Raw genomic sequence first — 56,358 nt, 5'->3', positions numbered from 1 at the left:
CGCGTTGTGTAAATGCTGGTGTGGCCCCATCGGCCGTCGGATGCGAATTGATGTACTTGTTACAAAGCAGCCCAACTTTTTTACCGGCAATTTCGCTTGCCGCACCTAGACTGAAAGGATGTCACCCGCCTGGGTGACCGCTTCCATCTGGAGGCTTCAATCATGAGACACCCTGCATTGCGGCGTTCCGCACGCCATTCGGGCAAGCGCAACGCGCGCGACGGCGCACAACAAGGTGTACTGGGCGGTCCGCCGCCGGAGCTGAGCGACCCGGCGGCGCAAAACCGCCCCGCGCCCGGTGTACCTGCGGACGGCGAGCACAACCAGGGCGGGGCACGCCCCGAAGGTCTCGACTACCAGCGGGATCTGGGCTCCGAGCAGGACGCCTGAGCCGTATTCGCGTTTCAGTCGTACCCGTAGAAAATTATTGTCACCCTGCGCGGCGGCGCGGCACGAATCCGCGGGGGCGTGCCCGCGCCTTGGGGTTTTATTTTTCTTTCTCGGGCAAGGCGGCACGCGAATTGCGTGTGTTCGGCGGGCATCCCGCATGCAACGAGAAAGGAGGTACTGCTGCATGGGCAGACTAATCGTGGTATCGAATCGTGTTGCGCCGACTCAGGAGGGGCGACCTTCCGCCGGCGGTCTTGCTATCGGCGTGCTGGACGCGCTCAAGGAAACGGGCGGCGTCTGGTTCGGCTGGAGCGGCGAGATCGTCGGCGAATCGTCGGAGCCTGTCATCGAGCAGCAGGGCAACGTCACGTACGCGACCGTGGGACTCACGCGGCGCGACTATGACCAGTATTACCGCGGCTTTTCCAATACCACGCTGTGGCCGACGTTCCACTACCGGAACGATCTCTCGCACTTCGAGCGCGAGGACTACGCGGGGTATCTGCGCGTCAACGAAACGCTTGCGCGACGCCTCGTCGCGATGATTCGCCCGGACGACATCATCTGGGTGCACGACTATCACCTGCTGCCGTTCGCCCGCTGCCTGCGCAATCTGGGCGTGACCAACCCCATCGGCTTTTTCCTGCATATTCCGTTTCCCGTGCCCGAGGTGCTGCGCACCGTGCCGCCGCACGAGGAACTGGTGCACTTCATGTGCGACTACGACGTGGTCGGCTTCCAGACCGAGGCGGACCGCCAGTCGTTCATCGACTTCATCGAGCGCGGACATCACGGCTCCGCGAGCGAGGACGGCATGCTGCACGCCTACGACCGTCTGCTGAAGGTGGCCGCGTACCCCATCGGCATCTATCCGGATGCGATTGCGAAGGCCGCCATGCAGTACAGCGACCGCAAGGCGGTGCGCAGCCTGCGCGACGGCTTGCGCGGCCGCAAGCTGATCATGAGCGTGGACCGGCTCGACTACTCGAAGGGTCTCGCGGAGCGCTTCCAGGCCTTCGAGCGGCTGCTGCAGAACGCGCCGGGCTGGCATGGGCGCGTTTCGCTCGTCCAGATCGCGCCGCCTACGCGCTCGGACGTGCAGACCTACCAGCGCATCCGCCAGAACCTGGAGGGCGAGGCGGGGCGTATCAACGGACGTTTCGCGCAGCTCGACTGGACGCCGATCCAGTACCTCAACCGCAAGTACGAACGCAACCTGCTGATGGCGCTCTTCCGTACCTCGCAGGTCGGCTACGTGACGCCGCTGCGCGACGGCATGAACCTCGTCGCGAAGGAGTATGTGGCGTCGCAGGATCCGTCGGACCCGGGCGTGCTCGTGCTTTCGCAGTTCGCAGGTGCGGCCGAGCAGATGCCGGGCGCGCTCGTGGTAAATCCGTTCGATCTCTCGCAGACGGCCGAGGCGCTGGAACGTGCGCTCTCGATGCCGCTTGCCGAGCGTCAGGCGCGGCATGCCGACATGATGACTTCGCTGCGCGAGAACAATCTCTCGGTGTGGCGCGATACCTTCCTCGCGGACCTGCGCAACGTGGCGACGGCGGCGTCGGTGACGGCGAAGGCAGTCAAGCAGCCCATCAAGCTCGCTCACGCCAAAGCGGCTTGACGCCTCGCGTGATAGTCGCTTGATAGATAGGCGCTTGATAGGCGCTCTATAGCCACGTAACGACCAGCAACGGGCTACCCAAAGCCCAGCGAACAGCCGGCACGATGAAAGGCCAGGTGCCTTCCACCGTGCCGGCTCTTTTCATCTTTGTGTTGCCTTTCACCCGGTCCGCCGCGCGCCGTCGCGACAACTCGGCCGCCGCGACAACCCGCCCCCCCGACCGTGTCATGCCCCCACGCCGTTCGCCGGTTGCCGCAACCGCAGCAGGCTCACCATAGCGGCGAGCACCGAAAAGCCCGCCGCGAGATACAGCGCGATGACGGGCCCATGGGTCGGCGACACGCCGAAAATCAGCGCGACCAGCGCGGCGCCGAGCGTCTGCCCCGTGAGCCGCGCGGTGCCCAGCATGCCGCTCGCGCCGCCGCTGCGTTCACGCGGCGCCGAGGCGAGCATCTGCCGGTTGTTCGGCGACTGGAACATGCCGAAGCCCGCGCCGCAGAGTGCCATGCGCCAGGCGATGTCGATGGCTGAAGGATGGGCCCCGAGTGTGGCGAGCAGCAGCAGGCCCACCGTCAGCGTGGCAAGCCCGATGCCGCCGAGGATGCCGGCCGGGTAGCGGTCCGAAAGAATGCCCGCGAGCGGCGCGGCGCCCACGATCACGAGCGGCCACGGCGTCATGAGAAAACCGGTCTCGACCTGCGAGAGCCCGAACGTTTCCTGCATCAGGAACGGCAGCGAAACGAAGGCGAGCATCTGGGCACAGAACGAGCAGACCGACGTGCCCACCGACAGCCCGAACGCGGGAATGCGCAACAGGTCGACAGGCAGAAGCGGCGCGGGGCGTGTCAGTTGCCGGCGTACGAAGAACCAGCCGGTCACGGCGGCCACGACGAATTGGGCGGCCACCCACGCGCGCGACTCTCCGTGGCCCAGACCGTCCACCGCGAAGATCAGGAGCCCGAACACGACCGCGTTCATCACGGCGCTCACGTAGTCGTAGGGCGCGCGGTGTTTCACGTTGACGGGCAGCGCGCGCAGGCCCAGCGCGAAGGCCGCAATACCGATCGGCACATTGATGGCGAAGAGCCACGGCCATGGCGCCACCGAGAGCACCGCGGACGCGACGGTTGGCCCCACGGCCGACGAAATGGCCACCACCATCGCGTTGATCGACACACCGCGTCCGAGCAGCTTCGGCGGATAGATCATGCGCACGAGCGCCGTGTTGACGCTCATGATGCCGGCCGCGCCGAACCCCTGGATCACGCGCGTCATGGCGAGCACCGGCAGCGAGCCCGACACCGCGCAGCCCAGCGACGCAACCGTAAACAGCGCGAGCCCCGCGAGATACACGCGCCGGTAGCCGATGCGGTCGCCTAGCGAGGCGAGCGGCAGCAGCGAAATCGTGACGGCAAGCTGATACGCGTTGACCACCCAGATGGACGATGCCGCACTCGCGTGCAGATTGCGCGCGATCGTGGGCAGCGCCACGTTGGCGATCGCGCTGTCGAGTACGGCGAGCGTGATGCCGAGCGCCACGACGACGATGGCCGCGTAGCGCTGCGGCAGCGGCAGTCCGGGCTCGGGCTCGCGGCCCTGCTGCGGACGTTGCTGTGCGTCGGTGCCGCGGCCGGCACGTGCTTCGCCGGATGGAGCGAGCGTGTCTTCGCGCGCGGCTGCCGCGCCAAGGGTTTCGGAAGAGGGTGCGGATGAAATGGATGAGGTGCGCATCGATGGTATCGAAGCGGCGCGGCGGCTGCGTGCCGCCACGCCATCTCGCGGGCCGGCAGCGCAGTCGCGGGCTACTTCAGTTCGTAGAGTCCCGTGTAGGTTGTCGAGTCGATTTCGTTCAGGTGAATCATGAAGCGCGCCACAGCGTTCGTCGTGTCCGCGGTAATGGGCAACTGAGGCACCTTGAGCGCGTGAATACGGAAGATGTAGCGATGCGGCTTGTCTCCGCGTGGCGGCGCCGCGCCGCCGAAACCCACCGTGCCGTAGTCGTTGCGCACCTGCACCGCGCCGTGCGGCAGCAGACTGCCGTCGGCTTTGCCCGCGTTGCGCGGCAGCGCCCGCGCGTCGGGCGGCAGGTTGGCCACGACCCAGTGCCAGAAGCCGCTGCCGGTCGGCGCATCGGGATCGTAGACGGTGACGGCGAGACTTTGCGCGTCGCCGGGCGGTGCGTCCCATTGCAGCGCCGGCGAGATGTTTTCGCCGGCGGTGCCGAACGCGGGTTCGTTCAGTTCCTGCGCCTTCGGCATGAAGCCGTTGGCCGGAAAATCGTCGGACCAGATCCGGAAATCAGCCATTGGACGTCTCCTCAAGAACGGTTCAGCGCGCAATGAACCCGGAGGCCACGTGGTGCTTGCGCTTTCACTCGCATTTCCACGCCGCTGTTTGCTGCCAGTTTTGCTGCGATGTTCGCCGTGATGTTCGCCGCATGGGTTTGCTGCCTTGTTGCTGCAATCGCGGCGACGGATGCAGGTGGCCGGCGGGATCGATCGAGTTTAGCGCAGCGGCGCGGATGGCGCTTTCACGGCGCGTGACCGACTCGTTTACCTCGCTGGCGGCTTGCGGGATCGCATTGCGCCCGCCTGGCAGGGGGCACGAATCGTTCCCGTCACGGTTCGCGGCGCACGTTGAGGCCAGGTGCCGCCGGGGCCGCGGCGAACAATCTCAGCGAGACACCTGCAACGGCTGTGCCGCACGCGGTCCCCGTGCTTCGAAGAGGGTGAACGCGCCGCTGCGCAGCCACGTCTCCAATTGTTCGATGAGGGCGCCCACGTCACGGTCCGCGCCCCGAATCGCGCATTCCCAGACGATGGCGATGCGCCAGCCCCGGGCCGCGAGCGCGGCGAGCGCCTTCGCGTCGTTGGCGCGGTTGCGCGCGATCTTCTCGCGCCAGAACTCGGGGCGCGTCTGCGGCCACTTGAAGAGCGGGCAGTCGTGGCCGTGCCAGAAGCAGCCGTGCACGAAGATCGCCGCGCGATAGCGGGGCAGCACGATGTCCGGCCGGCCCGGCAGCTCGCGCACGTCGAGCCTGAAGCGAAAACCGCGCCGATGCAGCAGCCGGCGAACCAGGATCTCCGGCTTCGTGTTGCGTCCGCGAATGCCGGACATCATCCGGCTGCGCGTTGCGGCGTCGACGACATCCACCATGTTGCGTGGCTCCTCTGCTGCCTGCAGGCGCAAACGGTGGGCAGCGAGCGGCGCTCAGGCCGCGAGCGCCGCGGCGGCGCGGGCGGACTTGCGTTTGACGGCTACCGGGCTGGTGGCGACACCCAGATGCGGCAGCATGATGCGCGCCACCTCGCGCATCACAGGCATCACGACGCTGTTGCCGAACTGGCGATAGGCCTGGGTGTCGCTCACGGGAATGCGGAAGGTGTCGGGAAAGCCCATCAGGCGCGCGCACTCGCGCGGCGTGAGGCGGCGCGGACGCTGCGCCTTGCCCTGATGCACTAGGATCTCGGAGCCGTCCTTGTGGTAGCGCGCCGACAGCGTGCGCGTGACGCTGTCAGCCGTCGCCATGCCGAAACCGAAGCCGTTGCCCGCTGCGCGATGCTTTTCGGCGTATTGCTGGAGGTATGTCCAGAGCCCCGGCGTCAGCGTGTAACGCGGCTGCACGCAACGGGCCGTGTGATCGAAGAAGCGGTCGCCGTCCCAGGGCAGCAGGGGTTCGCTGCCGTCCGTGCGATGCAGGATGGCGCCGAGCCGCGGACCGTCGCCGGGCAGCCGCAGGTCGTCCCACGAGAACGCGGTGGGTTCGCGAAAGCCCACGAGGATGATGCGTTCGCGATGTTGCGGCGTGAAGTGGCTGCCGTCGACAACGCGATAGTGGACTTCGTAGCCCAGCTCGTCGCGCAGCGTTTGCAGAATCACCTCGAAGGTACGGCCGCGGTCGTGCGAGAGCAGGTTCTTCACGTTCTCGAGCAGGAACGCGGCGGGCCGCCTTGCCGCGATGATTCGCGCGACGTCGAAGAAGAGCGTGCCTTGCGTCGTGCACTCGAAGCCGTGCGGGCGGCCGAGCGCGTTCTTCTTGCTCACGCCCGCAATCGAGAACGGCTGGCACGGGAAGCCGGCGAGCAGCACGTCGTGGGCGGGCACGTCGGCGGCCGGAAACGAGACGATGTCGCCGATGAAGCGATGGTCGGCGCCGTGGTTCTCGATATAGGTCTTCTTCGAGAACTCGTTCCACTCGCTCGTGAACACGCACTGGCCGCCGTGCGCCTCGAAGCCCATGCGGATGCCGCCGATGCCGGCGAATAGGTCGACGAAGCGAAAGCGCGGCGCCTCGGACGCGCGGTTCGCCGCGGGCGTGCGCATCAGTTCGCGAAGGGCGGCTTCGAGCATCGCGGGGCAGGGCGTTTCGCCTTTTTCCCAGCGACGCACGGTCTTGACGTCCTTGCCGACGTGGTCGGCGATCTGCCGCTGGGTGAATCGGGTGCGTGCCTGCTTGAGCAGGTCTGGCAGGGGAGCCGGGGTCACGGAAGGTCCTCGCTGGGAATTTTGGCGGACATTATGACCGATAGACGACCCACGGTCGCGCTTTGGTTCTCAAGCGAGGGAATTTTGCTACATTGCGCGGGAAATGGAGGGGAGTCCTCGGGCCCGGCACGGGATTGGCGCGCCAGCGCCGGGTTATTGACCCTGGCGGCGCAGCGGCACGACCGCCGAGGTTTCCTCGACGGTCTCGGCGCGCGTCGGCGCGGCCTTCAGCCGACGCGCAGCTTCGGCTTCGAACTGGTCGAGCTGCAGCAGCAGGGCGTCGATGCCGCGCAACTGCGCCTTGTTGAGATGCACGGTGTCCAGCAACTGGTGCAGGCGCCTGCGCCAGTACCCAGCGGGCAGCACGTTGCTGTCGCAATCGGGGGCGAACGAAAGCCGCATCGCCCGCTCGATATGGGCGATGTCTTCGTCTATCAGGCTCGCCATATACGAGCCCATCTGCGATTTTTCGAGATCTGCCATCTCTGTTTTACGGCACGTTGGGCGGTTACTTGAGATCGGGGTGTCCCGATATTGCGGTATTCCGGTGCGGGGCGGTGGTGCAGGGCGGCGGCGCGGGAGCCGGACGGCGACCGTCACAGGCGCTTTGGCGCCTTCGGTACAACGGCCCCCGCCGGCGTCGACACGAGCGTATCAGCCGCACGGTGATCTTGCGGTGGGCGTATCCGCCAGCGGGCGACCCTCACTCAACTGGCCTTGGCGTGAACTTCATGGGCGGGCGGCGTGGTGTGGTCGAAGGCGTCGAGCTGGACGAGCAGGCCGTCGATCGCGGAAAACTGCTGTTGGGTGATGCGCTTGCCAGCGACCAGCCGCTGCAGGCGGTGCCGCCAGTAGCTGGGAGGCAGAAGCGCGCGGGTGGCATCGAGTGCCAGCGATGCTCGCATCACACGTTGAATGTGTGCGATTTCCTGGTCGAGAAGGCTGACCATGGTGTATCCCCCGTGATGGATGTTGCGTGTCTGTCGGCGTTCGGGACGTCGCTGCTTGCTATGTTCCTAATGTATGACGTTTTGGGACTCCCGTTACCTGTCAGTTTTGATAGGGAGCGGTGCGCTGCATCAGCCTGGCGCAGGGTGGCGTCACCGACGCGCCGCGGCGACGATTGTCAAGAACAGCGGCGGCGGTTTTGACATTGGTGGGCACCTCGGCGCGAACTGCTCACAATTGCCGTTCGCACATGGCCCGATGGGGCCGTTTTGGAATGGAAGAATGGAAGAATGGGGGAGGACGTAACGATGAGTCTGCTGGACAAACTACTCGCGAAAACCAATCCGGAGCAAAGCCTGCGGTGGCGGGTACTGGCGCGGGTGCTGCTGGACGATGCCGGCCGGGTGCAGGCCGTTCAGCTCAAGCGCGGCTGCGGCGATCCTGTAATCGACGAGCGAGCGCTCACCGAACTCCAGAACGGTCACTATCCGCCCACCAGGCTGGGGTCGAAGACCTCGCGCCGATGGCACGACGTGCGTGGACGATGGAAGCGTAACGGAGTGGATTGGGGGATGACGGTTGCTGCGGGGAAAGGCGTGCGTGGTGTTGCTGGTCCCCCCGACAGGAATCGAACCTGTATCTAGCGCTTAGGAGGCACTTGTTCTATCCATTGAACTACGGGGAGAGGGACCGGGCGCCGCAGGGCCAAGAGTATAACAAAGCCGCCCGGGCCGGAGAATGGCTGTTCGGACGATGGTGCAGACGCCAGTGTGCCGCTACGATTTCCACCACATGACTACGCCTGAGACCACTTCCCTCTACACCGATGCGCGCCTCGTCGCGCTTTACGACGCGCTGAATCCGTTCGCCGCCGACACGGCGTTTTATCTGGACCTTGCGGCAACGTTGCCGCGGGCGCCGATCGTCGACATCGGCTGCGGCACCGGACTGCTTGCCAGTGAATTGGCACGGCGTGGCCACGCCGTGACGGGCATCGATCCTGCCCACGCCATGCTCGAAGTCGCGCGGCAGCGGGCCGGCGGAGCGCAGGTGCGCTGGATCGAGGGCGACGCGAGTGCGGCGACGCCGTCAGGTGCCGGCCTTGCGCTCATGACAGGGCACGTGGCTCAGGTTTTCGTGAACGACGCCAGTTGGCGCGCCACGCTTATTGCCATTCGTCGCGCGCTGTGTCCGGGCGGCTGGCTCGCGTTCGAGAGCCGCAACCCGCAGGCACAGCCGTGGGAACAATGGACACCGGAGCGATCGCGACGAACCGTCGATCATCCGGTTGTCGGCCCGACAGATGTGTGGCAGCGATTGATCGAAGTGCGAAGCGACGGAGTTGGACCGCGTGTGCGCTTCGACACGCACTACCGGTTCGCGCTGATGGAAGACGAGGTTGTCGTCCCGAGCAAGCTGCGATTCCGCACGAAGGAAGAACTCGCGGCCACGCTGGACGAAGCCGGATTCAACGTGACGCAGTGGTATGGCGACTGGTCGGGCGCGCCATTGAGTGCCGACGCGCCTGAGCTGATCGTCGTCGCGACAAGATCATGAAGCCATGGCTTTGCGTCGCGAGGCGTGAGACCAACCGCGCGACACAGTTCAGCAAGCTACTTCAGAACTCCACCACCGCGAAGTCGCCCTTGCCCACATCGCAAAGCGGGCAGCGCCAGTCGTCGGGGATATCGGCGAAACGGGTGCCGGCCGGGATGCCTTCGTTCGGCAGCCCTTCTTCTTCGTTGTAGATCCAGCCGCAAATCAGGCAGACCCAGCTTTTGTATTCGACAACTTCACTCACGGCGTACTCTTCGTTCCATTCAATGCACATTCAGTGCGATTGCCGCGAGGCGCGACCGGCTCTGTGCCTCGCCGGGCGGCGGCGAGCCGCAATCTTACCGGAATTCGTCGCGCGGGCGTCTGCCGGCCCCTCCAGGCCGGTTCTCACGTTGTAGCGGTCGCGAGCGCCGCGCTCGCTGCCCATCCGGCCAGGCTGTCGCGGCTGCGCCGCCCGGTACAATGAGCGATTCCGGTCCAACGCAGCTTTTTCGGTCTCTTCCATGTCGCTTTACACCATCACCGGCGCGCAGCTCGCGTTCGGCCACGTTGCGCTGCTCGACCACGCGGACTTTTCGCTGGAGGCGGGCGAGCGCGTCGGCCTGATCGGCCGCAACGGCGCAGGCAAGTCGTCGCTCCTCAAGATCGTTGCGGACCTCACGAAGCCCGACGACGGCCTCGTCACGCGCCAGCAGAACCTCACGACGGTCTACGTGCCCCAGGAGCCGGAGTTCGACGCCGAAGCCACGGTGTTCGACACCGTGGCTTCGGGCCTCGCCCACGCGCAGCAACTGCTGGACGAGTACGACACGGTTGCACACCGCCTTGCAGAGACGCCCGAAGGCGCGGAGCACGACGCGCTGCTTGCGCGCATGAACGTGTTGCAATCGTCGGTGGATGCCGCGGATGCCTGGAACTGGCGCACCCGCGTGTCCACCACGCTCGCGCAGATCGGTCTTGACGGCGAGGCGCGCGTGGGCGCGCTCTCGGGTGGCATGCAAAAGCGGGTGGCGCTGGCGCGCGCGCTGGTCGTGCAGCCTGACATCCTCCTGCTCGACGAGCCGACCAATCACCTTGACTTCGACGGTATCCGCTGGCTCGAAGAGCTGTTGCTCTCCCAGCGCGCAAGCCTCTTCTTCATCACCCACGACCGCGCGTTCCTCGACCGTGTGGCGACGCGCATCGTCGAGCTGGACCGTGGCCGGCTGCTCTCGTATCCCGGCAACTTCTCCGCTTATCAGGAGCGCAAGGCGCAGCAGCTCGAAGTGGAGCGGATCGAAAACGCGAAGTTCGACAAACTGCTCGCCCAGGAAGAAGTGTGGATCCGCAAGGGCGTGGAGGCGCGCCGCACGCGCAGCGTGGGCCGCATTGCGCGGCTCGTGCAGATGCGCCGCGAGCGCGAGGAACGCCGCAACGTGCAGGGCAACGTGAAGCTCGATGTCGCGCAGGGCGAGAAGTCGGGCAAGATCGTCGCGGAACTGACGGACGTGACGAAGCGCTACGGCAGCCGCACCGTGGTCGACCGCTTCTCGGCCACGGTCATGCGCGGCGACAAGATCGGCTTCGTCGGCCCGAACGGCGCGGGCAAGACCACGCTGCTCAAGCTGATTCTCGGGGAGATCAAGCCGGACGAAGGCCAGGTGCGCGTCGGCACCAATCTGCAGGTGGCGTACTTCGACCAGATGCGCGCGCAGCTCGACATGGAAAAGACGCTCGCCGACACCATCAGCCCCGGCAGCGACTGGGTCGAGATCAATGGCGCGCGAAAGCACGTCATGAGCTACCTCGGCGACTTCCTGTTCGCGCCGGAGCGCGCCCGTTCGCCCGTGAAGTCGCTCTCCGGCGGCGAGCGCAACCGTCTGCTGCTCGCGCGCCTGTTCGCGCGGCCTGCGAACGTGCTGGTGCTCGACGAACCCACCAACGACCTCGATATTCCCACGCTCGAACTACTCGAAGAACTGCTCACCGATTACGACGGCACCGTGCTGCTCGTGAGCCACGATCGCGCGTTCCTGGACAACGTGGTGACCTCCGTGATCGCGGCGGAGGGCGAAGGCCGCTGGCGCGAGTATGTGGGCGGCTTTACGGACTGGCAGGTCCAGCGCGATCGCGCCGAACAGCTGCGCGAGGCCCAGGCGCCGCGCGAGAGCGCGAAGGAAGCGCCGAACAAGGAGAGTGCGGCGGCGCGCAGTGCGCCGCGCGCCGTCAAGCTGTCGTTCAAGGAGCAGCGCGAACTCGACGCGCTGCCGGAGCGCATCGCGGCGCTGGAAGCCGAGCAGAAGACCATCGCGGCTCAACTCGAAGACGGCTCGATCTTCGCGAAAGACGCTGCCGAGGGCACGCGTCTTACCGAACGCTATGGGGCGATCGAAGAGGAACTGCTGATTGCGCTCGAGCGCTGGGAAGCGCTGGAGAGCAAGCGCAAGTGAGCGCGGGCGGGCGGAGCGGGTGGGCGCCGGACGCGTGCAGGCCGCACGTGCAGCGCGTTGTAAATTGCCGCCCAGGGCGAAATCAGTAAAATACCCCGCGAACCCGCCAGCCGGCGGGCCTGCGCCGTGCCCCGGCGTCCATCGCGAACGCCTTCGCAGGCGCGCCATGGGGCACGGCAAGCCGAATGAGACGGTAAGCCGCAGGTCCGCCCGCGTAGCGAGCAACCCAATCCAGCCCGTTGTTTCGTATCGGATATTTTGAAAACTCAACGCCTTGTCCACGCAGATGTCCACAGAACATGTGGACAACCACGATGAACGGACGGACCCAAATCCACCATGTCTACGAAGAAGTCAAGCGCGGCCTATAGCGAAGCGTCGATCAAGGTGCTCAAAGGCCTTGAACCGGTCCGGCAGCGGCCCGGCATGTACACGCGCACCGAGAATCCGCTGCACATCATCCAGGAAGTCATCGATAACGCGTCCGACGAAGCGCTCGGCGGCTTCGGCAAGCAGATCATCGTCACCCTGAACGCGGACGGCTCCGTGTCCGTGGACGACGACGGCCGTGGCATCCCGTTCGGCCTGCATCCCGAAGAACGCGTGCCCGTCGTCGAAATCGTCTTCACGCGGCTGCACGCGGGCGGCAAGTTCGACAAGGCCGCGGGCGGTGCATACACGTTCTCCGGCGGCCTGCACGGCGTCGGCGTGTCGGTCACCAACGCACTTTCGAAGCAGCTCGACGTCACCGTCTGGCGCGACGGCAAGGTGGCAGACATCGGCTTTGCCCACGGCGACGTCGTGAAGCCGCTGAAGACGCGTGGGGCTACCCGCGACGACAAGAAGAGCGGCACGCGCGTCACCGTCTGGCCCGACGCGAAGTACTTCGATTCGGCGAACCTGCCGGTGGGCGAACTGCAGCGCCTGTTGCGCTCGAAGGCGGTGCTGCTGCCCGGTGTCGAGGTCGTGCTCGTCAACGAGAAGACCGGCGAGCGCCTCAACTGGAAATACGAAGACGGCCTGCGCGGCTATCTGCTGGAAGGGCTCGCGGGCAGCGACCTCGTGATTCCGCTCTTCGAAGGCGAGCGCTACGCCGAAGGCTCGCGCGCGAGCGACGACACCTTCGCCGAAGGCGAGGGCGCCGCCTGGGTCGTCGCGTGGAGCGAGGAAGGTTCGCTCATGCGCGAGTCGTACGTGAACCTGATCCCGACGCCCGCCGGCGGCACGCACGAAGCGGGTCTGCGCGAAGGCCTCTTCCAGGCCGTGAAGAGCTTCATCGAGCTGCACAATCTGCAGCCCAAGGGCGTGAAGCTGCTGGCCGAAGACGTGTTCGCGCGCGTCTCGTTCGTGCTCTCCGCCAAGGTGCTCGATCCGCAGTTCCAGGGGCAAATCAAGGAGCGTCTGAATAGCCGCGATGCGGTCAAGCTCGTCGGGTCGTTCACGCGGCCCGCGCTCGAACTGTGGCTCAACCAGCACGTCGAGCACGGCAAGAAGCTTGCGGACCTCGTCATCAAGCAGGCTCAGGCGCGCACGCGCGCGGGTCAGAAGATCGAGAAGCGCAAGAGTTCCGGCGTGGCCGTGCTGCCCGGCAAGCTCACCGATTGCGAATCCACCGACATCTCGCGCAACGAGCTTTTCCTCGTGGAAGGCGACTCGGCGGGCGGCTCCGCGAAGATGGGCCGCGACAAGGAATACCAGGCCATCCTGCCGCTGCGCGGCAAGGTGCTCAACACCTGGGAGACCGAGCGCGACCGCCTTTTCGCGAACAACGAAGTGCACGACATTTCGGTGGCGATCGGCGTGGATCCGCACAGCCCCGACGACACCGTCGATCTCTCCAACCTGCGCTACGGCAAGATCTGCATTCTTTCGGACGCCGACGTGGACGGCGCGCACATCCAGGTGCTGCTGCTCACGTTGTTCTTCAAGCATTTCCCGCAACTGATCGAGCGCGGCCACGTGTGCGTGGCGCGCCCGCCGCTCTTTCGCGTCGATGCGCCGGCACGCGGCAAGAAGCCCGCGCAGAAGCTCTACGCGCTCGACGAAGGCGAACTCGACGCCATTCTCGACAAGCTGCGCAAGGACGGCGTGCGCGAATCGCAATGGACCATCAGCCGCTTCAAGGGCCTTGGCGAAATGAGCGCCGAGCAATTGTGGGACACCACGATGAACCCGGACACGCGACGCCTGTCGCCCGTGGCGCTCGGCGACCTCGACTTCGATTCCACCGTCGCGCGCATGACCATGCTGATGGGCAAGGGCGAAGCGGCCGCGCGGCGCAGCTGGCTCGAAGAGAAGGGCAACGAAGTCGAAGCGGACATCTGAGCGCGGCGCGCGTGCACGTATGAGACCCGCGCACCACGCAGGACAGGACCAGAACACGGATTGATTCAATGGACCAACAGGACGATCTTTTCACCGAGCCGGCCGCCCCCGCGGGCGAGTTCCTGACGCTCGGCCACTACGCGGAGCGCGCGTATCTCGACTACGCCGTGAGCGTGGTGAAGGGCCGCGCGTTGCCCGACGTCTGCGACGGCCAGAAGCCGGTGCAGCGCCGCATCCTGTTCGCGATGAACGAGATGGGGCTGGGCGACAACGCCAAGCCCGTGAAATCGGCGCGCGTGGTGGGCGACGTGCTCGGCAAGTACCACCCGCACGGCGACCAGTCCGCCTACGACGCGCTCGTGCGTCTCGCGCAGGACTTCTCGATGCGCTATCCGCTCATCGACGGCCAGGGCAACTTCGGCTCGCGCGACGGCGACGGTGCGGCGGCCATGCGCTACACCGAAGCGCGGCTCACGCCCATTGCGAAGCTCCTGCTCGACGAAATCGATCAGGGCACCGTCGACTTCATGCCGAACTACGACGGCTCCTTCCAGGAACCGAAGACGCTGCCCGCGCGTCTGCCGATGCTGCTCCTGAACGGCGCATCGGGCATCGCGGTGGGTCTTGCGACCGAGATCCCTTCGCACAACCTGCGCGAAGTCGCCGCGGCGGCCGTGGCGATGATCCGCAATCCGAAGATCTCGCACGCGGAACTGATGGAGAAGGTGCCCGGACCCGACTTCCCGGGCGGCGGCCAGATCATTTCGAGCGAGGCCGAGATTGCCGCCGCGTACGAAACGGGCCGCGGCAGCCTCAAGGTGCGCGCGCGCTGGAAGATCGAAGACCTGGCGCGCGGCCAGTGGCAGCTCGTCATTACCGAGCTGCCGCCGAACACCTCGGGCCAGAAGGTGCTCGAGGAAATCGAGGAGCTCACCAATCCGAAGATCAAGCTCGGCAAGAAGTCGCTCACGCCGGAGCAGTTGCAGGTCAAGCAGTCCATGCTCGCCTTGCTCGACACCGTGCGCGACGAGTCGGGCAAAGACGCGCCCGTGCGGCTCGTGTTCGAGCCGAAGTCGAGCCGCATCGACCAGACCGAATTCGTGAACTCGCTGCTCGCGCATACGAGCCTCGAATCGAATGCCACGCTGAACCTCGTGATGATCGGCGGGGACGGCCGGCCGCGGCAGAAAGGCATCAGCGAAATCCTCGCCGAGTGGGTCGGTTTCCGCTTTGCCACCGTCACGCGGCGCAGCCAGCATCGGCTCGCGAAGGTGAACGATCGCATCCATATCCTCGAAGGGCGGATGATCGTTTTCCTGAACATCGACGAGGTGATCCGCATCATTCGCGAGTCGGACGAACCGAAGGCCGCGCTGATGTCCGCGTTTGGCCTCTCCGAGCGCCAGGCCGACGACATTCTCGAAATCCGGCTGCGCCAGTTGGCCCGGCTCGAGAAGATCAAGATCGAGAAGGAGCTCGAAGAGTTGCGCGACGAGAAGGCGAAGCTCGAAGAGCTGCTCGCGAACGAGTCGTCGATGAAGCGGCTCATCGTGAAGGAAATCGAAGCCGACGCGAAGCAATACGGCGACGAGCGCCGCACGCTGATCCAGCAGGAAAAGCGCGCCACGTTCGAAGCACGCGTGGTGGACGAGCCCGTCACGGTGGTGGTGTCGCAGCGCGGCTGGGTGCGTGCGCTGAAGGGCCACGGGCTCGATCCGGCCGGCTTCTCGTTCAAGGCCGGCGACGGCCTCTACGCGGCGTTCCAGTGCCGCACGCCGGACACGCTCATCGCGTGGGGCAGCAACGGACGCGTCTACTCGGTGGCCGTGGCGCTGCTGCCGGGCGGCCGCGGCGACGGCGTGCCGGTGACGTCGCTGATCGAACTCGAATCGGGCTCGCATCTGATGCATTACTTCGCGGCGCCCGCCGACCAGGCGCTGCTGCTCGCGTCGAGCAACGGCTTCGGCTTCATCGCGAAGGTGGGCGACATGGTGAGCCGTGTGAAGGCGGGCAAGTCGTTCATGACCATCGACGAAGGCGCGATGCCGCTCGCGCCCATGCCGATGTTCCCGGGCGTGACCCAGGTGGCGTGTCTTTCGGGCGGCGGCCGGCTGCTGGTGTTCGGCCTCGACGAGATGAAGACGCTCTCGGGCGGCGGCCGTGGCGTGACGCTGATGGCGCTCGACCCGCAAGAGACGCTGACCCAGGCGCTCGCAATCGGTAAGGCGGGCGTCGTGCTCATGGGCACGGGCCGTGGCGGCAAGGTCGCCGAAGAGACGCTGGCAGGCGCGGCGCTCGCCCCGCACGTCGGCAAGCGCGCACGCAAGGGCCGCGCGCCGGAGACGCGGCTCAAGGTGAGCGGCCTGCGGCCTGCGCTGCCCGCGGGCGCAGGAAACTGAGCGATGCATCCTGGGCGGCGCGGTGCAGTGCCGCCGTGCAGCGCCTTCGATTGCATCGATGCCCTGAACTGCGCCGCGCGGGAATGGTCGAAAGCTGGCCTGCGCGGCGGTTCTATATCACGAGAGGAAGACACATATGGGCAAGGCGATCGACATCGCGCTCTTTTTGCATTTGCTGGCCGTCGCCGTCTGGGTGGGCGGCATGGTATTCGCGAGTTTCTGCCTGCGCCCCGCGCTCGAAGACCTGTCGCCGCAGCTGCGTCTGCCGCTCGTCGCTTCGGTGTTCGGGCGCTTTTTCAACTGGGTGGCGGGCTCGGTGCTTGTGATTCTCGGTACCGGCGGCTTTCTGCTCGTCAAGTTCGGCGGCGGCCAGGCGTCGTGGCCCATGCATGCCATGGCCGGCATCGGCGTCGTGATGATGCTGATCTTCGGGCACATCCGTTTTGCCGTATTCCCTCGTATTCAACGCGCCGTGCAGGCGCAGAAGTGGCCCGACGGCGCGCGCGCCGTGGCCACCATGCGCCAGCTCGTAATCATCAACATCGTGCTGGGCGTGGTGACGGTGGGGATGGCGGTGCTGGGGCGAGGCTTCTAAATCCTTCCGCAAGGCCGTTTCCCAGAGGCGCACTTCATGCGCCTCTTCTCATGTCGCATGCCGTCACAGCACGTGCGCGTAGAAGAGCCACAAGCCGCACGCCACGGCAACGGTGCCGTACACCAGATAGACCGGCAGCTTGAGCCGCGCGAAACACACGCATGAGAACGCGGCGGTGACGAGGTAGGCCGGCTGCATCGGCACATGGCGGGCAATGCGCAGCACGGCCACAGCGAGAAATGCCGTGGTGGCGGCGCGCAGAAGGCGCAGTCCGTGCTCGAAGCGGGCGTTGGTTTTCAGCTGGAGCAGGTGGCGCCGTGCGAGCACGACAAGACATCCCGACGGCACAAAGAGCGCGAGTGTGGCGATCAATGCGCCGGGCCAGCCATCCACGAGGTAGCCGAAGAACGGCACGACGTTGAGCAGCGGTCCCGGCGACAACGGCGAGAGCGAGAACGCGAGCGTGAAGTCGCTGTCGGAGATGCCCACGCCGGGCGTGACGAACAAGGTCTTCAACACGGGCAGCGCCGAAAAACCGCCGCCGAACAGCGTCATGCCGGCGCCCGCGAGCCGCGGCCACAGCAGCGCGAGTTCGAAGCGATGCGGCAACGGCACGGCAAACACGACGATCAGCACGGCGAGTCCGGCAATCAACTGCCAGTCGCCGCGCGCCACGGCGAACTTCAAACGCGACTGGCGTTCGGGACTCGCCAGCCAGCCTGCGCCGAAAGACGCACAGAGAATCACCACGTAGGCCGCCGCTGCATGGGCGTAGGCGAGCGCCACGGTGGCCGCGAGCATTGCTGCCCATTCGAGCCGGCCGCGTACCAGCGCGCGCGTCTGCTTGTACCAGGTCACGAGAATCAGCGACGCCAGCACCACGCTGAAGTGGTTGATGAGCGTGGGCGACACGATCGCCTGCATCGCCGGTGTCTGGTAGAAGGTCGCGAAGAGCGTCATCAACAGGAAGAAGGGCAGCACGCTGGCTACGCCGGCGACCCAGGCGCCTGCACTGCCGCGCAACGCGTGGCCCAACTGCACGGCGACGTTGCAGCCCACCGGGCCCGGCACCATCCACGCGAGCGCGATGAGGTCCGAGAACGCCACGCGCGAAAGCCGGCCCTCGCGCTCCACGTAGTGATGCTCGAGCTGGGCCATCAACGCAAGCCCGCCCCACGACATTGCCGAAAGCACGAACACCACGCGAAACAGCGCCCAAAGCGGTTCCTGCCGATGCTCGGCGGCTCCCGTGCTCACGGTAGTGTCGACAGTCTGGCTTGTGGTTGGCATGGCTGCGGCGCGCTGGTGTTGCGCGCGCCCCTCGTTCGGCCGGACGGTTGTTGCTGCCTTGCACCGTCAGGCCAGACGGCGCAGGTCAAAGGGTATCGGCTGCGTGTGTTGTCGTTATTGACGGCTATCGGTGTACGTGGCGTTGCCGAGCGGGCGAAAAACCGGCAACGCCGCGCGGCGATACCCAGCCGCTCAGCCCCTTCAGCCCACTCAGCCCGCGCTGGACGCGTCGCTCACGTCGACGTGACCTTCGTGCGCAATCGGATGCCGTTCGGTGCCGCAAACGCCGAAGCGCTCCAGCAGCGCCGGAATGCCGTCTGCGGGCACGGGTTTCGAGAACAGGAAACCTTGCGCTTCGATCTGGCCGAGTTGCGCGAGCCAGGCAATCTGCTCCTCGGTTTCCGTGCCTTCCACCACGACCGTGAGGCCGAGCGAGCGGGCCAGATTCACGATGGCGCTCACCATCACGCAGACGCTGCGGTCGCCCGGAATGGCCTGCACGAAGGTGCGGTCCACCTTCAACGTGTCCACCGAAAAACGGTTCAGGTACGAAAGCGACGAGTAGCCGGTGCCGAAGTCGTCCAGCGCGATGCGCACGCCGAGGCGCTTCAACGCGAAGATCTTTTCGGACACGAGTTCGGGGTACTCCATCATCGCCGTCTCGGTAATTTCGAGTTCGAGGCGCCGCGCGGAAATGCCCGTTTCTTCGACGGCCTGCGACACCGTTTCATAAAGGTCGCCACGCCAGAACTGCACGGCCGAGATGTTCACCGCGAGCGAGAGCGTTTCGTACCCTTGCTGCTGCCACTCGGCGAGCTGACGGCACGCGGTCTGAATCACGAAGTCGCCGATCGGCACGATGAGACCCGTGGATTCCGCAACGGGAATGAACTCGTTGGCCGGGATCAGCCCGTACTGTGGATGGTTCCAGCGCACGAGCGCCTCGAAGCCCGTAATGCAGCGCTGCGCGAGGTCGATCTTCGGCTGGTAGGCGAGAAAGAGCTGCCCCTCGGCCAGCGCGACGCGCAACTGCTGCTCCCACTTCATCAGGTGATCCGCACGATGCGAAAGCTGCGGCGAGTAGAACTGGTAGCAGTTCTTGCCGGCGTCTTTCGCGCTGTACATCGCGAGGTCCGCTTTCTTGAGCAGGTCGATTTCGCTTTCATGCGCGACCGAATAGAGCGCGATGCCGATGCTCGCGTGCAGCACGAACGAACTGCCGCGCACCTCGAAGGGCTTCGAAAACACGCCGGCAATCGCGCCGGCCAGATCGACGGCGCGCTTCTCGACGTTGTCGCCTTTCACCACCACCACGAACTCGTCGCCGCCGATGCGCGAGAGCGTGCCCGCGTCGCCCACGGCCACGGCGAGGCGCGTTGCCGTCATCTGCAGCACGATGTCGCCCGCGTTGTGGCCGAGCGTGTCGTTCACCGCCTTGAAGTCGTCGAGGTCGATGAAGAGGATCGCGAGGTGCCCCAGGTTCGCTGGCAGCGCCACGTCGTGACGCAGGTTCTGCAGCGTGGCGTAGCGGTTGCGCAGGCCCGTGAGCAGGTCGTATTCGACGAGATGCGTCATCTCGCGCTCGCGCCCCAGCAGCTTGCCGATCAGACCCGTGGCCACCGCGAAGAACGACAGCATGGCGAGCGAGATGAACGTCGCCATCAGCAGGTACACGTTGCGCGTGTGGTTGTAGTCCGCGAACTCCTCGGCCTGCGAAAGGCCCACCAGCACGCCGAGCGGATAGCCGTCGATATGCCGGTACGAGACGATGCGCGTCACGTGATCGATCGGGTCGACGTAGGTGCCCGAGACGTGCTCCGAAGTCGGATAGATGCCGCTTGCCGTGAAGGCGCCCATCGCCCGCTCGGCGCTGCCGGTGCGGCGCGCAAGCACGGTGCCGTTGTCCGAGATCACCGCGATCACGCCGTCGCGGCCAATGGCGGCGTTGTTGTAGAAGTCGCTCGTGAAGTAGCTCGGGTCTTCGGACACCACCACGACGCCCGCGAACGAGCCGTCGGGATGGTTGAGCCGGCGCGTCATCTGCAAGGTCCAGTGGCCCGACACGCGGCCCAGCACCGGCTTGCTGATGAAGAGCTGGTCGTCGTTCTCGTGCTCGTGCACGCGGAAGTGTTCGCGGTCGGAGAGGTCGATGTGCTTCGCGTTCGGGTCGGCGGTATTGGCCACGAGCTTGCCGTGCTCGTCGATCAGGGAAACCTGGATCAGCGTGTCGCTCTGCACCACGCCTTTTTCCACCGTGCTGGACAGATCGAAACGGTCCGGCGATTTCTCGAACTCGAATTTGACGAAACGCGTGATCTGGTCGACCTGGTGAATCGCCTTCACCGTGTGCTGCTCGAGCGCCGACGACAGAATGGCCGCCGACGCCATGGCCTCCCGATAAGCGGAGTCTTTTTCCACCGAGAGCCGCGCGAAGATCACCGCCCACAGCAACACGAGAATCAGGACGCCAAGCGCGGGAATGACAAGCAGCGCCCGCCGGCGTGACAAGGCGGAGGCCGGGTCACGCCAGGACAGGGCGTCGCGCGTCGCGGGGAACCGAAGAGGATTCATCGTGCTGGCCGGCGCCCCGCATGTCGGGCCAGTGGCTCCGTGTACGTCGACCGCGCGTGTTGACTGGTTGGCTGCATGGTGATCAGAAGTACCGGACGGAGCGAGGAGAAGTGCACAACCCCGTGCTCAAACCGTGACGTGCAAACCCTGCATGAAGGTCTGGACTGGAACGCAAAGTCTGCACGGGAACGTGAACGAGAAGGCGCCCGCCCCAGCCAGGCGCCATATACGGCCCGATATTACTGAATGGCAATGGAATAAGGAAGCGTCGCCGCTTCGGGTATACGCGCCCCCGAAATGGCACGCGAAAACGTTGCCATGCCCGGGCTCCCCGGGCGGCGGTCAAACCCAGATACCGCGCGGCTTTTCGAGGATTTCGTCCACCGCTCGCGGCGTGCCGTGCCCGCCATGTTTTCTTTCTTTGCCTTATCGTTTTGTGCCGTTCCTACCCAGTTTGCATTGTTTTGTCATGCCGCGGCTTTTGGCGGATATGAATAGTGGATAGGGCGGGATTGCGTGCCTCGAAAAGCGTGGCAAAGCGGATATACGGGCTTGTTACATCAGATCGCGACGCGCTCCTCGGGACGGGGCGGCGAGGGGCGTTCAACGGCGTTCGTGTCGGCTGCGAGCCCGGCACGAACGCCGCTGCACATTCATGGCAGCCTGAACGTGCCTTCGATTACCGTGAAGGATTCGCCGCCAATCCAGGTTTTGCCGCCGGCCTGGTCGTAATCCACGTAGATCCGGCCGTCGCGGCCAAGCGCGGTGCCCTGACGCGCGGTATAGGACCGTCCCGGCTGTTTCTGCCGCAGCGACAGAAGCTGGGCGATGGCGGCATTCGCGCTGCCCGTGACCGGGTCTTCGCCTACGCCGAAACCGCCGCCGGACATCAGGCAGCGCACCTCGAACGTAGCGGGGCCGCCCGCGGGATGAGGCGCGTAGAGCGCGACCCCGTGCGTGCCCGCCGCGCGCGTGACCGGCCCCAGCGCGGCAGGGTCGGCGTTCACCGCAAGGCAAGCCTCGGGCGACGGCAACCGGACGACGAGCCACGGCGCACCGTTGTCCACGGCGAAGGGCGGCTCACCCGTCGTCTCGACGGCCTGCGCTACGTCGATGCGGAGCGCAGCAGACAGCTCCGCATAGCGCTCGGCCGGCAGTGGCGTGACGCGCGCCGGCGGCGCCGCGAAGGCCCAGACGCGCTCGCCGCGCGCCGTCAGCTCGATCAGGCCCGCGGCGCACTGCTGCACGAGCCGGCCCGGCTGCTTCGGCTGGTAGCCGCTCTCGCGTACGGCGTGCGCGCTGCCGAGCGTCGGATGTCCCGCGAACGGCAGTTCGGCGCTCGGCGTGAAGATGCGCACGCGGTAGTCGGCGGCGGGGTCCGTAGGTGCCAGCAGGAACGCCGTCTCGGAGAGATTGGTCCAGCGCGCGATCTGCTGCATCTGGTCGGTCGTGAGCGTGTCGGCGTCGAACACCACGGCGAGCGGGTTGCCCTTGAACGGCACCGCGGTGAAAACATCGACCTGCGCAAAGCGCACGGTTTGCGCCGGCATCGCTTACTCGACTTCGGCCACGAGTTCGATCTCGACGCACGCGCCCAGCGGAATCTGTGCGACGCCGAATGCCGAGCGCGCGTGCTTGCCGCGCTCGCCGAACACTTCGACGAAGAGTTCGGACGCGCCGTTCGTCACGAGATGCTGCTCCGTGAACGTCAGCGTGGAGTTCACGAGGCTCATCACCTTCACGATGCGCGTGACGCGGTTCAGGTCGCCCACGTGCGCGTGCAGTGTGGCGATGAGGTCGATGGCGATGGCGCGCGCGGCGGCCTTGCCTTCTTCGGTGGCGAGCGTGTCGCCGAGCTTGCCGGCCCACACCTTGCCGTCTTTCTTCGCGATATGGCCGGAGAGATAGACGGTGTTGCCGGTCTGCGCGCTCATGACGTAGGCGGCAGCGGGTGCGCCGGCCACGGGCAACTCGATGCCGAGTTCCTTGAGACGGTCGTAGACGTTGGATTGAGCCATGGTGAGAAGTCCTCGTTCGGTTCGGTCAAAAAAATATTGGGGCGGTGCGTGCTTTGCAGGCTTGCAGCCTCACAGGTGCGTACGCACGAGCGCCGCGAGCTTCGCCACGCCTTCGTCGATCTTCGCGGGCGGCACGGTGACGAACGACAGGCGCAGCTTGTTGTGCTCGGGGTGGTCCGCATAGAACGGCGCGCCCGGCACGAAGGCCACGTTGTTGGCCACAGCCTCTTCGAGCAGCTTCATGCTGTCGATGTGCGCGGGCAGCGACACCCAGATGAACATGCCGCCCTCCGGCCGGTTCCAGCTCACGCCCTCGGGCATGTAGCGTTCGAGCGCGGCCAGCATCGCGGCACACTGGTCACGATATAGCGCGCGAATGGTGGGCACGTGACGGTCGAGGAAGCCGTCCTTCACGACCTCGTGCACGATGCGCTGCGTGAAGCTGGGCGTGTGCAGGTCCGTTGCCTGCTTGGCCTGCACGAGCTTGAAGTGCAATTCCTCGGGCGCGACGATGTAGCCCACGCGCAGGCCCGGCGCAAGCACCTTCGAGAACGAACCGAGATGCACGATGTGTTCCGGCGCCATCGAAAGCAGCGTGGGCAGCGGCTCGCCAGCGTAGTCGAGTGCGCCGTAGGGGTCGTCTTCCACCACGGGGAAGGGCGCGTTCATGGCGAATTCGGCCAGCGCGCGGCGGCGTTCGAGCGGCAGGCGCCGGCCCGTCGGATTCTGGAAGTTCGGCTGTGCGTACAGCAGGCGCGCGCCGGCCGTGAGTTCCGGCGTGAGGCCGGCGGGGATCAGACCCGCCTCGTCGGTGGGCACCTGGACGTAGTGCGGCTCGTACAGCGAGAAGGACTGGAGCGCGCCGAGGTAGGTGGGCGTTTCCACGAGCACCGGGCTTTGTGGACACACCAGCACTTTGCCGAGCAGGTCGAGCGCCTGCTGCGAGCCCGTCGTAATGAGCACCTGCGTCGGGCGAATCTGCACGCCGCCCACCGAGTAGCGTGCGGCCACCCACTCGCGCAGCGGCAGGTAGCCTTCGGTGGCGCTGTACTGGAGCGCGGCGGCGGGCGCATCGCGCAGGATGCGCTCCGAGGCTTCGCGCATCTCTTGCACCGGGAACGTGGCGGGCGAGGGCAGGCCGCCTGCGAACGAGATGACCTCGGGCCGCTCCGTGACCTTGAGGATTTCGCGAATCGCCGAACTGGTGAGCTTGCGGGCGCGTTCGGACAGTTGCCACGTGGGGGCGCGAAGGTCGCTATGGTCCATATGTCTCCTCGTTCGGTGGGGCGTGACTGGCGATGTATGAATCGGGTGGCGCGGATCTGCGGGCACGAATGGGCAGGCGCAGATCAGCGATCAAGACTGCAATTATGACGCGAGTTCTTCAGGCGGCGCGGGCGGGCTTGAGTGCCGTATGCACGGCAGCCCGGCGACCGAGCACCACCGTGACGATCACGGCGGCCGCGTAGAGCCAGGTCGAGGCCGCGACGGCTTCGCCGAAGAACAGCGCCGAAAACGCCATCGTGAAGAAAATCTGCAGCAGTTGCACCTGGCCCACGCGCGCAGTGCCGCCCATGGCGAGGCCGGCGTACCAGGCGAAGAAGCCGATGAACTGGGAAAACAGCGTCACGTAGCCGAACGCGAGCCACGTTTTCAGCGCAACGGGTTCGGGATGCTGGAGATGATGCTGCCACGCGAGCCAACCCACCGGCACGAGCAGGATGGGCGCGCAGAGCACGAGCGCCCAGCAGATCACCTGCCAGCCGCCCATCTGCCGTGCGAGCCGTGCGCCTTCGGCATAGCCGAGCGCGCCGATGCCCACGGCCACGAGCATCAGCAGATCGCCCGCGGCGGGCCGTCCGCCGCCCGCCTGCAACGCGAAGGCGACGACGATTGCGCTGCCCGCCAACGCGCTGGCCCAGAACGCTTTCGACGGCCGTTCGTGAGATAGCCAGGCGGCATAGAGCGCGACGCAAAGCGGCTGGAGCCCGCCCACCACGGCGCCGTGCGAGGCCGGCACCGTCTTCATCGCCCACGCCGAGAACACGGGGAACGCCACGATCACGCCCAGCGCCACGAGCGCGAGGCCTTTCACCTGCTGCCACGTCGGCGGGCGCTCGCGCCGCCATGCGAGCAGCACGCCGGCCGGCACGGCGGCGACGAGCGCGCGGCCCAGCCCGTTGAGCAGCGGATGAAACTGCTCGACGACGATGTGCGTCATCGGCAGCGTGAGGCTGAAGATCATGACGCCCACGAGCCCGAGCAGCATGCCGCGGGATTCGCGTGCGTGAGTGGCTTTTGCCGTGGCCTGGCCTGGGCTTGGGTGGGAAAGCGTGTCGCGAGAGTTCATCGCGTCGGCCCGCCGAGCGTGCGCAGACCGTCGCGCGTTTCGAATTCGGCGGCGAGCGAGGGCAGCGCGTCTTCGGCACACTCGTTCAGCTCGATCAGATGCGCGGCACCAAGCCATTCCAGTTGCTCGCGCAGCGTCGCGAGCTGCGACTGCGGACAAAAACCCTTCAGCGAACGCAGCGCAATGCCGGTCTCGGGTAGCACCGCCGTGGGGTGCCGCGGTGTGTCCCACTGGATCAGCGACGGCACGATGCCGTCGCCCGCGCCGTGCCAGGCGGGGAATGCGCCGTCCGCGGGAACCGTGAGCGCCCAGCTGAAGTCGCCGCGCGTCATGGGCACAACGGATGCGATGCGCTCCGGGTACTGCGCTTGCCACAAGACGAGGTTGCGCGGCCGCTCGACACGCGCCACCCAATGCGAGAGATACGGACCGTTTTCGAGGCGCGCATGCGTGAGCGGGTCGTCGAGCGCGAAGAGCCGGGGCCGCGCGCCTGCTGCCGGGGCCGCCGCGTTCGGGTCGATCGCGATCACTTCGAGGTACATGCCGCCCCACAGGTTGACGAGCCGGTTGTGCGTGCGCATCAGCGGATGCGCGCCGCCGCCGGCGAGTTCCACGCCGAGCGTGTCGGCGACGTAGCGGGCGCCCTCTTCGAGGGTGCGGGCGGTGATGACGAGGTGGTCGAGACTGAGCTTCGGTGCGGTCATGAGCGTTCGGAAGGCAAAAGGACGCCAGGGTAAGCAGCGTGTCCGGTCAAATGTAACGGTTTCGACCTGCACAGTAACGGTACAATCGGCCGGGTAATGTTCGGTACAGTTGGAGCCGCCATGTCCGTCCCGCTCGACCAGATTCCCGCGCCCCACGACGCAGCCACGCTCACGCTCGTCGACCAGCTCGTGCAGTGGGGCCGCCGCCGCATCGAGGAACGCGTGTTCCGGCCCGGCATGCGCATGCCGTCCATCCGCAAGCTCGCGCTCGACAAGGGCGTCTCGCGCTTCACCGTGGTGGAGGCCTACGAGCGGCTCGTCGCCCAGGGGTATCTGGATTCGCGGCGCGGCTCGGGGTTCTACGTGCGTGAGCGGCTCATCGCGCCGGTGGCGGGCGAGCGGCGGGCCGCCACCGGCGCGGCGAACGCTGCCGACGCCGGCCCGGCGCCGAGCACCATCGATGTGGTGTGGCTCCTGCGTAACATGCTGCACACCTCGACGCGGCCCGAGAAAGGGCCGGGGCTCGGCTACCTGCCCAACCGCTGGCTGGACGGCGAACTGATTGCGGGCGCGCTGCGGTCCCTGGGTCGCCAGAGCGGCGGCCAACTGCTCGGCTTCGGCACACCGCAGGGCTTTCTGCCGCTGCGCCAGCAGTTGCAGACGCGGCTCGAGGAACTGGAGATCGGCGCGTCGCCGGAACAGGTCGTGCTGGTCTCCGGCATCACCCAGGCCATCGACCTGCTCGCGCGACTCTACGTACAGCCGGGCGACACCGTCGTGGTGGGCGACCCGGCGTGGTTCCAGATGTTCGGCCGCTTCGTCTCGCAGGGCGCGCGGCTGGTCGGCATGCCGTACACGCCCGAAGGGCCGGACCTCGACGCGCTCGAAACGCTGGTCCAGACGTGGCGGCCGCGCATGCTCGTCGTCAATTCGGTGCTGCAGAACCCCACGGGCACGTCGCTCACCGCGGCGCAGGCGTTTCGTATTCTGCGGCTCGCCGAAGCGTACGACTTCATCGTGGTGGAAGACGACATCTACGGCGATCTGTGCCCGCCCGGTTATCCGGCCACGCGGCTCGCGAGCCTCGACCAGCTGCGGCGCGTGATTTACCTCGGCAGCTATTCGAAGACGCTGGCGGCGAATCTGCGGGTCGGATTCGTTGCGGCCGCGCTGCCGGTGACGAGAGCCGTGGCCGACCAGAAGATGCTGGTCGGCATGACGACGCCCGAACTGAACGAGCGCGTGCTGTACAAGGTGCTGACCGAAGGGCACTACCGGCGTCACGTGGAGCGCCTGCGCGCGCGGCTGGACGGCGTGCGCGACAAGGCCGCGCGGATGCTGGAAAAGACGGGGCTGCGGCTTTTCTCGGCGCCCGGCGCGGGCATGTTCCTGTGGGCCGACACCGGTGTGGATTCCGACGCGCTAGCAGCGGCAGGGCACGAGGCCGGCTTCCTGCTCACGCCGGGCAGCCTGTTCTCGCCGAACCAGTCGCCCTCCACCTGGATGCGCTTTAACGTCGCCAACTGCGGCGACCCGGCGCTGCCCGCTTTCCTCAATCGCTATCTGGAAAGCGTGGTGCGCCGGGCCTCTTGAAAAGAGCGGGCGCCGGCCCCATTTCGGCGCTCGCGTGATCAACGACACTGGCCAAACCAGCAACCGAAGGGAAATTCGACCATGGCACAAGAAACCATGAGCTTTCAGGCAGAAGTGAAGCAGCTTCTGCAACTGATGATCCATTCGCTGTACAGCAATAAGGAGATCTTTCTTCGCGAACTGATCTCGAACGCCTCGGACGCGGCGGACAAGCTGCGCTTCGAAGCCCTTGCCAACAGCGCGCTCTACGAAGACGACCCGAACCTGCGCATCCGTGTCTCGTACGACAAGGCGGCGCGCACCGTCACCATCGACGACAACGGCATCGGCATGAGCCGCGACGAGGCGATCTCGCACCTCGGCACCATCGCGCGCTCGGGCACCAAGGAATTCTTCAGCAAGCTCTCGGGCGACCAGCAGAAAGACGCGGCGCTGATCGGCCAGTTCGGCGTGGGCTTCTACTCGGGCTTCATCGTGGCCGACCGCATCACGGTGGAAACGCGCCGCGCCGGCCTGCCGGCCGCCGAAGGCGTGCGCTGGGAAAGCGCGGGCGAGGGCGACTTCGCGGTGGAAACCATCGAGCGCAAGCAGCGCGGCACGACCATCACGCTGCATTTGCGCGAAGGCGAGGACGAACTGCTCTCCACCTTCAAACTCAAGTCGATCATCCAGAAGTACTCGGACCACGTGGCGCTGCCCATCCTCATGAAGAAGGAGGAATGGGACGCCGAGAAGAGCGAGATGGTCACGAAGGACGAAGACGACACGGTCAACCAGGCAAGCGCGCTGTGGACCCGTCCGAAAAGCGAAATCACCGACGAGCAGTACACGCAGTTCTACCAGCACCTTTCGCACGACCATCAGGACCCGCTCACGTGGACGCACAACCGCGTGGAAGGCCGCAGCGAATACACGCAGCTGCTCTACGTGCCCGCGCATGCGCCGTTCGATCTCTGGAACCGCGACCATCGCGGCGGCCTGAAGCTCTACGTGAAGCGCGTCTTCATCATGGACGACGCCGAGCAGCTTCTGCCAGCCTATCTGCGTTTCGTGAAGGGCGTGGTGGATTCGAGCGATCTGCCGCTCAACGTGTCGCGCGAAATCCTGCAGGAAAGCCGCGACGTGAAGGCGATCCGCGAGGGCGTGACCAAGCGCGCGCTCTCCATGCTCGAAGAGCTGGCGAACGCGGAGACCGATGAGGGCAAGGCGAAGTACGCCACCTTCTGGAACGAGTTCGGCCAGGTGCTCAAGGAAGGCATTGGCGAAGACTTTGCCAACCGCGAGCGCATCGCGAAGCTCGCGCGCTTTGCGTCGACGCACAACGACTCAGCCGAGCAGAACGTGTCGCTGGCCGAGTACGTCGGCCGCATGAAGCCCGAGCAGACGAAGATCTACTACGTCACGGCCGACACGTGGCAGGCGGCGAAGAGCAGCCCGCACCTCGAGGTGTTCCGCAAGAAGGGCATCGAAGTGCTGCTGCTCACCGACCGCGTGGACGAATGGATGCTCTCGTTCCTCACCGAGTTCGACGGCAAGCCGCTGCAAAGCGTGGCGCGCGGCGACCTCGACCTGGGCGCGCTCGACGACGAGGAAAAGAAGCAGCAGGAGAAGGTCTCCGACGAACTCAAGCCGCTCGTCGAGAAGATGAAGGAAGCGCTCAAGGACAAGGCCAAAGACGTGCGCCTCACGTTTCGCCTGACCGATTCGCCCTCGTGCCTCGTGGCCGACGAGGGCGAGATGAGCGGCTACCTGCAGCGCATGCTGAAGGCGGCGGGCCAGCAGGCGCCCATGTTCCATCCGATCCTCGAAGTGAACCCCGAGCATGCGCTCGTGAAGGCACTGCGCACCGACAGCGCGGACTTCGACGACTGGTGCCATCTGCTCTTCGACCAGGCGCTGCTGGCCGAGGGCGGTGCGCTCGACGATCCGGCGTCTTTCGTGAAGCGCACGAACGCGCTGTTGATCGCGCGAGCGGGGTAAGGGGGTAAAACGGGGTAACAGGGCAGCGGGGCGGCGTGCCGCTGGCCGTGCCGCGCCCCGTCCTATAATGCCCGCCATGGTTATTCGTCTCGATGCTGCCGACGCGCACTGGCGTGTCGCGCCCATGCCCGGCTTCACTTCCCATCAGAAAGACTGGCTCACCCGCGGTGGTTCGCTCACCGCGCATCTGCGCACGCTCGGCACGGTGGCGGTGCACGTGACGCGCGAGGCCGTGGCGTTGCCGTGGTCCGACGAGCATGTTCCGCTTGGGCTCGCGCCGCGTGCGCCCGTGTGGGTGCGCGAGGTCGTGCTGGCTGTCGATGGCGTGCCGTTCGTCGCGGCGCACAGCGTCGCGCCGCTCGCCGCGAGCATTGGCGTGTGGCAGGCCATGCGGCGGCTGCGCACGCGGCCGCTCGCCGAACTGCTCTACAGCGACAGCAGCGTGGCGCGATCGGCGCTCGTGAGCCGTCGCGTGAACGCTCGGCATCCGCTCTATCGGCTGGCCGCGGCGCAGGGCGACGAAGAGCGGCGGCCGCACGCGCTGGTCGCGCGGCGCTCGGTTTTCACGCGATGCGGCGCACCGCTCATGGTGACCGAATGCATGCTGCCGGCGCTGTGGGCGCACCTCGATGCAATGACGGCGGCTGTTTCGCGCGGGGTGTATTCGTCGCGCGGGCGCGGTCCACTCGATCACGTTGCTTCGCGGGCGCATACAGCACATGGCTTGCATGCGGCCGATGTGCCGCCGGTGCCGCCGGTGCCGTTTGTGTCGCTGGTGCCGCATGCAAGCCATGAGCCTTGCGCACTGGAGTCTCGCGACGCGATGGAATCGGCGCTGCGGCAGCGGCGCCCCCGTTCTTGAGCGCTCGATCCCATGTCACTCAAACACTGCTTTGCCCCGGTCGTGGACAGCAACACGCGGCTGCTGATACTCGGCAGCCTGCCTGGCGAGATGTCGCTCGCGCAAGGGCAGTACTACGCGCACAAGCAGAACCGGTTTTGGCATTTGATGGGGGATGTGATTGGCGAGGCGTTGCCGCACATGAATTACGACGAGCGGCTGGAAGCGCTGCTCGATCATCGCGTCGGGCTTTGGGATGTGATTGCGAAGGCGCGGCGGGAGGGCAGTCTGGATAGCAACATTCGCGATCATGCGACGAACGATCTTGCCGCGCTCGTGGCAGGGTTGCCGAATCTTGCCGCCGTCGCATTCAACGGCGGCACTGCCGCAAAGATAGGTATGCAGGCGCTGGCGGAGAGCCGCCCGTCGCTCGATCTCGTCAAGCTTCCTTCAAGCAGCCCGGCTTATGCGGCCGTGCCCTATGCCCAGAAATTGAGGGCGTGGGAGGCGTTGCGTAAGTGGTTGGTGGAGTAGGCGCAGCGCGGGGCTGATGGGGCGGGAATGCCTGCACCCGCGGTACAAGGGGGTGCAGGCATTGATCTTTCGATCGAACACGAACGCGTGGGAATAGCGTGTGTGGGGGGCCATCCGCGTCTTCGCCCATGGCCTCTCGAGCTTGTCCCTAAGTCACTCACGTGCTTTTGCGCATTCCCGACCGGCAAGCTTTTGCCTATTCGCCGTGGCTAATCGTGGGCTGCGGGTGATTTCGTGGTCGGTGTCGCCAGCGTGTTGTTGACACCGAACGAGGGTAACGCTGAACCCGTGTTCGTCGCACTCGGCTGGTTCGAGTTCTGCGACGCACGACCGCTGTCCGAGCTGGTGTCACCCGGCGTGCCGTAGCCGCTCTTTGCATCGGCCGGCGACTTTGTAGTCGGGGTCGCAAGCGTGTTGTTGCCTTGTGCATAAGCACCACCCGACAACATAAGCGCAATACCGGCTGCGACCAGTGTGCTGGTTGTCTTGTTCATGACTCGCTCCTCTCTCTGATTGGACCAGAATTTTCGACGCAGACGAAAACGGCTCAATTGCTACTCAATTCAAGCCATGCACGATAAGGCTTATCGGGCCGGTATTGCGCGGTATCGACGCGTTGCCGCCGGCCGACCGTACCAAATCGAGTCTGCGCCCCATAGCGCAAAGGCTAGGAAAGCGGTCACCAAAAACCAAGCGTGTTGTCCGCAATGGTGAATTTCGTTTTTCGCGGCCAATTCAGGTCGAATTCCCGTGGTGGTACGGGCCTGTCATTGCAGGTCTCGAGCAAAACGGCATTCATTACGTACATGGGTGTCGGCGTAATGCGGCTACCTGCTTGCGTTCAGCAGTGTGCGGGCATCGTGTGGCAATGGGTCATCCGGCGGCGCGGCAACATCGGTGTCTTATCCGTTCGTCATAGCGCGGCGTTTGCCGCGCGCCCTGGCAGGTAGAATCGCATGCATTGTGCCTAATGCGCCGTACGAAATCAGCGAGCCCGAAATGACCAATACGTCTCTTCCATCACCTGACTGCGCCATCGATTCCGCAGCCGAAAGCCATGACGCAGACGTGCCCGAAACAGTTCACGAGGACTGTCTGTGGCGCGACGGCGGCTGGACCGCGCGCGTCATCAAGAACGAGGACGACGATGGCTGGGCCGTCGAGATGATCAAGGACGGCGAGCAGGAGCCTGCTCTCGTCGGCCCATGGACCATGGGCCGCAACAAGAAAGATCCGAAGCCGCTCGACACCGCGGCATTCAATACGCTGGTGAAAACTGCTTCGGAGGTATTGCGTCGGCACGAGCAGCAACTACGCGCGCAGTTGCATAAGAGCGTGACGGTCGCGGCGGCAGCGGGCGACGGCGAATTGGAGATCACGCTGGATATCGTTCCCGACGAGGACGAGCCGTACGCGCTCTTGACCGCGCTGGATGCCTTTGGCGAGCAGCTTGCTCAAGTGCAGGTGGCGCCGAACTTCAAGCTGAGCAAGGCGAGCGCGGCGAGCTGGGTGGAAAACGAATTTCGCCGGCCGGGCTGAAAGCGCGCGCGGCGTTGCGCAAGTAAGCGGCTGGGCTGGCCGGCCGACGCGGCGAGGGCGTCAGGGCGCGTCCGCTCGTTGCCATCAGGCAGCCCGTGCTCCGAAGTGAGGCCGCGAATACGACTTCGATCTGGCCTTGTCGTGGGACGCTTGCCGTTACCGCGTTCGATTTCGATCATCACTTCGCTCGCGATGTGGGTGCATGTCATGCGCGCCGTACCCGAGGCGCGGCCGGTTCTGATGGCGCCGCCGGGCCTGATGCGCGAGCGCTTCGCGGCGCGGCTTGCGGCGCATTGCATCGATATCGGGCGTGTCGCGTTCCTTACTTTCCGTCCGCGCGAACAAGTATCTCGAGACGTATCGCGAAATCGACCTCGCGCTCGACACGTTTCCGTACAACGGCCACACCACGAGCCTCGATGCGCTGTGGATGGGGTGTCGGTCGTCACACGTGTGGGCCGCTCGGTGGTGGGGCGGAGCGGCTTGAGTCAGCTTGCGAACCCGGGGCTTGCCGAACTCGCCGCTTCCACCGACGAACAGTCCGTTCAGCTTGCCGTTGAACTGGCTCACGACGCGCGTCGGCTTGCGGCGTTGCGTGCGAGCCTGCGGCCGCGCATGACGCAGCCGCCGCTGATGGATGGCGCGCGCGCTTCGCTACGAATAGGGAGCGCGCGTATCGGCAGATGTGGGCGCAATGGTGCGCTCGATTTGCCACAGGCGCAGACGCACTGCGACGGCAGCCCAACCCGTGCGGCGATGGCATACTCGCCGGGGCACGCGGACCGTCCGACGCGGCGGCCTGAGAATGGGCGCCTGGCCGCCGGATGCTATCCTCTCGATCCTTTGAAATTTCGGCACTTCAGCCCGGCCTCCCTTCATGACCACGCTCATCAAACGCGCCTCCGCCGAGGCCCGCGCCTCCCGTTCCACTCGCGACAGCCGCGAAACCCGCGCCGACCTCGCCATCGCGGCCCCGGGCCTGAAAGCCGGCAAGCGCCACGAGACGGCGCGCCCGAAGCGCATGCAGCGCCACGCCCTCGCAGCCGACACCGCAGCAGACAGCGCGTATTTCATCGAGGCGCCGCGCAAGCCGCGCTTCGCGCCGGTCACGTTTTCCGAAGAAGGCGGCGTGCGTTACCTGCACTTCGGCACGGAATGGGTGCAGGGTGCGATGCGGCTCAGCAAGCCGGACGCCATCGAGCTGGAGTATGCCGAGCAGATGATGGCGTGGCTGCTGTTCCTCGGTACGCCGAAGCGCATCGTCCAGCTTGGGCTCGGCGCCGCGGCGCTGACGAAGTTCGCGTACCGCTTTCTGCGTCCCGCGAAGGTGGAGGCGGTGGAAGTGAATCCGGCCGTGGTGGTGGCCGCCCGCACCATGTTCGCGCTGCCGCACGACGACGCCCGCCTCACCGTGCACGAGCGCGATGCGTGGGAGTTCGTCAACGACCGCGCCAACCACGGCACCATCGGCGCCATGCAGATCGACGTCTACGACGCCACGGCGCGTGGCCCGGTGCTCGACAGCGTCGGCTTTTACCGCGCGGTGCGGGCGTGCCTCACCCAGGCGGGCGTCGTCACCATCAACCTGTTCGGCGACCATCCGAGCTTCGTGCGCAACATGAAGCATCTGAAGGCCGCTTTCGATGGCCGCGTGGTCGCGTTGCCGGAAGTGCACGAAGGCAACCGGATCGCGCTCGCGTTCTCCGGTCCTGCGCTCGAAGTGCCGTACGCGCAGCTGGAGCAGCGCGCGAAGCTGATCGAGGCGAAGCTCGGGCTGCCCGCGCGCAAGTGGATAAAGGGCCTGCGCGAATCGACGGGGCAAACGGGCACGTCGTTCAGCATTTGACGCGTGGGCTGGCGGCCGATCTCGTCGACCCGCTCATCGGCCCCCCATCGGCCCCCCCATCGACCCCCGCGCGGGCCGGCTGCCGCCGTCCCCGGCAAGATAAGCCCTCAATTACCGCCGCCCGCCCGGGAAGCCGCGCGCGGCGCGGCGCTCCGGGTCGCCCCTGCTTGACCGCCCGTTCGGCGCTCCTATACTCTGTCCAGGTTTCGGGGTATCCCGCGGGCTATCCGCTTGCAGGACGGTTGCCCACCCCAAGCGATGCGGCAACTCAATATAAAAGGAAAAAGGAGACGTCATGGCACACGACGCCGACGCGAGCAAGTCACGCAAAGCGTGGCTCTGGTTGCTGGTGCTTCCCTGGATCGCAATGATCTGGGTCCCCTCGTACAACAAGGTCGAGCCCACGCTGTGGGATTTCCCGTTCTTCTACTGGTATCAGCTGCTGTGGGTGCTGATCAGCGCCGTGATTACCGCGCTCGTCTATCACAAGACCAAGGCGCGCAAGGGTAGCGGCACGGCGGGAGGCGCACGATGAACCTCACTGCCACGTTCGTCTTCGTTCTGTTTTTCATCGGCGTCACCATTCTCGGCTTCGTCGCGGCGCACTGGCGCAAGGGCGACCTCGCGCATCTCGACGAGTGGGGCCTGGGCGGCCGGCGTTTCGGCACCGTCGTGACCTGGTTCCTGCTGGGCGGCGACCTTTATACGGCCTACACCTTCGTTGCCGTGCCGGCGCTGGTGTTCGGCGCGGGCGCGACGGGCTTCTTCGCGTTGCCGTACACCATCCTGATCTACCCGTTTGCGTTCGTGGTATTTCCGAAGCTCTGGAGCATCGCGAAGCGCCACGGCTACGTGACTTCCGCGGACTTCGTCAACGCGCGTTACGGCAGCCGTTCGCTAGCGTTGGCGGTCGCCGTGACGGGCATCGTGGCGACCATGCCGTATATCGCGCTGCAGCTCGTCGGCATCGAAGTGGTGATCGGCGCGCTCGGCTTCGACACGACGGGCTTTGTCGGCGACCTGCCGCTCATCATCGCGTTCGCGATTCTCGCGGCATACACGTACACGTCGGGCCTGCGGGCGCCGGCGATGATCGCCATCGTCAAGGACCTGCTCATCTACATCACGATCGCCGTTGCGATCATCGTGATTCCGGCCCAGATGGGCGGCTTCGGCCATATCTTCAGCGCCGTGCCGCCGGCCAAGCTGCTGCTGAAGGCACCGGATGCCGCGAGCCTGAACGGCTTCAGCGCCTATGCCACGCTCGCCGTGGGCTCGGCGCTGGCGTTGTTCCTGTACCCGCACTCGGTGACGGCGATTCTCTCGTCGTCGTCGGGCAATACCATTCGCCGCAACATGGCGATGCTGCCCGCGTACTCGCTCGTGCTCGGTCTGCTCGCGCTGCTCGGCTACATGGCGCTTGCCTCGGGCGTGAAGGACATGCCGGAATTCGCGCCGTACTTCAAGGCGTTCGGTCCGAACTTCGCGGTGCCGGCACTGTTCCTGCACTTCTTCCCGTCGTGGTTCGTCGGCGTCGCGTTCGCGGCCATCGGCATCGGCGCACTGGTGCCGGCGGCGATCATGTCGATTGCCGCAGCGAACCTCTACACGCGCAACATCCACAAGGAGTTCGTCAACCGCAACATGACGCACGAGCAGGAGACCAACGTCGCGAAGCTGGTCTCGCTGATCGTGAAGGTGGGCGCGGTGGCGTTCATCCTCGGGCTGCCGCTCACGTACGCGATCCAGCTGCAACTGCTGGGCGGCATCTGGATCATCCAGACGCTGCCGGCCATCGTGCTCGGTCTCTACACGCGCGTGCTCGACTATCGCGGCCTGCTGATCGGCTGGGCGGTCGGCATCGTGACGGGCACGTGGATGGCGGTGTCGCTGAAGCTCGCCAGCTCCATCTTCACGGTGCACCTGTTCGGGATGGCGATTCCGGGCTATGCCGCCGTGTGGTCGCTCATCGTGAACCTCGTGGTGGCCGTGGTGGTGAGCGTGCTGATCCACGTGGCAGGCGTGAAGAAGGCTGAAGACCGCACGCGCCCCGAAGACTATCTGGACGTGGTCGAAAGCTGAGCTGCTTTGTAGTGGCTTCAGGCTGGCCTCGCGCTGACGGCGCGCCGGCTTCAAGGCGCTGACACCGATGCCCGCACCGCAAGGTTGCGGGCATTTGTTTTTCCGTTGCACGATAACGGGCGTCGCGCTGCTTGTCGTCCGCTCGTTGTGGCGTGCTGCCCTCGTGTTGCGGCTCAGCTTGTGCATGCGACTCGCGGTATTCCCGTTGCTGTGTAGCCCCCGATAACGCGCATTGCCCATCCATGGCTTCATCCGATCCCGACCGTTCGCGTTCCCCCACTGCCTTGCGATGCCGCTCCCCGCGCTCGCATATGGCGCGCGCCTGGCGCGCGGTGACGTCGCCGTATTACCGCTATCGCAATGCGGCCGTGATTCACAGCGTGCGCGTGGGACTGGCGATGCTCGTCTCCATTCTCGCGACGACAGGCATCAACGTGCCGCACGGCATCTGGGCCTCGGTCACGCTACTCGTGGTGATCGGCGGGCTGCAACACCAGGGCAATATCCGCAAGAAGGCGGCGGAGCGCGCCATCGGCACGCTGCTTGGCGCGGTGATCGGTCTCGTGGTGATCCTGCAGGCGAACGCCATCGGCTCGCCTGCGCTCACCTATGCGCTGATGTCGATCGTGGCCGGCGTGTGCGGCTATTACGCGATCGGCAAGCCCGCCTATGTCGCGCTGCTCACGGCCATCACGATGTGCATCGTGGCGGGCCACGGCGACAACCTCATCTCGGTTGGCCTCTGGCGCACGCTCAACGTGCTGGTGGGCATCGTGATCGCGCTCGCGTTCTCGTTTGCGCTGCCGCTCTACGCGACGTACTCGTGGCGCTATCGATTTGCAGACAATCTGCGCGAGTCCGCGCGCGTCTACGCGAAGATCATGAGCGGCGAGGCGCTCGACGCCGAAGCCCAGGTGCAGATCTTCCTGCGCCTCGGCAAGCGGCTCGTGCAGTTGCGCTCGTTGATGCCCTCCGTGACGAAGGAGACCGGCGTGCCGATGAGCACGCTGGAAGAGATCCAGCGGTTGCATCGCTCGCTCTTGAGCGCGCTGGAGATGCTTTCCACCGCGGCGCTCGGGCAGACCGAGTCTGCTGCGCGCGCGGCCTTTGCAGGCGCGGCGAACGTCGATGCGCCGGAGGTCAGAGCGGCTTTGCTCTCGATGGCGAGAGCCTTGCGGTTTGCGGGGGCGAAAGGGCTGCGAATGGCGAACACGCCGGCGCTCGGGCTGCCGGAACGCGAGGGCAACGCGGCGGAGGCCGGATCGTTAGCCGGTACTTCACTCGATCTGTTGGGCCCGTGCTGGCTCGGACGACGCATTGCCGGACAGGTCGATTGCCTGCGGGCCTTGCTGGTGGAAACGGAGCCGCAATGGAATATCGAGCGGCACGCTGCGGCTTCGTGACCTTCAGCGGCGCTGGGGCTGACGAAGCAGCTTTCCCGAATCACACGGATCACGGCGCCGCGAAGGGCACCGTGATCCGCTTACCGACACGCGTGAGCGCGACTGAGATCAGCGCAGCGCTTCGATCAGCTTCTCGAGCTTGATCGCGTCGGCCGCGAAGGCGCGAATGCCTTCGGCCAGCTTTTCCGTGGCCATCGCGTCATCGTTGACGAGGAAGCGGAACGACGGCTCGTCTACCGGCACGCGGTCGATCTGCTCGCCCTTCGCGCTTTCAGGCGACAGCTTGCGCTGCACCGGTTCCGTGCTGTCGTGCAACTTCTGCAGCAGGTCGGGGCTGATGGTGAGCAGGTCGCAGCCGGCCAGCTCGACGATCTGGCTCGTGGTGCGAAAGCTCGCGCCCATCACCTCGGTCGTGTAGCCGAACTTCTTGTAGTAGGCGTAGATGCGGCGCACGGACTGCACGCCCGGGTCGTTGGCACCGCCGTCCTTTGCTTCGTCCCAGTTGCTGCCGGCGGCTTTCTTGTACCAGTCGTAGATGCGGCCCACGAACGGCGAGATCAGCTGCGCGCCCGCTTCGGCGCAGGCTGCGGCCTGGGCGAGCGAGAACAGCAGCGTCATGTTGCACTTGATGCCGTCCTTCTGCAGCACTTCGGCGGCGCGAATGCCTTCCCACGTGGACGCGAGCTTGATGAGCACGCGCTCGCGGCCAATGCCGGCCGCTTCGTAGAGCTTGATGATTTCGTGGGCCTTGTCGATGGACGCCTTCGTGTCGAACGAAAGGCGCGCGTCGACTTCGGTCGAGACGCGGCCCGGAATGATCTTGAGAATTTCAGTGCCGAAGGCGATCAGCAGGTGGTCGATGATCGCGCCGACCGGCTTCGACGCGTGGTCGCGCACGGTTTTTTCGAGCAGCGGCTTGTAGTCGTCCTTCTGGACAGCCTTGAGAATCAGCGACGGATTGGTGGTTGCATCCTGCGGCTTGTACTGGGCGAGCTGCTGGAAGTCGCCGGTGTCCGCGACGACGGTCGTGTACTGTTTCAGCTGGTCGAGTGAGGTAGTCATGTCGAGCCTTGAAAAGCGCGTAAGCGCCGGGGTCCAGAGGAGTTGAAAGGACGGCCGCCTTAGGTGGTGCGTTGGGCTGCGTGTTGTTTTACCGGCGTTTTACCGGCGTGTTACCGGGGTTTTGCCGGGTCGGCCAGTATGGCTTGAGGCGCCGCTTTACGCTGCTATTTTATGGCGAATCGGATGATGCTGTTTTGACACCGCAGCCGCCGTGCCGCGTCACTTCGAGAGCACGCGCATGGCGGCTTCGAGTCCGGCGAGCGTGAGCGGATACATGCGCTGACCGAGTACTTCGCGAATCACGGAGATCGACTGCCGGTACGGCCACAGGCCTTCGGGCTCCGGGTTCAGCCATGCGAAACGCGGGAAGTGGTCGGCAAGCCGGCGCAGCCAGACCGCGCCCGCTTCGGCGTTGTTGTACTCCACCGACCCGCCCGGCTGCAGCACTTCGTAGGGGCCCATCGTCGCGTCGCCGACGAAGATCAGCTTGTAGTCCGGCGTGAAGCGGTGCAGCACGTCCCACGTCGGCGTGCGTTCGGTGTGGCGGCGCCGGTTGTTCTTCCAGAGGAAGTCGTAGACGCAGTTGTGAAAGTAGTAGAACTCGAGGTGCTTGAACTCGGTCTTCGCCGCCGAGAAAAGCTCTTCGGTGCGGCGGATGTGATCGTCCATGGAACCGCCGACGTCGAGCAGCATCAGCACCTTCACGTTGTTGTGCCGCTCGGGCACCATCTTGAGGTCGAGCCAGCCGGCGTTCGCCGCGGTGCTGCGAATCGTGTCGGGCAGGTCGAGTTCCTCGGCCGCGCCTTCGCGCGCAAAGCGCCGCAGCCGGCGCAGCGCGACCTTGATGTTGCGCGTGCCGATCTCCACCTGGTCGTCGTAGTCGCGATACGCGCGCGCCTCCCACACCTTCACCGCGGAACGCTGCCCCGCCGCATCGCCGCCGATACGCACGCCCTCGGGGTTGTAGCCGCCATGGCCGAACGGCGACGTGCCGCCCGTGCCGATCCATTTGCTGCCGCCTTCGTGGCGTTCCTTCTGCTCGTCGAAGAGTTGCTTCAGGCGTTCCATCAGCTTGTCGAGCCCGCCCATCGCTTCGATCTGCGCCTTCTCCTCGGCGGTGAATTCGCGATCGAGCTTCTTCTTGAGCCAGTCATCGGGTATCTCGAAGGCGAGCGCGGACTTCGCCTCGGCGCCGTGGAAGTACGCGCCGAACGCCGCGTCGAAGCGGTCGTAGTACTGCTCGTCCTTCACGAGGATCATGCGCGCGAGGTAATAGAACTCGTCGAGCGAAGGCGCGATGACGTTCGCCTTGAGCGCCTCGATGAGCGTCAGGTACTCCTTCACCGAAACGGGCAGCTTCGCTTCGCGCAGCGAGTAGAAGAAATCGATCAGCATGCCGGAACTCCGTTCGTGGCCCACCCGTGGCCAATTCGTGGCCGCTGTGTCGCGGCACAACCCTTAGCGGTTGTTGCGGTTCATGAAGATGAGCCGCTCGAAGAGACCCACGTCCTGCTCGTTCTTTAGCAACGCGCCCGCGAGCGGCGGCACGATCTGGCGGTTGTCGGGCGAGCGCAGCGCTTCGGGCGGAATGTCTTCGGCGAGCAGCAGCTTGAGCCAGTCGAGCAGTTCGGACGTCGAGGGCTTCTTCTTCAGCCCGGCCACGTTGCGCAATTCGAAGAAGCTTTCGAGCGCCGCGCGCAGCAGCGTCTTCTTGATGCCGGGGTAGTGCACCTCGACGATCTGTTCCATGGTGGCCGGATCGGGGAAGCGGATGTAGTGAAAGAAGCAGCGACGCAGGAACGCGTCGGGCAATTCCTTCTCGTTGTTCGATGTGATGATGACGAGCGGCCGATGCACGGCGCGCACGAGTTCGCGCGTCTCGTACACGTAGAACTCCATGCGGTCGAGCTCACGCAGCAGATCGTTCGGAAACTCGATGTCGGCCTTGTCGATCTCGTCGATGAGCAGCACCGTGGGTCGATCGGCTTCGAACGCCTGCCACAGCACGCCCTTCACGATGTAGTTGCGGATGTCCTTGACGCGCTCGTCGCCCAGCTGCGAGTCGCGCAGACGCGAGACCGCGTCGTATTCGTAGAGGCCTTGCTGCGCTTTCGTCGTGGACTTGATGTGCCACTGCAGGAGCGGCATGTTCAGCGCCGCGGCCACTTCCTCGGCGAGCATCGTCTTGCCGGTGCCCGGCTCGCCCTTGATGAGCAGCGGCCGCTTGAGCGTCACGGCCGCGTTGACCGCGAGCTTGAGATCGTCGGTGGCGACGTAGTGAGAAGAGCCTTCGAAGCGCATGGCGGCTACCTGGGCGAAAAAAATTCAGTATAAGTCAGATGCCCTGTTGCCTTGGGCGGGGCTCCGATATCGTTCAGCTCGCGTTCAAAGGCGCGTTCGCCTGCGCATTCGCGCGAGTATCGGGTGACGATTCGCGGACCGCTTGCGCGTGCGCCGGCGGGTCCTGGGACTATCGCCGGCGAGCTTCGGGACAACCCGCAGGACCCGTGCCCGGCGGGCCGCCGCCCTTGTTGGCCGTGTGGACGTGCGGCACGGCGTCGCGGTACAATCGGGTCGATTTTTTTGGCCTGCGTCCGGCCTTCGAAGAAATAACGGCGCGGGCCGTGGCCTTTTCGGGCGTCCGTTTCCCCTCAAGCCAGGTTACATGCTATGAACAAATTCGTCGGCAAACACGTCGTGATCGCAGCCATGTCTGTGCTCGCGGGCTTCGCCGCCAACGCGAACGCGGACGTCGTCGGCAACGCGAAGGCGGGCCAGGGCAAGGTCGCGATGTGCATTGGTTGCCACGGCATTCCGGACTACCGCACCGCGTACCCCGAGGTCTACCGGGTTCCCATGCTCGGCGGCCAGAACCAGAAATATCTCGAGAACGCGTTGCACGGCTACAAGAAGGGCGATCGCCACTTCGACACGATGCACGCCATTACGGCTTCGCTGTCGGATCAGGACATCGCGGACATCGCGGCTTACTACGCGGCCCAGTCGTCCACGTCGAAGAACAATCCCGAGAAGTGACCGGCGCGGTCACCCGGCACTCTAATTTCACGGGACAGGAGAATTCATGAACAAGCCCCACACGGCTCTTCATACCCTTCAAGCGATGCTCAAGGCGGCTTGCGCCGCGCTCGCACTGGCCGGTTTCGCTGCCGGCGCCCACGCGGCGGACGCCGCGAACGGCAAGGTGCTCGCTGATAGCCACAACTGCGCGGCCTGCCACGGCGCGGGTCTCAACAAGCCGGTGAGCCCGGAGTATCCGAAGCTCGCGGGCCAGCACGCCGACTACGTCTACTGGGCACTGCGCCAGTATCAGATGGGCAACGGCAACCCGCATCTGGGCCGCAACAATCCGATCATGCAGGCGCAGGTGCAAAGCCTTTCGCAGGGCGACATGAAGGACATTGCGGCCTACGTCGAGTCGCTCTCCGGCGACCTCGTGCAGAAGAAGTAAGCTGCGCGAAGCCCGGTCACCGGGCAGCCGGCGAATACGATGGCAGAACGACACCCCGCTTTCCGGCGGGGTGTCGTTTTTTTATGTGCGCGTGGCGGGGCGAGGGCGCCCAGGCACGGCGTCCTTAGTGCCCTTAGTCCCCTTACTCCCCTTAGTCCCTTGTGGCCCGGCGCTCGATACGGGCGAGATACGCATCGGTGTCCGGCGGCGTGTTGGTGCGCTGGGCTTCCCAGAGCGTCTCGCCGAGGCATTCCATGATCGCGTGATGGGCGTCGTGGCTCGTGCCGAGCCTTGCCGCTAGGCGCTCGTGCGCGGCGCGAATACCGGGCGGTTGGTCGATGGAAAGCTGCTCGCTGATGGCGAGGTGCATCGAAAGATGCAGGAACGGGTTCGTCTCGCCGCGCTCGGGCGAGTAATGCTCGGCACTCGCGCTGTCTACGTCGGCGAGCGCGGCATGGTACTCCGGGTGCTCGACGATCCAGTCGGCGGCGATGGCTTCGAGTGGCGTCAGGATTTCCCCGGCGCGCTGTTTGCGCCAGGTTTCGGTGAAAAAGCGGCGGACTTCGTCACGGCTGGGATTGAACATCGTAGGCGACCGGATGGGGAATGCGTTGCGGGATTGAGGCGGTTGGGGCGGGTTGGCAGGGGAGGGCGACAATTTGTCGCAGGTCTTCTGCCAAGGATGCCGAAAGCGCCGCGGCTCACATCTGCGTCACATCTGCGGCGGCGGGGTCTTCTGCTTGAACTCGCATAGCGGTTCGATCACGCAGTGCCAGCATTCCGGCCGCCGCGCCTTGCAGACATATCGCCCGTGAAGAATCAGCCAATGATGCGCGTCCTGGCGGAACGGCTCGGGTGTGAACTTCTCGAGTGCGGCCTCCACGGCTCGCACGTCCTTGCCGGGAGCGAGCCCCGTTCGATTCGCAACCCGAAAGATATGCGTATCCACCGCGATCGTGGGATGACCGAACGCGGTGTTGAGCACCACGTTGGCCGTCTTGCGGCCCACGCCCGGCAGGCTCTCCAGCGCTTCGCGATCGGCAGGCACTTCGCCGTCGTAGCGCTCGATCAGGATGCGGCTCGCTGCCACGACGTTCTTCGCCTTGGTGCGGTACAGCCCGATCGTTTTGATGTATTCGGCCACGCCCGCTTCGCCCAGCTCGACGATCTGCTGCGGCGTGTTCGCGACGGGGAACATCTTGCGCATGGCCTTGTTGACCGATACGTCCGTGGCCTGCGCCGACAGCATCACGGCGATCAGCAGCTCGAATGGCGTGGTGTATTCGAGTTCGGTGGTCGGATGCGGATTGAGGCTTTGCAACGTCTCGAAGATGGCGCGGCGTTTGTTCGCGTTCATGCGGTCGGTAAGTGCGGAGGTAGAGGCTGGGATGAGCGCTGGCTGGCGGGTCAGTCGGTATCGGGCTGCGAGGGCGCGTCGCCTTGCTCGCCGGAGGCGATGCGAAGACGCCGCCGGCGCGCTTCGGCTTCGTCGATCTGCGCCTGTACGTCGGCGGTGACATGGTCGGTGTTGCGCGGACCCAGTCCTTTCGCGACCAGCTCTTCCTTCTTCTTGCGGGCGCGGTCCAGCGCGGCCTGGATGATGGCGCGCTTCTTCGCTTCGGCATCGCTGGCGGGCGCGGCAGGCGCTGCGCTGGGCACTTCGCTCTGCACAGGCGCCGTGGTTGCCGCGCTGCGCGCGGGCTGCGGTGCGGCGTGCAGTCCCGCACGCTTTGCCACCGCGCGCGCTTCCGCGGCTTCGCGCTCGCGCTCCATGCGCGCAAGGCGTTGGTCATGGCGTTCGCGGGCGGCGTCGGCCTGCTCCTGCGACCACGCGGCCCAGCCCGTTGCGCCGTCCGTCACGGGCACCATCGCGATGCAATCGACCGGGCAGGGCGCCACACACAGATCGCAGCCCGTGCACAGCGGCGCGACGACCGTATGCATCTGTTTCGGTGCCCCGACGATTGCATCGACAGGGCATGCCTGCATGCACAGCGTGCAGCCGATACACAGGTTTTCGTCGATCACGGCGAGCGGCCGCGGCCGTTCGGCACCGTTGACGGGATTGAGCGGGATGACCGGCTTGCCGAGCAGGCCGGCAAGGCGCGCCACGCCTTCGGCGCCGCCGGGCGGGCACTGGTTGTAGTTCGCGGTGCCGGCGGCGACGGCTTCGGCGTAGGGCCGGCAGCCGTTGTAGCCGCACTTCGTGCATTGCGTCTGGGGAAGCAGATCTTCGATGCGATCTGCGAGTGTCTTCGAATCGGTCACGGTCACGACATGAGGAGCTGGCCGAAACGGTCGCAAAACGGCTGCAAATCAGGCTGCCGAACGGTCCTTATGCGCCGTGCTACGCGGCCTGTCAGGGGGTGGAACAGGGCCGGACAGCCCTTGCCGCTGCGCGCTTGCCAAATGCGGCATTATCGCCGATTTCCCCGATTGCCATTGGCGACCCATGTGCCATAATCAAAACGCTTTACAGGAAAGACCCCAGGAACGGCGGGGCGCGCCAGCCAAGGCGCTCCAGTTCACCGCTGCCGATGCATGGCGAGGAGACGTTCGGCAGCGGCCCGGATAACGCGGCTCACGCAGCATCTTGAGACCATGAACCAGCCAAAAATCAAAAGAGATCCTGAAGGCACGCGTCGCCGTATCCTGCTGGCGGCCGCGGAGGAGTTCGCAAACGGAGGGCTCTTCGGCGCGCGCGTCGATCAGATTGCGAGGCGCGCAGAGACGAACGAGCGCATGCTCTATTACTACTTCGGCAGCAAGGAACAGCTTTTCACGGCAGTACTCGAGTACGCGTTCAGCGCACTCAACGAGGCCGAGCGCTCGCTCGATCTGAACGGCGTGGCGCCGGTGGAAGCAATGACGCGCCTTGCGCATTTTGTGTGGGACTACTACCGGGATCATCCCGATCTGCTGCGGCTCGTGAACAACGAAAACCTGCACGAGGCCCGCTACATGCAGAAGTCGTCGCGTATTCGCGAGATGATTTCGCCAATCGTTGCCACCGTCGGCAGCATTCTCGAGCGCGGGCAGAAGGCCGGGCTTTTCCGCAGCAACGTCGATCCGCTGCGCTTTTACGTGACGCTCTCCGGCATGGGCTATTACATCGTGTCCAACCGGTTCACGCTGACCGCTACGTTGGGTCGCGATTTCAGCACGCCGACCGAGCGCTCCGAACTCGTGCAGATGAATACGGAGATGCTGCTCGCGTATCTGATGAGGCGCTGACGCGTCTCGCGCGGTGACTCATGCAGTAAGCCCTGCGCGCAGCCGACGTGTGAACCGGCTGCGCGAGCAAGCGTTGTTGCGGCTGGGGGAACTCAGGCTTCGGCGTGTTCTGTCTCGACACGGGGCGCCTTTGCGTGTTCTTGGATGAAGTCGCGCAGTTGCGGATAGATGATGGTGCGCCAGCGCCGACCCGAGAAAATGCCGTAATGCCCGCACTTTTCCGCGGTGAAATGACGCCGGTGTGCCTCGGGAATGCCACTGCACAGGTCTTGCGCGGCACGCGTCTGGCCGTCGCCGGAGATGTCGTCCAGCTCGCCTTCGATCGTGAAGAGCGCCGTGTGCTTGATGTCTTGCGGACGCACACGCTCGCCGGCCACATCCCACGTGCCTTCGGCAAGACGGAACTCCTGAAAGACGATGCGGATGGTGTCGAGGTAATACTCGGCGGCCATGTCCAGCACTGCGTTGTATTCGTCGTAGAAGTTGCGGTGCGCTTCGGCATCCTCTTCATCGCCGCGCAGGAGGCTCTGATAGAAGTCCCAGTGCGAGGCGGCATGCCGCTCAGGATTCATCGCGACGAAGCCCGCGTGCTGCAGGAAGCCCGGATACACCTGGCGTCCCACGCCCGGATAATTGGGCGGCACCGTATGAATCACGTTGTTCTCGAACCAGTTGTACGAGTGCTGCGTGGCGAGCGAGTTGACCGAGGTCGGGCTGCGGCGCGCGTCGATCGGGCCGCCCATCATCGTCATGGTGCGCGGCGTGTCCTCGCCGCGGCTCGCCATCAGCGAGATGGCCGCGAGCACGGGCACCGTGGGCTGGCAGACCGAAATCACGTTGAGATTCTTCGCGCCGATGTGGCGGATGAACTCCTGGACGTAGGCGATGTAATCGTCGAGATGGAAGGGGCCGTCTTCCACCGGCACCATGCGGGCGTCGATCCAGTCGGTGATGTAGACCTTGTGGTCTTGCAGCAGCGTGCGCACGGTGTCGCGCAGCAGCGTGGAATGGTGGCCGGAGAGCGGCGCGCACACCAGAACAACGGGTTCGTCCTTGAGCTGGGAAACCGCTTCGCTGTCATCGGCGTAGCGCTTGAAGCGCAGCAGCCGGCAGAACGGCTTTTCGATGATGGTCTGCTCGACGATCGGAATGTTGTGGCCGTCTTTGACGATCTGGTGAATGTCGAACTGGGGCTTCTCGTAATCCTTGCCGAGCCGGTACAGCAGTTCGTACCCGGCCGACAGGCGCGACGCCCCCGGCACGTAGGCGAACGGGCTGGCCGGATTCGCAAACGATTTCGACGCGGCCTGAGCCCAGGCGCTCAGCGGGCTCAGCAAGGCCCGCTGGAATTCATGAAACTGATAGAGCATGTGGGCGCTCCGGGCGTTGGGGCGGTTCGCACGGGGCCGCGGGGCTGGCGCGGTCCTGGAGGCGGGCCTTCCGGGTTGCTTTAAGGTTGCGTGTGACTTGCTTCTGGCTGGTAAACGGTCAGTGTAATTATCGGCCAGGGGCGTCGATCGATGATATCCGACGGGCACCCATTGTGCAACGCAACAACAGTCGGACAATATAGGGGTAATCCTTCATCGTGCGGTCACTGCGACGTGCTGGCGTCGCTGAACGCGCTGTCGCTGGCCTGGCCGCTTTGCTTGCCGTTGTGCGCCGGCTGGCCTGTCGCGGTGGCCATTTCCTGCTCGTGGCGCATCAGGTTCAAGCCGGTGTGAACGAGCGCGACATGCGAGAACGCCTGCGGGAAATTCCCTACCAGCCGGCCGGCCTCCGGATCGTATTCCTCGGCGAGCAGGCCGACGTCGTTGGCAAGCCCGATCAGGCGCTCGTACATGTCGTGGGCCTCCTGAACCCGGCCCTGCAGCGCGAGGTTATCGACCATCCAGAAGCTGCAGGCGAGGAACGTGCCTTCGCCGGGCGGCAGGCCGTCGTCGACGTCGGTGGTGCGGTAGCGCATCACGAAGCCGTCGCGCATCAGATGCTTTTCTATCGCAGCGACCGTGCCCGCCACGCGAGGGTCTTTCGGCGGCAGAAAGCCGAGGAGCGGCAGCAGCAGGGCGCTCGCGTCGAGATCGTCGCCGCCATAGACCTGGGTGAACGCGTTGATGCGCGGGTTCCAGCCGTGCTCGCAGACCGACGCGTGAATTTTCGCGCGCATGGCATGCCAGTGTTCGAGCGGCGCCGGCAGCCCGAACGATTCGGCCGATTTGATCGCCCGGTCGTACGCGACCCACGCCATGACCTTCGAGAACGTGAAGTGCTGCCGTCCGCCGCGCGTTTCCCAGATGCCCTCATCCGGCTGTTCCCAGATGGTTTCCAGGTGTTCGAGCATCGTGCACTGGATGGACCACGCGGTCTCATCGGCCTGCAGCCCGCCCACGCGCGCGAGATGCAGGGCGTTCATCACTTCCCCGTAGACGTCGAGCTGCAACTGGCCGACCGCGTTGTTGCCGACGCGCACGGGCTTTGCACCTTCGTAGCCGGGCAGCCATTCGATTTCCGACTCCGGCAGCCGGCGCTCGCCCGCAATGCCGTACATGATCTGCAACTGCTGCGGCGAGCCCGCCATCACGCGGCCCAGCCAGCTACGCCATGCGCGCGCCTCGTCGTAGTAGCCGCCACGCATGAGGGCGAGCAGCGTGATGGTAGCGTCGCGCAGCCAGCAGTAGCGGTAGTCCCAGTTGCGGGTACCACCCAGTTGCTCGGGCAGCGACGTGGTGGGCGCCGCGACGACGCCGCCCGTGGGTTCGTACGCCAGTGCCTTGAGCGTGAGCATCGAGCGGCGGATGGGCGCGGCCCAGCGACCTGTCACCGTGCTGCGCGACGACCACTCGGCCCAGAAGTTTTCCGTGCGGGCGAGCGCCGAGTGCGGATCGCGTGGCGGCGGAAGACGCAGATGCGACTGTGCGTACGCGAGGGAGAACGGCACGCGTTCTCCCTCGGACACCGTGAAGTCCGCCACGGTGTGCATGTTCTCGCCGCGGAGTTCCACGGGCGTGCGCAGCACCACGGTATCGGGGCCGACAATTGCCTTGATGCCGCTTTCGTAGACCAGCCGGCTGACCCACGGCACCGAGAAGCCGTAGTCGAAGCGCAGCGCAAGCCGCATGTGCATGGGCACCCTGCCGCGCCGACCTACCACGATGCGCACGAGTTCGGACCAGCCGTTGCCGGGCGGCATGAAGTCGATCAGCGTGACGGCGCCTTCGGGCGTCTCGAAGTCGGTTTCGAGAATCAACGTTTCGCTGCCTGCCTTGCCCCGATAGCGGCGTGTGATCTTCACGTCACCTTCCACCGCGGGCGCGATCTGCCAGTGGCCATGATCCTGCGTGCCGAGCAGCGCGGCGAAGCACGCGGCGGAATCGAAGCGGGGCCAGCAGAGCCAGTCGACGGAACCGGAGCGCGAGACCAGTGCGGCGGTATGGCCGTCGCCGATGAGTGCGTAGTCTTCAATGAGTGCGGGCATGGTCGGCAGGTAAGAAATGCGCTCGATGTACGCGCGATGCAGCGAGGTACGACTGATGTTACCGGGAGACCGGCTGCGGGCAGCCGCGGCCGGTCTCAATGAGGCGTGACTCGTCATTTACCCGGTATCTGGACATTTGGCGCTAGCGTTTGACATTTTCACTGCTTACAATCCCTCAGCGGGCGACAGCGAGAGGGTCGAGAAACGACACCAATATGTCCGCCGCTGTCTCTGTTGTGTCACCTCTTCATCGCAGCGCGCCGCGCACTCGTTGCAGTACCTGTGCCGGTCCCTTTCGCCTCGTCGCTTTGAGCCCCACGCGACGTTTTCGAGGATAGAAGCCATGCTGTCGAAATCCGATTGCATCACGATTCTTTCCGCTGCAAGCGAACTTGCCGACGACTCCCTGCTGTCACTGGACCCGAGCCGCCTGGGGCTGACCCGCAACGGGATGGAAACGGCTGCGGCGTTCCTGATCGAGCGAGGCTGCTTCAAACGTTACCGCGACGGCGACGGCCATTATGCCGTGGGCGGTTTGTCGCTGCAGGGCAAGCTGCGCCTCGACCAGCTTGCGAACGGCTGACGGATCGGTGGGCTGAGTTGCTGACTGCGCCTGACGCGCGCGGACACGACTAACACGGCTCATTGTCAGTCCGCAGCCGGCTACGAAACAATCATCCGGATGGCGGATGCGAGACCGGCACGCGACGCCGTTGCCGGCGGCATGTGCCGGGCACCTGCATTCAGAGATGCGACGACCCCATGCCGAAGATCCCGATGAGTCCGATGATGATGAGGTAGAGCGCCACGATGTAGTTCAGGAGGCGCGGCATGATGAGGATGAGAATGCCCGCGATCAGCGAAACGATGGGGCCCAGGCTCAGCGTGACATTCATGCAGACTCCCTCCCGGCGATAAGTTGGCGGACAGCGTCTGGCGGCGAGCGCCGGCGTGCACGGCGCAGCGCCTGCGCAATCCGGCGTGACCTTCTATACTTCGCCCAATAACCACAACGTGTCCAAGGCGCCTCGCAAACACATCTGGCCAACCATTGCGTTAGCCGATTTGCCGATGTCTTTCCTTGCAGGCACGAGCGCACACTATATCCGCATCATTGCCGCTTGCGCTAACGGCCGCGCTGTAGACCAACCCGGCGACACCGTCAGAATCCAACAATCCGATGTCAAGGAGGTCCACATGCATCGTAGTGCCCGCGCCGCATCCGGCGTGCCCGCATCATCGAAAGCGTTCGTTGCCCAGCCGTACCGGTTCTCCCGTTCCTTTATCACGCTCATCAAGGGACTTGCCATCATGGCTTCCATTGCCACGACGCATGCACTCGCAGAAGAGTCGGCCGCCGTTCCCGCCGACGGCGTCTACGACCTGCTGATCGGCACCTATACCGGGCCAAAGAGCGAGGGGCTCTACGTCTACCGCTTCGATACGAAGACGGGCGACGCGACACGCGTTTCGGTGGCGAAGACGGTGAACCCCTCGTACCTCGTGGTGAGCCGCGACCGGCACTACGTCTATGCCGTGAACGAATTGCCCGGCGACAACGGGCCGGCCTCGCAGCGCGGCGGCATCAGCGCCTTTCGTTTCGATGCCGCGAGCGGCCAGCTGACCTTCCTGAACCGAGTCTCGTCGGAGGGCAACGACCCGTGCTATCTGAGCTTCTCGCCGGATGGGCGCTATCTGCTCACCGCGAACTACTCGGTGGCGGCGGACCCCGGCGGCAGCTTCGCCGTGTTCCCGATCCAGCCGGACGGCCAGGTGGGCAGCTCCGTGCTCACCGTGCATCATGAAGGCGGTGGTCCGGTGAAGGGTCGCCAGGACAACGCGCACGTGCACTCCACCGTGTTCTCGCCGGACGGCAAGTACCTGTTCGTTCAGGACCTCGGCGCGGACAAGATCTACGCTTACCACTACACGCCCGACGGCAGCCGCGGTCTTTTGAGCCCGACGCAGACGCGCTACATCCCCATGAAGGCAGGCAGCGGCCCGCGTCATCTGGTGTTCGACAATGACGGCCGCTACGCGTATCTGACGAGCGAACTCGCGGCCACCGTGACGGTGCTTCGCCATGAGGACGGCAAGCTCGCGCCCGTGCAGACGCTGCCGCTCGCAGCGCCCGGTTTCAAGGGCAAGCAGGGCGCGGCGGCGATCCACCTGTCGCCCGATGGACGCTTTCTCTATGCGTCCAATCGCGGCGACGCGAACGAGATCGTGATCTTCGCCGTCGATGCGGCCAACGGCCATCTGAAAGAGGTGGGGCGGCAGTCCAGCCTCGGCCAGGCGCCCCGCGAATTCACGATCGACCCGACCGGGCACTGGCTCATCGTCGGCAACCAGAACAGCGATACGGCGTACGTGTTCCGCCGCGATCCACAGACCGGCCTGCTCGGGTCCGATCCGAAGCGTATCGACGTGGGTTCGCCGGTCGACTTCAAGCTGGTGTCGCCGTCGTGAGCGGGTGGCGGCGCATGTGAGGCAATGGTGTGCGGGCGCGCGCCTCGCGCGGCGCCCGCGGAGGGAAGGCCGCCGAGGTAGGGATCGGCGCAATCGGCAGGATGGAACGCGCGATGGGAGCGAAGCAGGCAAGCAGAACGTTCGGCGCGGCAGCGGGGCTGGCAACGCTTGCGCTGCTTTCGCCGCTCGCCGCGAACGAGGCGCACGCGAGCTGTCCGTCTTCGTCGGCGCTTCTCGAGGCCGCATGCAATCGTGCGGCGCGCGTGGCCGAAGAGGGCACGTGGGATCTCTATCTCACGGGCTATGGCTGGCACATCGACGGCTATAGCGCCGACGACCGCCGCCATCTCAACGCGCAGTCGTGGGGCGGCGGCGCGGGCAAGCACTTCACGGACACGAACGGCAACGAAGACATCCTGTTCGCGCTCGTCTTCATGGATTCGCACAACAACCCCGAACCCATCGCCGGCTGGGCGCGCCAGTGGTACACGTCGCCCGTGCTGGGCGGTCTTTCGGTTGGCGGCGGCTACTTTGCGGGCTTCACCGCGCGCAGCGACATCCTGCATTACCTGCCGGTGCCGCTCGCGCTGCCGGTGGCTTCCATCCGCTATGCGAAGGCGTCGGTGATGGGCGCTTTCATTCCACGCGTTCCGGGCGTGAGCAAGGGCGACGTCGCGTTCTTCTGGGCGCGCTACGAGTTTTGACTGCCTTGTGCCAACTGCTCGCTCAGATGATGCGTCATTCCGCGGGCCCAGGCGCGAGCACTTCGCGGCTGCCGTTGACCCCCATCGGCGAGACGAGCCCGGCGGTTTCCATCTGCTCGACGAGCCGTGCCGCGCGGTTGTAGCCGATGCGCAACTGACGCTGCACCGACGAGATCGACGCACGCCGCGTACGCACCACGAAGGCGACCGCTTCGTCGTAGAGCGGGTCGGCTTCGGCGTCCGGCGCGTCGCCGAAGAGGTCCTGCTGGCCGCCTTCCGATGCCGGGCCGTCGAGAATGCCTTCCTCGTACTCCGGCTCGCCGAACTGCTTCAGGTATTCGACGACACAATGCACTTCCTCGTCGGCCACGAACGCGCCGTGCACGCGCTGCGGATAGCCGGTGCCCGGCGGCAGGAACAGCATGTCGCCCTGGCCCAACAGCGATTCGGCGCCCATCTGGTCGAGAATCGTGCGCGAGTCGATCTTCGACGACACCTGGAACGCGACGCGCGTGGGAATGTTGGCCTTGATAAGACCCGTGATGACGTCCACCGAGGGCCGCTGCGTGGCGAGAATCAGATGGATGCCCGCCGCGCGTGCCTTCTGCGCGAGCCGCGCGATGAGTTCTTCGATCTTCTTGCCCGCCACCATCATGAGGTCGGCGAGTTCGTCGATCACCACGACGATGAGCGGCAGCGGCGAGAGCGGCTCGGGTGCTTCGGGCGTGAGCGAGAACGGGTTGCCGATCTTCTTGCCCTTCGCGTCCGCGTCGCGAATCTTCTGATTGAAGCCCGCGAGATTGCGCACGCCCACGGCCGACATCAGCTTGTAGCGCTTCTCCATCTCGCCCACGCACCAGTTGAGCGCGTTGGCCGCGAGCTTCATGTCGGTGACCACGGGCGCGAGCAGATGCGGAATGCCCTCGTAGACCGAAAGCTCCAGCATCTTGGGGTCGATCATGATGAGCCGCACTTCCTCGGGCGTTGCCTTGTAGAGCAGCGAGAGGATCATCGCGTTGATGGCGACCGATTTGCCCGAGCCCGTCGTGCCGGCCACGAGCATGTGCGGCGCCTTGGCGAGATCGGCGACGACGGGGTGTCCCGTGATGTCCTTGCCCATCGCGATGGTGAGCTTCGAATGCGAGTGCTGATACAGGCTCGATTCGAGAATCTCGGAGAGGCGAATCATCTGGCGGCGCGCGTTGGGCAACTCCAGGCCCATGCATGTCTTGCCCGGAATGGTTTCCACCACGCGAATCGACGTGAGACCGAGGCCGCGTGAAAGATCCTTCATGAGGCCGACGATCTGGCTGCCGCGCACACCTAGCGCGGGCTCCACTTCGAAGCGCGTGATGACGGGCCCGGCCGACGCGCCCACCACGCTCACCGGCACCTTGAATTCCTGCAGACGCTGTTCGATCAACTGGCCGGTTTGCGCGAGTTGGGCGTCGGATACGGGCTCGATGCTCGCATCGGCGGGCTCGAGCAGATCGAGCCCGGGCAGTTCGACCCGCGAGGCCGACGGCGCGCGGAATTCGAAGGTGGCGTGCGCGTGGCCGCGCAGCGGCGAACGGGCGGCAGAGGTGGCAGAGGCGGCAGATTCCGGTGTGGCGGCGGGGTCGCTCGTGGTTGCGGCTTGTGCCGTGGTGTTCCCTGACGCGGTGAGCGTGGCGGCGCTTTCCAAGGCAGGGCGGGTCACCGGAGCGAGCGTCGTGATGTCAGGCGCAGCGGGATGGCCCGGCGACGGCGCGGTCTGCCCGACCGGCGGCGTGACTTCGACGACGGTCGCGGCGGGCGCAGCCAGGGCAGCGGCAGGGGGCGCAAGGTCCAGGGCGACGGTACTGGCCGGCGCCCCGACCGCTTCGTGATGCCGTTCCGGTTCGGGCTCGGCGAACGAGAATGCCGGACGCACCGGTGCCGACGGCATGTCCTGCCATGGCGCGAGCGCTGGCTCCGCGGCGACGTTGCCGTGAGCGATAGCGGGGCCGGGGAAGCGCACAACGTTGGACGAGACGGAGAGCGGCAACGACGCGGCCGAGACAGCTTCGTCCCCGCCCGATGCACTCGCCGACACGCCGATGGCTGGCGGGGCCTCGTCCGACGGCAATTGGGCGACGTCATTGGCGAGCACCGCAAGCGGGTTCGTCGTCGTGTCGGATGCGGGCGTGGCCGGCACCGGCGTCACGAGCGGATGCGGTGCGGCGGCTGTGAGCGAGCGTTCCGTTGCGGCGGGAGTCGCCATGAGTTGGCCGGATGCGGCGGGCGCAAGCGGCGAGGGAATGGCTTGCTCCGCGACTGCATCGGTCGAGTCCATTGCAGTCGGCGCATCCATTGCACTCGACACATCTGCTAGCCGCGAACGTTGCTCCGCTTGCCCTTCGCTCTGCGGCTGCGGGGTTGCGTGGCCCGTGCCGTCGCCATTCACCGCTTCCACGTTCCCGCGACGCGCGAGACTCGCGCCGGCGAGCGAAGTCCATCGCGCGGTGTTCTCTTCGATGCTACGCAGCGTTTCCTGCACCGTGGAGGAGAGCGGCTGCCGCTCGGCTTCGTCGATGCGTGCGGGGCGCGAGTAAGCCGGCGCGGGCGTGCGGCCAGGGCGCGTGGGCGTGCCGGTGGAAGGCGCGCTGGCGTGGGTAGTTGTGGGCATTGCGGTGTCGTGCGCGCCAGCCACCCAAACGGGTTGCGCTGACGACTCACCGGACGACGGAGACGCCGGGTCCGAAGCGGAACCCAACGCCGAAGCAGACGCCGTGTCCAGACCCACGTCCGATGCAACAGCGCCTGTTGCCGCCACGTCGCTCGTGCTCGCTGCTTCACCTTGCGACGCGACCAAAGACGACTGCCAGGGCCGCGTCCCAGGATGCTCCGCGTCCTGAATGGTCGGTCCTGGTGTGGCGGCGGTCGTCGGTTCGCGCCGCACCGGCCCATACGGCGGAATGCCACGTGCGGCAAGCAGTTTCGATGTGGCCGCCGTGGCACCCAGCGCGCTGCCCGCGCGTGGCGCCGCCGACCCCGGCGTCGACATGACGGGGCCGTTCGCGAAGCCGCTCGCCGCCGCGCTTTGACTTGGGTTTGCGCCCACGCGCGACGTGGCGGACCGTGTTTCCGCGACGGTGGGATCGACAGCAGGGCGACGCGCAGGGGACACGTGACCCGGCGCTGTCTGTTCGCGCAACCGCCCGGCACTAGCAGGTGAAGACGGCGGAACTCGCGGCGGAATTCGCGGCGAAACGGACGGCAAAGCGGGTGACGAGGCGGGCGAAGAAGCGGGTGACGAAACAGACGGCGAAGCGGACGCGGACAACGGGGCGCCCGGTACCCGAGACGCCGTCGCGCCTACCGCCCGCGCCGCAGATGCCGCAGATGCAGCAGTCGAAACCGCTGCCCCCGCAGCCGTGACGGTCTGCCGGGCGGGAGTCGGAATACCGCGTTCCATCGCCACAGCGGACGGTGTGGCAACGGCGCCGGCCGTCACCGCCCCTGCAGACCCCGCGCCGCTCGCGGTCGAGGCTGCCGTCGCCGCACGTCCCGTCGAGGCCGGTCGCCAGACCGTGGGTCGCGCGTAGCGGCCGGTGCTGCGCGGCGCCATCGTGTTGACGGCGGGCGCGGTGTGCGAGGTGAGCGGTTCGTCAGGCTCGGCGCGTCGCATCCGTGGCTCTGCGCCGCGGCCTTCTCGCGTTCGTGGCTCACGCGGTTTGCGCGGCGCCCGGCTACCACCGAGGCCCAGTCCGAAAGCTGCGTCGGCCCAGGCAAACGCGTCGCGCCAGCGAAAGTCCAGCAGCCACGGCAGGCTCGCGAGGAACAGCACCGCCATCGCAACCGGCGTGCCGATGTGGCCCAGCAGTTTTCCGAAAGCACCGGCGAGGCCCTGGCCCAGCGCGTCACTACCCGCGATGCCGACAAGCGCCGCGTCGAGCGTCATGCTCGCAACCAGCACGCCCATGAAGCCGAGCCACAGTCGAATCGTTCCGGGTCCGCGCAGCCCGGCGCCGCCCGGCAGCACGGATTTCGCAAGACGCCAGAAAAGAGGGAGAAACCACAGGGCCGATGCGCCGAACCAGCCGAAAACCGTGTGCATGCCAGACATCAACGAATGAGGGGGAAACCAACTTGCCGAGTTTAACCGCTGAAACCGGACGCTTCTGAGACAACCCGCGGCGAATCGCCGAAGCGTTGCGCCGCGGCGGCGCGACCACTGATATCACTGATACCGTTAATACCCGCGCGCCTTACTTTGCGCGTCGCGCGAAGGTCAGCGTGCTGCCGTCGTCGAGCACGAGCATGAGTTGTTGCGGGTCACGCATCTGTACGCCCGAACGGTCGATGTGCGAGAGGGCAGCGAGGTACTCGCCCTCGATTTGACCGCCAGGCGTTGCGCAGGCCATGCGTGTGCCGGCGAGCGGTCCGAAGCCGAGCTTGCCGTCCTTCAGCGTGTAGGTGCCCAT

The 56,358-nt window shown here is 65.8% G+C and carries 51 protein-coding genes and 1 tRNA gene (2 of these 52 running past the window's edge); 25 read left to right on the top strand and 27 right to left on the bottom strand.

The window, feature by feature from the left end; translation table 11 throughout:
- The 3 genes from PXJ20_RS18135 to otsA all read left to right on the top strand — a co-directional run.
- Positions 1-12, top strand: the final stretch of a protein-coding gene (locus PXJ20_RS18135) for a hypothetical protein (protein WP_421030547.1). 345 nt of this gene lie to the left of the window's left edge; 12 of the gene's 357 nt are visible here — the last part of the coding sequence; the start codon falls outside the window, past its left edge; the stop codon is at positions 10-12.
- Between the two features lie 150 nt (positions 13-162).
- A complete protein-coding gene (locus PXJ20_RS18130; protein ID WP_026121335.1) occupies positions 163-390 on the top strand; it encodes a hypothetical protein in 228 nt (75 codons plus the stop codon).
- Positions 391-574: 184 nt separating this feature from the next.
- Entirely contained in the window at positions 575-2,011 is a 1,437-nt protein-coding gene (otsA, locus tag PXJ20_RS18125; protein ID WP_026121336.1) for an alpha,alpha-trehalose-phosphate synthase (UDP-forming), read from the top strand.
- A 225-nt stretch (positions 2,012-2,236) separates the two neighbouring features.
- Here otsA and PXJ20_RS18120 read toward each other — a convergent pair whose 3' ends face one another.
- The 6 genes from PXJ20_RS18120 to PXJ20_RS18095 form a co-directional block, all read right to left on the bottom strand.
- Complete coding sequence (locus tag PXJ20_RS18120) at positions 2,237-3,742, bottom strand: MFS transporter (RefSeq protein ID WP_421030548.1); 1,506 nt, start codon at positions 3,740-3,742, stop codon at positions 2,237-2,239.
- Positions 3,743-3,813: 71 nt separating this feature from the next.
- Complete coding sequence (locus tag PXJ20_RS18115) at positions 3,814-4,317, bottom strand: YbhB/YbcL family Raf kinase inhibitor-like protein (RefSeq protein WP_017774289.1); 504 nt, start codon at positions 4,315-4,317, stop codon at positions 3,814-3,816.
- Positions 4,318-4,684: 367 nt separating this feature from the next.
- Positions 4,685-5,167 (bottom strand): very short patch repair endonuclease, encoded by a 483-nt coding sequence (locus tag PXJ20_RS18110; RefSeq protein WP_421030549.1) that lies wholly within the window; start codon positions 5,165-5,167, stop codon positions 4,685-4,687.
- A gap of 54 nt (positions 5,168-5,221) precedes the next feature.
- On the bottom strand, positions 5,222-6,496 hold the full coding sequence (gene dcm, locus PXJ20_RS18105; protein ID WP_421030550.1) for a DNA (cytosine-5-)-methyltransferase: 1,275 nt from the start codon (positions 6,494-6,496) through the stop codon (positions 5,222-5,224).
- A gap of 153 nt (positions 6,497-6,649) precedes the next feature.
- Complete coding sequence (locus PXJ20_RS18100) at positions 6,650-6,979, bottom strand: hypothetical protein (RefSeq protein ID WP_421030551.1); 330 nt, start codon at positions 6,977-6,979, stop codon at positions 6,650-6,652.
- A 224-nt stretch (positions 6,980-7,203) separates the two neighbouring features.
- A complete protein-coding gene (locus tag PXJ20_RS18095; protein WP_126878447.1) occupies positions 7,204-7,446 on the bottom strand; it encodes a hypothetical protein in 243 nt (80 codons plus the stop codon).
- A 306-nt stretch (positions 7,447-7,752) separates the two neighbouring features.
- On the opposite strand from PXJ20_RS18095, the gene PXJ20_RS18090 reads away from it, so the two are divergent.
- Entirely contained in the window at positions 7,753-8,088 is a 336-nt protein-coding gene (locus tag PXJ20_RS18090; RefSeq protein ID WP_421030552.1) for a hypothetical protein, read from the top strand.
- On the opposite strand, the gene PXJ20_RS18085 is transcribed toward PXJ20_RS18090, so the two are convergent.
- A tRNA-Arg gene (locus PXJ20_RS18085) sits at positions 8,055-8,129 on the bottom strand. The genes PXJ20_RS18090 and PXJ20_RS18085 overlap by 34 nt on opposite strands.
- Before the next feature lie 107 nt (positions 8,130-8,236).
- Here PXJ20_RS18085 and PXJ20_RS18080 point away from each other — a divergent pair.
- Positions 8,237-9,001, top strand: coding sequence for a class I SAM-dependent DNA methyltransferase (locus PXJ20_RS18080; RefSeq protein ID WP_421030553.1), 765 nt, complete (start codon positions 8,237-8,239; stop codon positions 8,999-9,001).
- A gap of 61 nt (positions 9,002-9,062) precedes the next feature.
- On the opposite strand, the gene PXJ20_RS18075 is transcribed toward PXJ20_RS18080, so the two are convergent.
- Entirely contained in the window at positions 9,063-9,275 is a 213-nt protein-coding gene (locus PXJ20_RS18075) for a rubredoxin (RefSeq protein ID WP_017774302.1), read from the bottom strand.
- 229 nt (positions 9,276-9,504) lie between these two features.
- Here PXJ20_RS18075 and PXJ20_RS18070 point away from each other — a divergent pair, with 229 nt between their 5' ends.
- The 4 genes from PXJ20_RS18070 (at position 9,505) to PXJ20_RS18055 (ending at position 16,749) form a co-directional block, all read left to right on the top strand.
- Positions 9,505-11,430 (top strand): ATP-binding cassette domain-containing protein, encoded by a 1,926-nt coding sequence (locus tag PXJ20_RS18070; RefSeq protein ID WP_413213387.1) that lies wholly within the window; start codon positions 9,505-9,507, stop codon positions 11,428-11,430.
- Between the two features lie 339 nt (positions 11,431-11,769).
- A complete protein-coding gene (locus tag PXJ20_RS18065) occupies positions 11,770-13,755 on the top strand; it encodes a DNA topoisomerase IV subunit B (protein ID WP_017774304.1) in 1,986 nt (661 codons plus the stop codon).
- 68 nt (positions 13,756-13,823) lie between these two features.
- A complete protein-coding gene (parC, locus tag PXJ20_RS18060) occupies positions 13,824-16,154 on the top strand; it encodes a DNA topoisomerase IV subunit A (protein WP_421030554.1) in 2,331 nt (776 codons plus the stop codon).
- A gap of 136 nt (positions 16,155-16,290) precedes the next feature.
- On the top strand, positions 16,291-16,749 hold the full coding sequence (locus tag PXJ20_RS18055; protein ID WP_017774306.1) for a DUF4149 domain-containing protein: 459 nt from the start codon (positions 16,291-16,293) through the stop codon (positions 16,747-16,749).
- Positions 16,750-16,812: 63 nt separating this feature from the next.
- On the opposite strand, the gene PXJ20_RS18050 is transcribed toward PXJ20_RS18055, so the two are convergent.
- The 7 genes from PXJ20_RS18050 to PXJ20_RS18020 all read right to left on the bottom strand — a co-directional run bounded on the left by PXJ20_RS18050 (position 16,813) and on the right by PXJ20_RS18020 (position 25,682).
- On the bottom strand, positions 16,813-18,039 hold the full coding sequence (locus tag PXJ20_RS18050) for a chromate transporter (RefSeq protein ID WP_421030555.1): 1,227 nt from the start codon (positions 18,037-18,039) through the stop codon (positions 16,813-16,815).
- Between the two features lie 210 nt (positions 18,040-18,249).
- The gene (locus PXJ20_RS18045) at positions 18,250-20,610 is read right to left on the bottom strand and encodes a bifunctional diguanylate cyclase/phosphodiesterase (protein WP_421030556.1); all 2,361 of its coding nucleotides are present in this window, start codon (positions 20,608-20,610) and stop codon (positions 18,250-18,252) included.
- 653 nt (positions 20,611-21,263) lie between these two features.
- On the bottom strand, positions 21,264-22,160 hold the full coding sequence (locus tag PXJ20_RS18040; protein ID WP_421030557.1) for a PhzF family phenazine biosynthesis protein: 897 nt from the start codon (positions 22,158-22,160) through the stop codon (positions 21,264-21,266).
- 3 nt (positions 22,161-22,163) lie between these two features.
- Positions 22,164-22,628 carry a RidA family protein gene (locus tag PXJ20_RS18035; protein ID WP_017774310.1) on the bottom strand — a complete coding sequence of 155 codons (465 nt, stop codon included), beginning with the start codon at positions 22,626-22,628 and terminating at the stop codon, positions 22,164-22,166.
- 69 nt (positions 22,629-22,697) lie between these two features.
- On the bottom strand, positions 22,698-23,894 hold the full coding sequence (locus PXJ20_RS18030; protein ID WP_421030558.1) for a PLP-dependent aminotransferase family protein: 1,197 nt from the start codon (positions 23,892-23,894) through the stop codon (positions 22,698-22,700).
- Positions 23,895-24,012: 118 nt separating this feature from the next.
- Positions 24,013-24,897: a DMT family transporter gene (locus PXJ20_RS18025; RefSeq protein WP_421030994.1), complete on the bottom strand. Its 885-nt coding sequence runs from the start codon at positions 24,895-24,897 to the stop codon at positions 24,013-24,015.
- Between the two features lie 77 nt (positions 24,898-24,974).
- Entirely contained in the window at positions 24,975-25,682 is a 708-nt protein-coding gene (locus tag PXJ20_RS18020; protein ID WP_126878455.1) for a VOC family protein, read from the bottom strand.
- Between the two features lie 120 nt (positions 25,683-25,802).
- Here PXJ20_RS18020 and PXJ20_RS18015 point away from each other — a divergent pair, with 120 nt between their 5' ends.
- The 4 genes from PXJ20_RS18015 (at position 25,803) to PXJ20_RS18000 (ending at position 30,630) form a co-directional block, all read left to right on the top strand.
- Positions 25,803-27,275, top strand: coding sequence for a PLP-dependent aminotransferase family protein (locus PXJ20_RS18015; protein ID WP_421030559.1), 1,473 nt, complete (start codon positions 25,803-25,805; stop codon positions 27,273-27,275).
- Between the two features lie 81 nt (positions 27,276-27,356).
- Complete coding sequence (gene htpG / locus PXJ20_RS18010; RefSeq protein WP_421030560.1) at positions 27,357-29,255, top strand: molecular chaperone HtpG; 1,899 nt, start codon at positions 27,357-27,359, stop codon at positions 29,253-29,255.
- A gap of 76 nt (positions 29,256-29,331) precedes the next feature.
- Positions 29,332-30,117 carry a chorismate--pyruvate lyase family protein gene (locus tag PXJ20_RS18005; protein ID WP_421030561.1) on the top strand — a complete coding sequence of 262 codons (786 nt, stop codon included), beginning with the start codon at positions 29,332-29,334 and terminating at the stop codon, positions 30,115-30,117.
- 12 nt (positions 30,118-30,129) lie between these two features.
- Positions 30,130-30,630 (top strand): DNA-deoxyinosine glycosylase, encoded by a 501-nt coding sequence (locus PXJ20_RS18000; RefSeq protein WP_421030562.1) that lies wholly within the window; start codon positions 30,130-30,132, stop codon positions 30,628-30,630.
- A 209-nt stretch (positions 30,631-30,839) separates the two neighbouring features.
- Here the strand turns inward: PXJ20_RS18000 and PXJ20_RS17995 are convergent, their stop codons facing one another.
- Complete coding sequence (locus tag PXJ20_RS17995) at positions 30,840-31,124, bottom strand: hypothetical protein (RefSeq protein ID WP_017774317.1); 285 nt, start codon at positions 31,122-31,124, stop codon at positions 30,840-30,842.
- A 505-nt stretch (positions 31,125-31,629) separates the two neighbouring features.
- On the opposite strand from PXJ20_RS17995, the gene PXJ20_RS17990 reads away from it, so the two are divergent.
- The 6 genes from PXJ20_RS17990 to PXJ20_RS17965 all read left to right on the top strand — a co-directional run bounded on the left by PXJ20_RS17990 (position 31,630) and on the right by PXJ20_RS17965 (position 37,500).
- Entirely contained in the window at positions 31,630-32,169 is a 540-nt protein-coding gene (locus PXJ20_RS17990; protein ID WP_017774318.1) for a hypothetical protein, read from the top strand.
- 310 nt (positions 32,170-32,479) lie between these two features.
- Complete coding sequence (locus PXJ20_RS17985) at positions 32,480-32,656, top strand: hypothetical protein (RefSeq protein ID WP_413213397.1); 177 nt, start codon at positions 32,480-32,482, stop codon at positions 32,654-32,656.
- A gap of 390 nt (positions 32,657-33,046) precedes the next feature.
- The gene (locus PXJ20_RS17980) at positions 33,047-34,015 is read left to right on the top strand and encodes a spermidine synthase (protein ID WP_421030563.1); all 969 of its coding nucleotides are present in this window, start codon (positions 33,047-33,049) and stop codon (positions 34,013-34,015) included.
- Positions 34,016-34,310: 295 nt separating this feature from the next.
- Positions 34,311-34,550 carry a DUF3311 domain-containing protein gene (locus tag PXJ20_RS17975; RefSeq protein WP_017774320.1) on the top strand — a complete coding sequence of 80 codons (240 nt, stop codon included), beginning with the start codon at positions 34,311-34,313 and terminating at the stop codon, positions 34,548-34,550.
- The gene (gene mctP / locus PXJ20_RS17970; protein ID WP_277597569.1) at positions 34,547-36,097 is read left to right on the top strand and encodes a monocarboxylate uptake permease MctP; all 1,551 of its coding nucleotides are present in this window, start codon (positions 34,547-34,549) and stop codon (positions 36,095-36,097) included. The genes PXJ20_RS17975 and mctP overlap by 4 nt, the downstream gene beginning before the upstream one ends.
- Positions 36,098-36,408: 311 nt before the next feature.
- The gene (locus PXJ20_RS17965; RefSeq protein WP_421030564.1) at positions 36,409-37,500 is read left to right on the top strand and encodes an FUSC family protein; all 1,092 of its coding nucleotides are present in this window, start codon (positions 36,409-36,411) and stop codon (positions 37,498-37,500) included.
- A 108-nt stretch (positions 37,501-37,608) separates the two neighbouring features.
- Here the strand turns inward: PXJ20_RS17965 and tal are convergent, their stop codons facing one another.
- The 3 genes from tal to PXJ20_RS17950 form a co-directional block, all read right to left on the bottom strand.
- Positions 37,609-38,562: a transaldolase gene (gene tal, locus PXJ20_RS17960; protein ID WP_017774323.1), complete on the bottom strand. Its 954-nt coding sequence runs from the start codon at positions 38,560-38,562 to the stop codon at positions 37,609-37,611.
- A 219-nt stretch (positions 38,563-38,781) separates the two neighbouring features.
- Positions 38,782-39,957 carry a vWA domain-containing protein gene (locus PXJ20_RS17955; protein ID WP_413213400.1) on the bottom strand — a complete coding sequence of 392 codons (1,176 nt, stop codon included), beginning with the start codon at positions 39,955-39,957 and terminating at the stop codon, positions 38,782-38,784.
- Positions 39,958-40,020: 63 nt separating this feature from the next.
- Positions 40,021-40,863, bottom strand: coding sequence for an AAA family ATPase (locus PXJ20_RS17950; protein WP_017774325.1), 843 nt, complete (start codon positions 40,861-40,863; stop codon positions 40,021-40,023).
- Between the two features lie 369 nt (positions 40,864-41,232).
- Here PXJ20_RS17950 and PXJ20_RS17945 point away from each other — a divergent pair, with 369 nt between their 5' ends.
- Both PXJ20_RS17945 and PXJ20_RS17940 read left to right on the top strand, forming a co-directional pair.
- Positions 41,233-41,598: a c-type cytochrome gene (locus tag PXJ20_RS17945; protein WP_017774326.1), complete on the top strand. Its 366-nt coding sequence runs from the start codon at positions 41,233-41,235 to the stop codon at positions 41,596-41,598.
- Between the two features lie 46 nt (positions 41,599-41,644).
- Positions 41,645-42,031: a c-type cytochrome gene (locus tag PXJ20_RS17940; protein ID WP_421030565.1), complete on the top strand. Its 387-nt coding sequence runs from the start codon at positions 41,645-41,647 to the stop codon at positions 42,029-42,031.
- A gap of 151 nt (positions 42,032-42,182) precedes the next feature.
- Here the strand turns inward: PXJ20_RS17940 and PXJ20_RS17935 are convergent, their stop codons facing one another.
- From PXJ20_RS17935 to rsxB, 3 genes are all read right to left on the bottom strand, one after another.
- Positions 42,183-42,617 (bottom strand): DUF1841 family protein, encoded by a 435-nt coding sequence (locus tag PXJ20_RS17935; RefSeq protein WP_421030566.1) that lies wholly within the window; start codon positions 42,615-42,617, stop codon positions 42,183-42,185.
- Positions 42,618-42,743: 126 nt separating this feature from the next.
- Positions 42,744-43,388 (bottom strand): endonuclease III, encoded by a 645-nt coding sequence (gene nth / locus PXJ20_RS17930; RefSeq protein ID WP_421030567.1) that lies wholly within the window; start codon positions 43,386-43,388, stop codon positions 42,744-42,746.
- Positions 43,389-43,438: 50 nt separating this feature from the next.
- Positions 43,439-44,335, bottom strand: a complete 897-nt coding sequence (gene rsxB, locus PXJ20_RS17925; RefSeq protein ID WP_413213402.1) for an electron transport complex subunit RsxB — start codon at positions 44,333-44,335, stop codon at positions 43,439-43,441.
- Positions 44,336-44,632: 297 nt separating this feature from the next.
- On the opposite strand from rsxB, the gene PXJ20_RS17920 reads away from it, so the two are divergent.
- Complete coding sequence (locus PXJ20_RS17920) at positions 44,633-45,265, top strand: TetR/AcrR family transcriptional regulator (protein ID WP_017774331.1); 633 nt, start codon at positions 44,633-44,635, stop codon at positions 45,263-45,265.
- Between the two features lie 92 nt (positions 45,266-45,357).
- On the opposite strand, the gene PXJ20_RS17915 is transcribed toward PXJ20_RS17920, so the two are convergent.
- On the bottom strand, positions 45,358-46,635 hold the full coding sequence (locus PXJ20_RS17915) for a polyhydroxyalkanoate depolymerase (protein WP_421030568.1): 1,278 nt from the start codon (positions 46,633-46,635) through the stop codon (positions 45,358-45,360).
- A gap of 224 nt (positions 46,636-46,859) precedes the next feature.
- Positions 46,860-48,740: a glycoside hydrolase family 15 protein gene (locus PXJ20_RS17910; protein WP_421030569.1), complete on the bottom strand. Its 1,881-nt coding sequence runs from the start codon at positions 48,738-48,740 to the stop codon at positions 46,860-46,862.
- Between the two features lie 343 nt (positions 48,741-49,083).
- Between PXJ20_RS17910 and PXJ20_RS17905 the strand changes: the two genes are divergently transcribed.
- Complete coding sequence (locus PXJ20_RS17905; protein WP_017774334.1) at positions 49,084-49,323, top strand: hypothetical protein; 240 nt, start codon at positions 49,084-49,086, stop codon at positions 49,321-49,323.
- 160 nt (positions 49,324-49,483) lie between these two features.
- On the opposite strand, the gene PXJ20_RS17900 is transcribed toward PXJ20_RS17905, so the two are convergent.
- Positions 49,484-49,636: a DUF3096 domain-containing protein gene (locus tag PXJ20_RS17900; protein ID WP_017774335.1), complete on the bottom strand. Its 153-nt coding sequence runs from the start codon at positions 49,634-49,636 to the stop codon at positions 49,484-49,486.
- 301 nt (positions 49,637-49,937) lie between these two features.
- On the opposite strand from PXJ20_RS17900, the gene PXJ20_RS17895 reads away from it, so the two are divergent.
- Both PXJ20_RS17895 and PXJ20_RS17890 read left to right on the top strand, forming a co-directional pair.
- Complete coding sequence (locus PXJ20_RS17895) at positions 49,938-51,209, top strand: lactonase family protein (protein ID WP_421030570.1); 1,272 nt, start codon at positions 49,938-49,940, stop codon at positions 51,207-51,209.
- Between the two features lie 113 nt (positions 51,210-51,322).
- Positions 51,323-51,913, top strand: a complete 591-nt coding sequence (locus tag PXJ20_RS17890; protein ID WP_017774337.1) for a hypothetical protein — start codon at positions 51,323-51,325, stop codon at positions 51,911-51,913.
- Positions 51,914-51,947: 34 nt separating this feature from the next.
- Here the strand turns inward: PXJ20_RS17890 and PXJ20_RS17885 are convergent, their stop codons facing one another.
- Together PXJ20_RS17885 and PXJ20_RS17880 are read right to left on the bottom strand one after the other, a co-directional pair.
- Complete coding sequence (locus PXJ20_RS17885; RefSeq protein ID WP_421030571.1) at positions 51,948-55,991, bottom strand: DNA translocase FtsK; 4,044 nt, start codon at positions 55,989-55,991, stop codon at positions 51,948-51,950.
- A gap of 151 nt (positions 55,992-56,142) precedes the next feature.
- Positions 56,143-56,358, bottom strand: partial view of an META domain-containing protein gene (locus tag PXJ20_RS17880; protein ID WP_413213406.1) — the end only. The gene runs 333 nt beyond the window's last position; 216 of the gene's 549 nt are visible here — the last part of the coding sequence; its start codon lies beyond the right edge, outside the window; the stop codon is at positions 56,143-56,145.

This window comes from Paraburkholderia sp. A1RI_3L (genome assembly GCF_048957895.1).
GTDB lineage: Bacteria > Pseudomonadota > Gammaproteobacteria > Burkholderiales > Burkholderiaceae > Paraburkholderia > Paraburkholderia kururiensis.
This window is presented reverse-complemented; position numbering and strand designations above follow the sequence as displayed.

Excerpts from the sequence above, each read along its gene's own strand:
- nth (WP_421030567.1), bottom strand. The coding sequence starts at position 43,388 with ATGAACGCGAACAAACGCCGCGCCATCTTCGAGACGTTGCAAAGCCTC.
- PXJ20_RS17920 (WP_017774331.1), top strand. The coding sequence starts at position 44,633 with ATGAACCAGCCAAAAATCAAAAGAGATCCTGAAGGCACGCGTCGCCGT.
- PXJ20_RS17905 (WP_017774334.1), top strand. The coding sequence starts at position 49,084 with ATGCTGTCGAAATCCGATTGCATCACGATTCTTTCCGCTGCAAGCGAA.
- PXJ20_RS17975 (WP_017774320.1), top strand. The coding sequence starts at position 34,311 with ATGGCACACGACGCCGACGCGAGCAAGTCACGCAAAGCGTGGCTCTGG.
- PXJ20_RS18095 (WP_126878447.1), bottom strand. The coding sequence starts at position 7,446 with ATGGTCAGCCTTCTCGACCAGGAAATCGCACACATTCAACGTGTGATG.
- PXJ20_RS17935 (WP_421030566.1), bottom strand. The coding sequence starts at position 42,617 with ATGTTCAATCCCAGCCGTGACGAAGTCCGCCGCTTTTTCACCGAAACC.
- PXJ20_RS18035 (WP_017774310.1), bottom strand. The coding sequence starts at position 22,628 with ATGGCTCAATCCAACGTCTACGACCGTCTCAAGGAACTCGGCATCGAG.
- PXJ20_RS17890 (WP_017774337.1), top strand. The coding sequence starts at position 51,323 with ATGGGAGCGAAGCAGGCAAGCAGAACGTTCGGCGCGGCAGCGGGGCTG.
- PXJ20_RS18020 (WP_126878455.1), bottom strand. The coding sequence starts at position 25,682 with ATGACCGCACCGAAGCTCAGTCTCGACCACCTCGTCATCACCGCCCGC.
- PXJ20_RS18110 (WP_421030549.1), bottom strand. The coding sequence starts at position 5,167 with ATGGTGGATGTCGTCGACGCCGCAACGCGCAGCCGGATGATGTCCGGC.
- PXJ20_RS18100 (WP_421030551.1), bottom strand. The coding sequence starts at position 6,979 with ATGGCAGATCTCGAAAAATCGCAGATGGGCTCGTATATGGCGAGCCTG.
- PXJ20_RS17940 (WP_421030565.1), top strand. The coding sequence starts at position 41,645 with ATGAACAAGCCCCACACGGCTCTTCATACCCTTCAAGCGATGCTCAAG.
- PXJ20_RS18120 (WP_421030548.1), bottom strand. The coding sequence starts at position 3,742 with ATGCGCACCTCATCCATTTCATCCGCACCCTCTTCCGAAACCCTTGGC.
- PXJ20_RS18000 (WP_421030562.1), top strand. The coding sequence starts at position 30,130 with ATGTCACTCAAACACTGCTTTGCCCCGGTCGTGGACAGCAACACGCGG.
- PXJ20_RS18080 (WP_421030553.1), top strand. The coding sequence starts at position 8,237 with ATGACTACGCCTGAGACCACTTCCCTCTACACCGATGCGCGCCTCGTC.
- PXJ20_RS17950 (WP_017774325.1), bottom strand. The coding sequence starts at position 40,863 with ATGCGCTTCGAAGGCTCTTCTCACTACGTCGCCACCGACGATCTCAAG.
- PXJ20_RS18050 (WP_421030555.1), bottom strand. The coding sequence starts at position 18,039 with ATGCCAACCACAAGCCAGACTGTCGACACTACCGTGAGCACGGGAGCC.
- PXJ20_RS17995 (WP_017774317.1), bottom strand. The coding sequence starts at position 31,124 with ATGAACAAGACAACCAGCACACTGGTCGCAGCCGGTATTGCGCTTATG.
- PXJ20_RS18075 (WP_017774302.1), bottom strand. The coding sequence starts at position 9,275 with ATGTGCATTGAATGGAACGAAGAGTACGCCGTGAGTGAAGTTGTCGAA.
- PXJ20_RS18040 (WP_421030557.1), bottom strand. The coding sequence starts at position 22,160 with ATGCCGGCGCAAACCGTGCGCTTTGCGCAGGTCGATGTTTTCACCGCG.
- PXJ20_RS18045 (WP_421030556.1), bottom strand. The coding sequence starts at position 20,610 with ATGAATCCTCTTCGGTTCCCCGCGACGCGCGACGCCCTGTCCTGGCGT.
- PXJ20_RS18055 (WP_017774306.1), top strand. The coding sequence starts at position 16,291 with ATGGGCAAGGCGATCGACATCGCGCTCTTTTTGCATTTGCTGGCCGTC.
- PXJ20_RS18090 (WP_421030552.1), top strand. The coding sequence starts at position 7,753 with ATGAGTCTGCTGGACAAACTACTCGCGAAAACCAATCCGGAGCAAAGC.
- otsA (WP_026121336.1), top strand. The coding sequence starts at position 575 with ATGGGCAGACTAATCGTGGTATCGAATCGTGTTGCGCCGACTCAGGAG.
- parC (WP_421030554.1), top strand. The coding sequence starts at position 13,824 with ATGGACCAACAGGACGATCTTTTCACCGAGCCGGCCGCCCCCGCGGGC.
- PXJ20_RS17980 (WP_421030563.1), top strand. The coding sequence starts at position 33,047 with ATGACCACGCTCATCAAACGCGCCTCCGCCGAGGCCCGCGCCTCCCGT.
- PXJ20_RS17965 (WP_421030564.1), top strand. The coding sequence starts at position 36,409 with ATGGCGCGCGCCTGGCGCGCGGTGACGTCGCCGTATTACCGCTATCGC.
- PXJ20_RS18005 (WP_421030561.1), top strand. The coding sequence starts at position 29,332 with ATGGTTATTCGTCTCGATGCTGCCGACGCGCACTGGCGTGTCGCGCCC.
- PXJ20_RS17915 (WP_421030568.1), bottom strand. The coding sequence starts at position 46,635 with ATGCTCTATCAGTTTCATGAATTCCAGCGGGCCTTGCTGAGCCCGCTG.
- PXJ20_RS18030 (WP_421030558.1), bottom strand. The coding sequence starts at position 23,894 with ATGGACCATAGCGACCTTCGCGCCCCCACGTGGCAACTGTCCGAACGC.
- PXJ20_RS18070 (WP_413213387.1), top strand. The coding sequence starts at position 9,505 with ATGTCGCTTTACACCATCACCGGCGCGCAGCTCGCGTTCGGCCACGTT.
- PXJ20_RS17900 (WP_017774335.1), bottom strand. The coding sequence starts at position 49,636 with ATGAATGTCACGCTGAGCCTGGGCCCCATCGTTTCGCTGATCGCGGGC.
- mctP (WP_277597569.1), top strand. The coding sequence starts at position 34,547 with ATGAACCTCACTGCCACGTTCGTCTTCGTTCTGTTTTTCATCGGCGTC.
- PXJ20_RS17945 (WP_017774326.1), top strand. The coding sequence starts at position 41,233 with ATGAACAAATTCGTCGGCAAACACGTCGTGATCGCAGCCATGTCTGTG.
- PXJ20_RS17955 (WP_413213400.1), bottom strand. The coding sequence starts at position 39,957 with ATGCTGATCGATTTCTTCTACTCGCTGCGCGAAGCGAAGCTGCCCGTT.
- PXJ20_RS18130 (WP_026121335.1), top strand. The coding sequence starts at position 163 with ATGAGACACCCTGCATTGCGGCGTTCCGCACGCCATTCGGGCAAGCGC.
- PXJ20_RS18065 (WP_017774304.1), top strand. The coding sequence starts at position 11,770 with ATGTCTACGAAGAAGTCAAGCGCGGCCTATAGCGAAGCGTCGATCAAG.
- PXJ20_RS18115 (WP_017774289.1), bottom strand. The coding sequence starts at position 4,317 with ATGGCTGATTTCCGGATCTGGTCCGACGATTTTCCGGCCAACGGCTTC.
- PXJ20_RS18025 (WP_421030994.1), bottom strand. The coding sequence starts at position 24,897 with ATGCTGCTCGGGCTCGTGGGCGTCATGATCTTCAGCCTCACGCTGCCG.
- PXJ20_RS17990 (WP_017774318.1), top strand. The coding sequence starts at position 31,630 with ATGACCAATACGTCTCTTCCATCACCTGACTGCGCCATCGATTCCGCA.
- PXJ20_RS17910 (WP_421030569.1), bottom strand. The coding sequence starts at position 48,740 with ATGCCCGCACTCATTGAAGACTACGCACTCATCGGCGACGGCCATACC.
- tal (WP_017774323.1), bottom strand. The coding sequence starts at position 38,562 with ATGACTACCTCACTCGACCAGCTGAAACAGTACACGACCGTCGTCGCG.
- PXJ20_RS17885 (WP_421030571.1), bottom strand. The coding sequence starts at position 55,991 with ATGCACACGGTTTTCGGCTGGTTCGGCGCATCGGCCCTGTGGTTTCTC.
- htpG (WP_421030560.1), top strand. The coding sequence starts at position 27,357 with ATGGCACAAGAAACCATGAGCTTTCAGGCAGAAGTGAAGCAGCTTCTG.
- PXJ20_RS17895 (WP_421030570.1), top strand. The coding sequence starts at position 49,938 with ATGCATCGTAGTGCCCGCGCCGCATCCGGCGTGCCCGCATCATCGAAA.
- PXJ20_RS18015 (WP_421030559.1), top strand. The coding sequence starts at position 25,803 with ATGTCCGTCCCGCTCGACCAGATTCCCGCGCCCCACGACGCAGCCACG.